Consider the following 51,314-nt stretch of genomic DNA (forward strand, 5'->3'; position numbering starts at 1 on the left):
AGATCAAGTCGATCAATGCCTCACGCGCAGCACGCGGGAACGGCTTGGTCATCAACACTCCTTCAGGAAGCGTTGCTTAGACCATATGAATCCGCGTCGCGCTGAGGGTGAGATCTCGTGCGGAGTAACCCGCGCCGGGGAGCCTCAGGCGCGGGCGAGGAACGCCAGCAGGTCCTGCCGCGTGACCACGCCGACGGGCTTGCCGTCCTCGTGGACCAGCAGCGCGTCGGCGGACTCCAGGAGGCGGACGGCGCTGGTCGCCTCCTCCGCGGCACCGATGGTGGGCAGCGGGGCGGACATGTGGTCCTCGACCTGGTCGGTCAGCGAGGCGTGGCCGGCGAACAGCGCGTCGAGCAGGGCCCGCTCGGAGACCGACCCCGCGACCTCGGCGGCCACGATCGGAGGCTCCGCGCGCACCACGGGCATCTGCGAGACGCCGTACTCCTGCAGGATCGCCACGGCCTCGGCGATCGTCTCGCCGGGGTGGGTGTGCACGAGGTCGGGCAGCCGGCCGGACTTGCCGCGCAGCACCTCGCCGACGGTGGTCTCGGTGGTCGTGCCGGTCGGGAAGCCGTACTGCGCCAGCCAGTCGTCGTTGAAGATCTTCGTGAGGTAGCCGCGTCCGGAGTCGGGCAGCAGCACCACGATCACCGCGTCGGTGCGCCCCTCGGCCGCCAGCTCGTGCGCCAGCTGCTTCGCGGCGTACGCCGCCATGCCGGCCGATCCGCCGACCAGCAGCGCCTCCTCGCGCGCCAGGCGGCGGGTGAAGGAGAACGCGTCGGCGTCGGAGACCTCGATGACCCGGTCGGCGACGCCGCGGTCGTAGGTGTCGGGCCAGAAGTCCTCGCCGACGCCCTCGACGAGGTAGGGCCGACCGGTCCCGCCGGAGTAGACCGAGCCGGCGGGGGCGGCGCCGACCACCTGGATGTCCGGGTTCTGCTCCTTGAGGTAGCGGCCGACGCCGGAGATCGTGCCGCCGGTGCCCATGCCGGTGACGAAGTGCGTGATGCGCCCCTCGGTCTGCTCCCAGATCTCCGGGCCGGTGGTCTCGTAGTGCGAGCGCGGGTTGTTCGGGTTGGAGTACTGGTCGGGCTTCCAGGCGCCGGGCTGGGAGGCCAGCCGGTCCGAGACGTTGTAGTAGGAGTCCGGGTGCTCGGGCGCGACGGCGGTCGGGCACACCACGACCTCGGCGCCGTAGGCGCGCAGCACGTTGCGCTTGTCCTCGCTGACCTTGTCGGGGCACACGAAGACGCACTTGTAGCCCTTGGCCTGCGCCACCATCGCCAGGCCGACACCGGTGTTGCCGGAGGTGGGCTCGACGATGATGCCGCCGGGCTGCAGCTCGCCGGAGGCCTCGGCGGCCTCGATCATCCGGGTGGCGATGCGGTCCTTCACCGAGCCGCCGGGGTTGAGGTACTCCACCTTCGCGAGCACCATCGGCCCCTCCTCGCCCTGCCCCAGCGGGGCGTCGAGCGTGCGGCTGAGCCGCAGCAGCGGGGTGTGGCCGATCAGGTCCAGGAGCGAGTCGACGTACTGCACGCGCCCAACCTATGCCCACATGCTGGACAGGGCGAAAGGGCGGGCGGAGCGCGCCGGCGACGTGACGACCCGCACCCCGGGGCAGCGGTCCCGACGGGTGGTCCGCCGGGGGTGGACGCGGTCCCTAGAGTGGGGCCCGTGGGTAAGGCAGCAGCAGCACGCAAGCTCGCCTCGGCGGCGGCGTACGGCGGAGGCGGGCTCTCCGTGCTCGGCGCCGGTCTCTACGGCGTGCTGACGGCCGAGGCCAAGCTGGCCCGCAAGACCATCGGCCCGATGATCGAGCACCCGCCGCCGGACTCCACCGGCTGGTACGGACGCGGCCGTCCCGCCCCTGCGGTGCGCATCGCGCTGCTCGGCGACTCCTCCGCGGCCGGGTACGGCGTGGAGCGGGTCGAGCAGACCCCCGGAGCGGTCTTGGCCAGCGGCGTGGCCGAGCACGCCGACCGTCGGGTCTACCTGCGCGACTTCGCCGTGGTCGGCGCCCGCTCCTCCGACCTCGAGGACCAGATCACCCGGGCCCTGCCGATGCACCCCGACGTGGCGGTGATCCTCATCGGCGCCAACGACGTCACGCACGTGATGCCGCCGTCGACCTCGGTGCGTCACCTCGCCGAGGGTGTGCGCCGGCTCAAGGAGGCGGGCGTCGCGGTCGTGGTCGGCACCTGTCCCGACCTCGGCACCATCAAGCCGATCGCCCCTCCGCTCAAGCAGGTCGCCCGCGCGTGGTCGCGCCGGCTCGCGGCCGCCCAGACCATCGCGGTCATCGAGGAGGGCGGCCGGACCGTCTCGCTCGGCTCGATCCTCGGGCCGGAGTTCGCGGCCGCGCCGGCGCTGCTGTTCGGGCCCGACCAGTTCCACCCCTCCGCCGAGGGCTACCGCTCGCTCGCGGGCGTGATGGTCCCCTCGGTCCTGGCCGCCGTCGGCGTCATCGAGCCGGACGAGAAGTCGCTGGAGTCCCTGCGCGGCGAGGGTGTCCTGCCCATCTCCGACGCCGCGATCCGCGCCGTCCAGGTGCCCGGCACCGAGCTGGACGGTACCGAGGTCGGCGGCTCCCGCCGCGGCGTGCGGGGGCTGTGGGTCGAGCTGCGGCACCGCCGCCGTCGCCCCGACTCCGCCGAGGAGACCCCGGACGAGAGCGACGAGCAGGCCACCGACGACGTGGAGAGCGCCGAGGCGTCCGAGGAGCCGGCCGAACCGCTCGACGACTGAGCCGCCTCCGGGGATGCGGTCGATGGGCACCAGCTGGCAGTCGTGCCCCTGAGCGGGCGCTATGGCGCCCGCTCAGGGGCACGACTCGCGATCCAGCGCGCACGAAGGCCCCCGGCTGACGCCGGGGGCCTTCGTGGTGGATCAGGGGCGGAGGCTGCTGGACAGCTCACCGGGTCTCGACACGCGGGTCGCGACTCGCTCGACCACCATCATCGAGTCCGCTGACGCGTCCTCGATCAGTCCTGGCTGAAGTAGGCCAGGATGCGCAGCAGGTTGGTGTAGATCCAGACCAGCGAGACGGTCATCGCGAACGCCGCGGTCCACGACTCGCGCTCGGGGGCGCCGTAGCGGATGCCCTGCTCGACGAAGTCGAAGTCCATGATCAGCATGAACACACCGAGCACCAGGCCGGCCACCGCGGTGATCATGCCGAGGCCGGAGACGCCGAACAGGCCGATCTGGGCGCCGAACAGGCCCAGGACGAGCTCCATCAGCGACAGGCCGATCATGCCGAACACCGCGGCGATGACGAACCGGCGGAACTTGTCGCCGACCTGGATGTTGAGCACCTTGTAGGCGGCCAGGGTGCCGGCGAAGGCGGCGAAGGTGCCGATGACGGCGCCCTGCACGACGCCGGGGTAGGCGACGTTGAAGATCATGGAGATCGCGCCGAGGGCCACGCCCTCGAGGGCGGCGAAGGCCAGCACGAGGGCCGGGCTGACGACCTTCTTGAACGCGTTGACCATCGACAGCACGAAGGCGCCGAGGGCGCCGAAGGTCGCGACCGCGCCGACGGTGCCGATGGCCGACTCGGCGGAGGTCTCGTTGATCTCCGGGAGCAGCGACCAGGTCGCGAAGGCGGTCACGATGACGACGCCCAGCGTGATCGCGGTCTTCTGGACCACCGAGTCGATGGTCATGGGGGCGCTGGGCGCCTGCGGGGCGGGCGCATAGACCGTGCCCTGGGGGTCACCGGGGGTCCCGACGCCCCACTGCGAGGGGTCAGAACCGTAGCCGGAGTTGCCGTAGGACTGGTTGCCGTGGGCGTTGCTTCCGCTGAACGCCTCGGACCGGCGGAACACCGGGTTGTTGCTCTGCATGGTTGGTCTCTCCTTGGAGGCCGACAGGGGCCGCCGGTGTGGCGGCCTACAGGGGATGTACCCACCTTAGGGGGTCTCGACTCGTACAACGCTCCAGCGTCCCCGGACGTTCCCGCCCCGGGCTCCCCCGTGCGAGAGCGCCGAACCGGCTCGACCTTCCGAACGACGTGCACGGACGGTCGAGCCGGTTCGGCCGGATCCGTGGGTGCCCCCGGCGGGATTCGAACCCGCAACACAGCGCTTTTAAGGCGCCTTCCTCTGCCGGTTGGGACACGGGGGCCCGTTCCTGGTTGGACGGACGTCCGTCCGAGCGAAGGCTATGCGCTGGTGGACGGACGTCCGTCCACCAGGACCCACCGGTGGGGTGGACGGACGTCCGTCCACCCCACAGAGCCTCTACAGGTAGGTCTGGCGCGCGTAGATCGCGTGCGCCCCGGCGACCCGGTCGACGAAGAGCAGACCCTGGCAGTGGTCGATCTCGTGCTGGAGGCAGCGGGCCTCGAAGGCGTTGGCCGACAGCTCGACCTCCTCCCCCGAGCCGGGCAGCTGACCGCGCACGACCAACCGGGAGGCGCGCTTCACGTCGCCGGTGAGGTCGGGGACGCTCATGCAGCCCTCGCGGGCCTTCTCGTTGCGGCTGGAGGAGACGACCTCGGCGTTGCACAGCACGAAGGTGCCGTGGTGGTCGCGGGTCTTGGGGTGCTCGGAGACGTCGACGCAGAACATCTGGGCCCCGACGCCCACCTGGGGCGCCGCGAGGCCCACGCAGCCGGGGCTGACCCGCATCGTGGCGACCAGGTCGGCGGCGAGCTGCACCGACTCCGCCGACGTCGGGTCGACGGCCTCACCCACGGTCGACAGGACCGTCGCGGGGGCGCGCACGACGTCGAGGACCCGGCCCTCGACGCCGAGGTCGGCCTCGGACCAGGCGAGGACCTGTGCGTTGAGGCCCTCGGGAGCGGGCTGGTTCACAGCTCGTCGGCCTCCGCGGGCCGCAGGGTCGCGCCGACCCCGAGCTCGGCCGCCGCCTCCCGGATCGCCGCGGTGACGGCGTCGACGTCGGCCCCGGCGGGCAGGTCGATCTCGGCGACGACGAGGTAGAGATCACCGGCCAGCCGGGTGGTGAGGTCGGTGATGTTGCCCCCGGCGTCGGCCACCCGGCCGACCACCGAGGAGACGATGCCGGGGCGGTCGCCGCCGTGCACGGTCAGCACCCAGGACGAGCCGCGGGCCGATGCACCGGACTCCTGGGGCACCTCCCGGACGGTCACCGTGAGCGTCCCGTCGTCGGTCAGCGGCGCCAGCGCGGACTCGATCTCCGCGGCAGGGGTGTCGCCGGCGCAGAGCAGCATCATCGCGAAGTGCCCGCGCAGCAGCGTCATGGTGGAGTCCTCGAGGTTGAGCCCGAGGCCGGCCAGCCGACCGGTGGTCTCGGCGATGATGCCGGGCCGGTCGTGGCCGAGGACGGTGACGGCGTGGAGGGTGCTCACGCGGGCATTGTCGCAAGGGTCGCCGCGCGGCCGAGCACCTCGTCCAGCATCGGCGCCGTGAGCCGCCCCGTCGCGGTGTTGTGCTGGCTGGGGTGGTAGCAGCCGAGCAGTGTCCGCTCGCCCAACGTGACCTCGGCGCCGTGGCCGAAGCGCGGTCGGGGACGCGGGATCTCGACCCCGCCGCGCGCGAGCATCCCGAGCGCCGCCGCCCAGCCGAACGCCCCCAGGGTCACCACCACCTCGACGTACGGCGCGACCAGCGCCCACTCCCGGTCCAGCCAGGTCGCGCACCGGTCCCGCTCGTCGGGGGTCGGCTTGTTCTGCGGCGGGGCGCAGCGCACCGCCGCGGCCAGCCGCAGGCCGTGCAGTCGCTGCCCGTCCCCCGCGCGGGTGCTGGTCGGGAGGGCGGCCAGCCCCACCCGGTGCAGCGAGGCGAACAACCAGTCGCCGGAGGGGTCACCGGTGAAGATGCGGCCGGTGCGGTTGGCACCGTGGGCTGCCGGCGCCAGCCCGACCACGAGGATCCGCGGCTGCGGCTCGCCCCAGCCGGGGATCGGGCGGCCCCAGTACTCCTCGTCGCGGAAGGCGGCCCGCTTCTCGCGGGCCACCTGCTCGCGCCAGGCGACCAGCCGCGGGCAGGCCCGGCAGTCGACGATCTCCTCGTCGAGAACCGCCAGGGCCTGGACCGTCGAACCGGATGCGCTCAGGGCGTCGCCTGCTGGGTGAAGCCGCCCACCCCCTGGGCGGCGTCCTGGACCTTCTCCTTCGCGGTGGCCACCGCGGCCTCGGTCTGCGCCCGGGCCTGCTCGGCCGCCTTGTCCGTGGCCGACTGGACCCGCGGGTCCCGGGCGACGCGCTGGGCCCCGGCCTTGATCTGCTCGTAGCGCTCGCGACCGGCGCGAGCGCCCAGGACGTAGCCCACACCGAGACCGGTGATCAGGGACAGCTTGCTCATCGTGCTCCTCCTCGTGGGTTCGGAGCCCCTACCCTTCCCCGGGGTCGCTCGGCACAGTCCACCCCATGTGGTGAGCCGCGAGGGCCCGACCTCAGCCCTCCCGCAGCGACCAGGCGATCCCGTCGAGGATGTCCGCCTCGCTCACGACCAGCTCGGAGACCCGCGAGCGCGCCAGCACCCGGGAGAGCACGAGCGCGCCGGCGGCGATCACGTCGGCCCGGCCGGGGTGCAGCCACGCCATCTCGGCCCGCTCGGCGGCGGTCGAGCCGACCAGCCGGTCGCTGACCGTGCCCGCGACACCGACCAGCGTCACGGCTGCACCCGGGTCGACCGGGCACGCGTCGAGGGCCGACTCGACGTCGGCCACGCAGGCGGCGACCTCGTCGGCCGAGGGCGGGTCGGACCGCAGGTGCCGCTCGGTCATCCGGACCGAGCCGATGTCCATGGAGTGCGCGACGTCGGGGGTCGCCCCGGACCCGAGCACCAGCTCGGTGGAGCCACCGCCGATGTCGAGCACCACCACCGGGCCGGCCAGCCCGGGCAGCCCCCGGGTCGCGCCGGCCCAGGCGAGCGCGGCCTCCTCGTCGCCGCTGACCACCTCGGGGGCGACCCCGAGCCGGGCCCGGACCCCGGCGGCGAACTCCTCGGCGTTCGCCGCGTCGCGGGTCGCCGAGGTCGCGCAGAAGCGGATCCGGTCGACCCCGTGGCGCGCGACGAGGGCGGCGTACTCCTCGACCGCGGCGAAGGTGCGCTCCAGCGCCTCCTCGGCCAGCCGGCCGGTCCGGTCGACGTCCTGGCCGAGCCGCACGATGCGCATCTCGCGCTCGAGGTCGGCACCGTCCTCGTCGAGGACGAGCAGCTTGATGGTGTTGGTGCCGCAGTCGATCGCCGCTACACGCACGGGCTGTCCACGCACGGGCCGGATCTCCACCACTCGCCGAGCTCGTCGAGCACCTCGTCACCGAGCGGGTTGACGCCGCGGCCCATCGCCAGCGACTGGCCGGCCAGGACGTGCAGGCACTTCACGCGGTCGGGCATGCCGCCCGCGGAGATGCCCTCGATCTCGGGGACGTCGAGGCCGTGCTCGGCCGCGATCTCCGCGCGGGCCGCGAGGTACCGCTCGTGGGCGGCGGCGTAGGCGGCGGCGAGCTCGGGGTCCTCGGCCAACCGCTCCTGCATCCGCTTCATGACCCCCGACCCCTCGAGCGTGCCGATCCGCGAGGCGGCGCGCGGGCAGGTGAGGTAGTAGGTCGTGGGGAACGGCGTGCCGTTGGGCAGCCGCGGCTGGGTGGCCACCACGTCGGGGTTGCCGCAGGGGCAGCGGTGCCCGACGCCGTGGACGCCCCGGGACTCCCGGCCCAGCTGCGCCTCGACGGCGGCGGCATCGGCCGGGGTGAAGGGCTCGGTCATTCAGGTGCTCCGTCGGTGCCGGGGTCGATCTCGGTCAGGGGCGGGGTGCCGTCGTCGGCGGGCGGACGCCCGGCCAGCACGACCGACGCCCAGGCGTCCTCCCAGAAGGCCGGCTCCTCCTGGTCGCCCACCTCGTCGGGGTCGGCGAGCTCGGAGCCGGCCTCCAGCGGCTCGCCGTCCTCGTCGAGCACGACGTAGGAGGTCTCGCCCGGCATGACGTAGCCGAGCTCGCGCGCCTCCTGCTGCACGTACGCAGGGTCCTGCCAGCGCCGCATCTCCCGCTCGAGGTCGGCGATCGCGCTCTCGCGCTGCTCGATCTCGGCCCGCAGGGCATCGAGCTCGCTGCGCTGCTGGAGGTAGGCCCGCGCCGAGGAGGCGTAGGAGACCAGCAGCACCGCGAGGACCGCCACCAGGATCGTGGCGCGGCTGGTCAGCCGGGGGCGACGCCGCGGGGTCGGCGCGCTGGCCACGGGACGCGCGGGGCGCCCCGGGGCCGGGCGCGAAGGACGGCCCGGGCCGGTGCGGCCCCGCGGCCCCGAGGCGCGCGAGGACGATCGGTTCGAGGCCATGCTCCTAGCGTGACTCAGGAGGTGTAGCGCGGGAACGCCGACACACCGGCGTACCGCGCCGCATCGCCGAGCTCGTCCTCGATGCGCAGCAGCTGGTTGTACTTCGCGACGCGCTCGGAACGGGCCGGGGCACCGGTCTTGATCTGGCCGCAGTTGGTGGCGACGGCCAGGTCGGCGATGGTGGTGTCCTCGGTCTCGCCGGAGCGGTGGCTCATCATGCAGCGGTAGCCGTTGCGGTGCGCGAGGTCGACGGAGTCGAGCGTCTCGGTGAGCGAGCCGATCTGGTTGACCTTCACCAGCAGGGCGTTGGCCTGGCCGCCGGTGATGCCGCGCTGCAGGCGCTCGACGTTGGTGACGAACAGGTCGTCGCCCACCAGCTGGGTGCGCGAGCCGAGCTGCTCGGTGATGGTGCGCCAGCCGTCCCAGTCGTCCTCGTCGAGCGGGTCCTCGATCGAGACGATCGGGTAGGCGTCCACGAGGCCGGCGTAGTAGGCGGTCATCTCCGCGGCGGTCTTCTGCTGGCCCTCGAAGGTGTAGGAGCCATCGGTGCAGAACTCGGTGGCCGCGACGTCGAGCGCGAGCACGACGTCCTTGCCCAGCTCGTAGCCGGCCTTGTCGATCGCCTCCGCGATCAGGTCGAGCGCGGCGCGGTTGGACTCCAGGTCGGGGGCGAAACCGCCCTCGTCACCGACACCGGTGGCCAGGCCGCGGGACTTCAGCACCGACTTCAGCGCGTGGTAGACCTCCGCACCCGAGCGCAGCGCCTCGCGGAAGGAAGGCGCACCGATCGGGGCGATCATGAACTCCTGGATGTCGACGTTGGTGTCCGCGTGCGCACCGCCGTTGAGGATGTTCATCATCGGCACCGGCAGCACGTGGGCGTTGGGGCCGCCGACGTAGCGGTAGAGCGGCAGGCCGGCGGAGTCCGCGGCCGCGCGGGCCACGGCCAGCGAGACGCCGAGGATGGCGTTGGCGCCGATCTCGGCCTTGTTGGGGGTGCCGTCGGCGTCGAGCATCGCCTGGTCGACCAGGCGCTGGTCGTCGGCGTCGAGGCCCTCCACGGCCGGGCCGAGCCTCTGGATCACCGCGTCGACGGCCTTGCCGACGCCCTTGCCGACGTAGCGGTCGCCGCCGTCACGCAGCTCCACGGCCTCGAAGGCGCCGGTCGAGGCGCCCGAGGGCACCGCGGCCCGGGCGAAGGTGCCGTCGTCGAGGACGACCTCGACCTCGACGGTGGGGTTGCCGCGGGAGTCGAGGATCTCGCGGGCGCCGACTGCTTCGATGGATGCCACGGTGCTTCTCCTGGGATGTCCGGGTGGGATGCCGGTCGTGATGGCCGGTGGGGGCGGGCGCGTACGTCGGCCCGACGACGGTCCACGAGCCTATTGCCTCCGCCGCCGGCGTGCCGACCCACCCGTCGGTTCGTCCGCCCGTCACCTGACCGGCCACCCACCCGGTCACCCACCCGTCTGTTCACCGGCTGCTCCCCGGACCGACACGACCCCGTCGCCACGCGTGGGTTGGGTTCCGGGGGCGGTGCAGCCCCTCGGCCCCTCGGAGCCGGCTGGGACCGGCCCGCCTCCCCCACCCACCACGAAAGGCAGCGGCATGTCCTTGCAGCACACCACCGGGGTCCCTCGCGGACCGCGGCTCCGAGGCGGGCTCGCGCTCACCGCGGTCGGCGCCCTGGCCCTCTCCGGCCTGGCGCTGGGCACGGTGACCAGCACCGCCCAGACCAGCGGCCAGACCAGCAGCAGGACCGGCACCCTCGCGGAGCCCGCGGACACCGCGGTCGAGCGGTTCGGCCGGCTGGCGACGTACCCGGTCCACCTCAACGTCCCCGAGGGCGTGGACCCCCTCGACGAGACCGTTGCGGAGATCTCCGCAGTCAGCGAGGACGGCGAGACGGTGGTCTACACCGACGCCGCGGGCAAGCGGATCGGCTTCCTCGACATCAGCGACCCCTCCGCCCCCGAGGGCCTGGGCACGCTGGACCTCAGCGAGCTCGGTGACGCCGAGGACGAGCCGACCTCGGTCGCCGTCGTCGGCGACCACGTGCTCGTGGTCGTCAACACCTCCCCGAGCTACACCGAGCCCTCGGGCCGCGTCGACGTCGTCGACCTCGGGACCCGCGAGCTCGTCGCCTCCCACGACCTCGGCGGCCAGCCGGACTCGATCGCGGTGAGCCCCTCGGGCGAGTACGCCGCGATCGCGATGGAGAACGAGCGCGACGAGGACGCCCTGCCCGATGGTGCCGGCGACCACGCGGACGAGGGCGACCTGCCGCAGGCCCCCGCCGGCTTCGTGCAGGTGCTCGAGCTCGACGGCGCCCCCGCCACCTGGACCCCTGACCCGCTGCTGCTGCCGGTCGAGGACCTGGCGGGCATGGACACCCCCGAGGACCCCGAGCCGGAGTACGTCGACATCAACGCCGACGACGAGCTCGTTGTGAGCCTGCAGGAGAACAACGGCCTGGTCGTCGTCGACCTGCCCACCCGCGAGATCACCAGCGCCTTCAGCGCCGGCAACGTCGTGCTCGAGGGCGTGGACACCACCGACGACGGCGTCTTCAACGCCACCGACACCATCGACGTCCCGCGCGAGCCCGACGCCGTGCACTGGGTCGGCGACGGTCTGGTCGCCACCGCCAACGAGGGCGACTGGAAGGGCGGCAGCCGCGGCTGGACGGTCTTCGAGGCCGCGACCGGCGAGGTCGTCTGGGACGCCGGCACCTCCGTCGAGGACCTGGTGCTCTCCGTCGGCAGCTTCAACGACGGCCGCGCCGACAACAAGGGCGCCGAGCCCGAGGGCCTGACCTACGCCGCGTACGACGGCGTCCCCTACGCCTTCGTCGGATCCGAGCGCAGCAACCTGGTCGCGGTCTACGACATGACCGACCCGACCGAGCCCGCGCTCACCCAGGTGCTGCCCACCACCAACGGCCCCGAGGGGCTGCTGCCCATCCCCTCGCGCGACCTGCTGGTCGTCTCCAGCGAGGTCGACGAGTCCGACGTGGGCGTGCGTGCCAGCGTCGCGCTCTTCGAGCTCGGCACCGACGGGGTCGTCTGGCCCGACATCGTCTCGGTCCCCGCACCCGGCGAGGACCGGCCGATCGGCTGGGGCGCGCTCGGCGCGTTGTCCGGTGACCAGCACGACCCGAAGGGCCTGTGGAGCGCCAGCGACTCGGCGTACTCCCCCGCCCGGATCTACCACCTCGACGTCTCCGCGGTCCCGGCCGTGCTGGACGACGTCATCGAGGTGACCGACGGCGGCGAGCCCGTCGACCTCGACATCGAGGGCATCGCCGAGCGCACGCAGGGCGGATTCTGGCTGGCCTCCGAGGGCGCGACCGGCCCGGAGAACGCGCTGGTCCGCACCGACGCCGACGGTGTCGTCGTCGAGACCGTCACCCTGCCCCCCGAGGTCGCCGCCGGCCTCGGCAAGTGGGGCCTCGAGGGGGTGGCCGTGCGCGGCTCCGGCGCCTCGGAGACGGTGTACGTCGCCCTGCAGCGCCCGCTGACCGGCGAGGACAGCGCCCGGATCGGTCGCTACGACGTGGCCGCTGCCGCGTGGACCTGGTTCGCCTACCCGATGGAGACCACCAGCACCGAGGGCGACTGGATCGGCCTGTCGGAGATCACCGTCATCGACCAGGACACCGTGGCCGTCATCGAGCGCGACAAGCTGATGGGCCCGGCCGCCGCGGTGAAGCGGATCTACACCGTCGACCTGCCCGCCGGCAGCACCGACGAGGTCACCCCGGTGACCAAGACGCTCGCCGTCGACCTGCTCCCGGCGATGACCGGGCGCAACGGCTGGACCCAGGAGAAGCTCGAGGGCCTCGCGGTCGCCACCAGGGGGAGCGTGTACACCGTCACCGACAACGACGGGGTCGACGACGCCTCCGGCGAGACCCAGCTCTTCGACCTCGGGCGGCTCTCCTCGGTGTTCGCCGAGGACGTCGCCACGAGCACGAAGCTCAAGGTCGAGGGCAGGAGCCGACGGGCGGGTCAGGCGTTCCGCGTGGTCGTCGTCGTGAAGCCCGCGCCGCAGGGCGGTCGGGTGGTCGTCGAGGTGGACGGTCAGAAGGTGGACGGTCAGAAGGTCGCCTCGACGCGCGTGGACGGCCGCACCACGCCGCTGCGGGTGCGCATCAAGGGCACCGGCAGGCACACCCTGGCCGCGACCTACACCGGCAACGGCCTCGCGGCCGGGTCGACCTCGAAGACCGTGACGGTCAAGGTCAAGAAGGCGAAGGACCAGAAGAAGAGGTGAGCCGGCGGCGGACGGCGTCGCGGAGCTCCTGCTCCGGGTCGACGCCGTCCGCCCTCGCCTCCACCACGAGCGCCAGCAGGCGCTCGCCCAACGCGTCGGCGTCCGGCTCGACGTGCACCGGCCGGCCGGCTCGCGCCAGCCGGTCGACCAGCTTGTCGGCGTACAACAGGGCGGGCAGCGTCGAAGGGATTCCGTCGGCGGGATCGGTCCGCTCGGACTTCTCCCGGGCCTTGATCGCCTCCCACGCCTCGTTGACCGCGGCCGCGTCCCGGGGCTCCTCGTCGGCCACCCCGGTCGCGGCGCCGGCCTCGGCACCGGTCTCGGCCCCGAACACGTGCGGGTTGCGGCGCACCATCTTCTCGGTGATGCCCCGGGCGACGTCGTCGATGTCGAAGGCGTCGCGCTCGGCGGCGACGGCGGCGTGGAAGTAGACCTGCAGCAGCAGGTCGCCGAGCTCCTCGCGCAGGTGGTTGGGTTCCGGCTCGGGGTCGCCCGACTCGACCGCCTCGACGGTCTCGTAGGCCTCCTCGAGGAGGTAGCGCAGCAACGAGCGGTGCGTCTGCTCGCGCTTCCACGGGCACTCGGCCCGCAGCCGCGCCATCACCCCGCGCAGCTCCAGGAGCGGCTCCTGCGCGGTCACGGGCTCAGCCCTGGTTGGGGTTGCCCGGGTTCTCGAGCGGGATCGGCATGGTTGGCTCGGGCTCGGTCTCGACGACCTCGGGGGCGCAGCCCTGGCTGCTGGGCAGGTCGGCCACCAACGCGGTGATCTCGGCCTGGGCCCCGACGTCGCCCTGCTGCGCGCGGGCGCGCAGCTCGTCGACCTCGGCGCGCAGCGAGGAGGCCTCGGAGACGGCCACCGAGAGGTCGGAGGTGGTGGAGACCGACGCCGAGGTCGCGAAGTCGACCTGGTCGAAGCGCGGGTTCACGTCGAGGTCGTGCTCGGCCTGCCACTGCTCCAGGTAGGCCTGGTACGCCGGCCCCGGCTGCACCAGCTCCTCCTCGCTCAGCGTGGGGTCGACGATCTCGGAGACGACCGAGGTCAGGAAGCTGCTGGCGGCGAAGACCGTGACGGCGTCGTTCTGCTCGTCGCCGGGCAGCCCGAAGCTGATGCGCGCCTGCTTCTCGGCCTCGCGGCGCAGCTCGTCGACGGGCAGGCCGTTCTCGGCGCCGATCGCCTCGGCGACCTCGGTGACGACCAGCTGCTGCACGACGATGCCGCGCAGCTCGGCGCCGGTGAAGCCGCCGGCCAGGAGCTCCTGCGAGCCCTGGAGCACCTCGCAGGTGGCCTCGGTCGCGTCGTCGACGTCGGAGAGCGAGATCTCCTCCCCCTCGACCACCGCGGCCGTGCCGGGACGCACCTCGGCGTCGGCGATCCCGCACCCGCTCAGGGCGCCGGTGGCGAGCACCGCGACCGTGGCGAGACCGAGGAGAGGACGGGAGAGACGCACGGGGACTCCTAGCGGGGCGTGTGTGACCTGCATCGCCCATTGAACCAGCCGCTTCCCCGACCTCTCGCACCGCCCGCCGAACCGGCGCAACCTTCCGGAAGGACGCGCCGGCTCGGCGCGAAGGACCGTCAGGAGGCGGCGGGCGGGTCGATCACCTGGTCGATGACGCCCTTGGCCCACTCCAGCAGCGCGATGCCGTCCAGCGGCTTGCCGCCGATCACGGCCGTCTGCGGACGCGGGACCAGGATGGTGTCGGTCTGCGGCTTGACCAGCGACTTGGGGTACATCCGCTGCAGGCGCACGACCCGGGAGTCGGGCAGCGAGACCGGCGCGAAGCGGACGTTCTTGCCCGCGATCGTGACCTCGCCGATGCCGGCGGCCCGCGCCCGCGCTCGGAACCGCGCCACGAGCAGCAGCGACACCACGACGATCGGCAGGTCGCCGTACCGGTCCTTCAGCTCCTCCTCGATGGCGTCGACGTCCTCGTCGGAGCGCACCTCGGCCAGCCGCTTGTAGATCTCCAGGCGCAGCCGCTCGGAGCCGATGTAGTCGTGCGGCAGGTGCGCGTCGACCGGCAGCTCGATGCGGACCTCGGAGAGCTCCTCGGCACCGTCGCCCTTGAATTCCGCGACCGCCTCGCCGACCAGGCGGACGTAGAGGTCGAAGCCGACGTCGGCGATGTGCCCGGACTGCTCCCCGCCCAGCAGGTTGCCGGCACCGCGGATCTCGAGGTCCTTCATCGCGATCGCCATGCCGCCGCCGAGGTCGGAGTGCTGGGCCAGGGTGGCGAGCCGCTCGTGGGCGGTCTCGGTGAGGGGCTTCTCGCCCGGGTAGAGGAAGTAGGCGTACGCGCGCTCGCGCGAGCGCCCCACACGACCTCGCAGCTGGTGCAGCTGGGAGAGGCCGAGGGTGTCGGCGCGCTCGATGATCATCGTGTTGGCGTTGGACACGTCGAGACCGGACTCCACCAGCGTCGTGCACACGAGCACGTCGAAGCGCTTCTCCCAGAAGTCGACCATGACCTGCTCGAGCTGCTTCTCGTTCATCTGCCCGTGCGCGGTGGCGACCCGGGCCTCGGGCACCAGCTCGCGGATGCGTGCGGCCGCCTTCTCGATCGACTGCACCCGGTTGTGGATGTAGAAGACCTGGCCCTCGCGCAGCAGCTCGCGGCGTACGGCGGCGACGACCTGTCGGTCCTCGTAGGCGCCGACGTAGGTGAGCACCGGGTGCCGCTCCTCGGGCGGCGTGGTGATCGTCGACATCTCCCGGATGCCGGTGATCGCCATCTCCAGGGTGCGCGGGATCGGCGTGGCCGACATCGACAGCACGTCGACGGCGGTGCGCATCCGCTTGAGCTGCTCCTTGTGCTCGACGCCGAAGCGCTGCTCCTCGTCGACGATGATCAGCCCGAGGTCCTTGAAGCGGATGTCGGGGTTGAGCAGCCGGTGGGTGCCGACGACGATGTCGACGCTGCCCTCGGCCATGCCCCGCATGACCTCGGCCGCCTCCTTGTCGGTCTGGAAGCGGCTGAGCCCCTTGAGCACCACGGGGAAGCCGGTCATCCGCTCGGCGAAGGTCGAGAGGTGCTGGGTGACCAGCAGCGTCGTCGGCACCAGCACCGCGACCTGCTTGCCGTCCTGGACGGCCTTGAACGCCGCCCGCACCGCGATCTCGGTCTTGCCGTAGCCGACGTCGCCGCAGACCAGGCGGTCCATCGGGACCACCTGGCGCATGTCGGACTTCACCTCGTCGACCGTGGAGAGCTGGTCGGGCGTCTCCTGGAACGGGAAGGCGTCCTCCAGCTCGCGCTGCCACGGGGTGTCGGGCCCGAAGGCGTGGCCCTTGGTGGCCTGACGGGCCGCGTAGAGCTTGATCAGCTCCGCCGCGATCTCGCGCACCGCCTTGCGGGCGCGGCTCTTGCGCTTGGCCCAGTCGCCGCCGCCGAGCCGGTCCAGGCTCGGCTGCTCGCCGCCGACGTAGCGGGTGACCTGGTCCAGCGCGTCGGCCGGCACGTAGAGGCGGTCCGGCGGGGCGCCGCGCTTGGACGCGCCGTACTCCAGGACGAGGTACTCCCGGGTGGCGCCACCGACGACCCGCTGCTTCATCTCGATGAATCGCCCCACGCCGTGCTGCTCGTGGACGACGTAGTCGCCGGGCTTGAGCTCCAGCGGGTCGATCTGGCGCTTGCGGCGGGCCGGCATCTTGCGCATGTCGCGCGTGGAGGACTTCTGGCCGCTGATGTCCTCACCGGTCAGCAGCACCAACTTGTTGGTCTCGTCGACGAAGCCCTGGGTCAGCGCACCGCAGGTGACGGTGACGACGCCGACCTGCCACAGGCCCTCCCCGCCGTCCGGCTCGACGAGCCGGGCGGGGACCTCGGCCTCCGACAACGCCTCGACCATCCGCTGTGCCGGGCCGTGTCCGGGGTGGACGACCACCACGCGGTAGCCGTCGGAGCGCCACGAGTCGAGGTCCTTCATCGCCCGCGCGACGTCGCCGCGGTAGGCGTCGACCGGCCCCGCGGCCAGCGCGCGCGTCGCGACGGCGCCCACGGTGACGTCCACGTCGACGTGGACGACCTGGCCGGTCTCGTCGCGCACGACCTGCTCGCTGTCACCAGCGGCGCCGGGGTCGAGCCCGAACGGGCTGACGGTCCACCACGGCCGACCCTTGTCGAGGCTGTGCTCGCGCACGTCCGCGAGGGTCCGGTACGACGCCGCGCCGAGGTCGATGGGGGCGGACCCGCCGCTCGCGGCAGCCGCCCAGGAGGCACCGAGGAACTCCTCGCTGGTGGCCACCAGGTCGTGCGCCCTCGCGCGCACCCGCTCGGGATCGAGCACGAGCACGTGGGTGTCGGCCGGCATCAGGTCGACGAGCAGCTCCATCTCGTCGACGAGGACCGGGGCGAGGGACTCCATGCCCTCGACCGCGATGCCCTGGCTGATCTTGTCGGTCAGCTCCAGCAGCTGGGGATGGCTGGCCCCGAGCTCGGCGGCACGGCGGCGTACGTCCTCGGTGAGGAGCAGCTCGCGGCACGGCGGGGCCCACAGGCGCTCGACCGGCTCGAGGGTGCGCTGGTCGGCGACCGAGAAGGCGCGGATCTCCTCCACGTCGTCGCCCCACAGCTCCACGCGCAGCGGGTGCTCCTCGGTGGGCGGGAAGACGTCGACGATGCCGCCGCGCACGGCGAACTCACCGCGCTTCTCGACCAGGTCGACGCGGGTGTAGGCGGCGTCGGAGAGGCGACGCGTGAGGTCGTCGAGCGGCGCGGTGTCGCCGGCGCTCAGCTCGACCGGCTCCAGGTCGCCCAGGCCCTTGACCTGCGGCTGGAGCACGGAGCGGACCGGCGCGACGACGACGTCGATCGGACCGTTGACGCTCCCGCTGGTCGAGCTCGTCGAGACCCCCGGGTGCAGCAGCCGCCGCAGCACCGCGAGCCGGCGACCGACGGTGTCGCTGCGGGGGCTGAGCCGCTCGTGGGGCAGCGTCTCCCAGCTGGGGTAGTAGGCCACCCGGTCGGGGTCCATCAGGTCGCCGAGGTGGGCGACGAGGTCCTCGGCTTCGCGGGCCGTGGCGGTCACCGCGAGCACCGTGCGCCCGGCGCGCACCAGGCCGGCGGTGACGAAGGGCCGCAGCGCCTCGGGGCCGGTGAGGTCCAGGGCTCGCACCCGGCCCTCCCGGGCGTCCTCGAGGGCGGCGGCGAGGGTCGGGTCGTCGAGGACGGGGCCCAGCAGGTCGGTGGGCGGATCGGCGGGGTGGTGGCTGGTCATCTCACTCCTGGGGCACAGCACGAGAGCCCCCTGTCGTGGGACGACGGGGGGTGCGGGCCCGATCCTACGGTCGGTCCCCGAATGCGGCCTCACGCAGGCGGGCGAGGGCGGGGTCGGACTCGGCCGAGGCCCGGCCGTCGGCCACGATCGCGTCGAGCCGGTCGCGGCGGGCCCGCAGGTGGTCGACGTACGCCTCCCACTCCCGCACGTGGGTGCGGTGCACGGCACGCACCTGCACGTCCTCGCAGACCGCCAGTGCGGCGTCGATGGGAGGGCGGGCCCGCCACGGCGGCGAGGACCAGCGCCCGGCGGCCCACCTCCAGACCGTGCGTCAGCCCAGGCCGCGGAAGGACAGCGCGTGCCAGCGCGGCCCGACCGGCGTGATCTCGACGCGCCGCGGGTCGAACGCGGCACCGGGGTCGGCACCGTCGACGTCGCGCACGATGCGGATCTCCAGCCGCGACTCCGAGAGCCCCTCGGCGAGGTCCTCGCCCCACTCCACGACGGTGACCGCGTCCTCCAGGGAGGTGTCGAGGTCGAGGTCGTCGAGCTCCTCCAGGCCGTCCAGGCGGTAGGCGTCGACGTGGACGAGCTCGGGCCCGCCCACCCGCGAGGGGTGCACGCGCGCGATCACGAACGTCGGCGAGGTGACGTGGCCGCGGACGCCGAGACCAGCGCCGAGGCCCTGGGTGAAGGTCGTCTTGCCGGCGCCGAGGTCGCCGGTCAGCACGATCAGGTCGCCCTTGGTGAGCTGGCCGGCCAGGGAGCGGCCGATCCCGCGCATCGCGTCGGCGGTCGGCGCCTGGAAGACCGCGGTGCGCAGCGGCCGGCGCATCTCCACCAGCGGGGAGTCGCGCAGGATCTCGCGGAAGCCCTGGCGGTCCCAGAAGCGGATCGTCTTGGGCAGCTCCTCGCGGGCCACCACGGTGAGGTCGTCGGTGCCGGTGCCGGACTCGAGCACCGCGTCGACGGCCGCGTCGATGAGCGCGCCGGCGATCCCGTGGCCCTGGTGGCCCGGGACCACCCCGAAGCGGCGCAGGTAGGTGGTGGAGCCGATGGGGTCGAGGATCAGCGTCCCCACCGGCTCACCGTCCAGCTCGGCGAGCAGCCCCCCGCCGGCCGCGAGCTTCTCGGCGATGGTCTCCTCGGTCTCCAGCAGCGCGTCCGGCTTGGGGTCCATGGCCGGCCGGGCACCGAACGCGGCCTGCACTACGTGCAGCACGTCGGCGGCGGCCTCCGGCCCCACGCGGCGTACGGCGACCTTCGACTCGGGTCGGGTGTCGGTCACCGGCGTCCCACCCGCTCGGTCGACGCGGCCAGCAGCTGGTCGAGCGCGGCGTTGACTTGCTCGTGCCGCTCCATGATCACCATGTGGCCGGCTCCCTCGGCCTCCACGAGCACGGAGCCCTCGATGCGGCTGTGCAGCTTGCGGCTGTGCCCGATCGACGTCAGCCGGTCGGCCGTGCCGCACACGATCGTGGTGGGCACCCGACCCAGCGCCTCGACGGCGTGGAACTTGTCGAGGCCGTGCAGGCTGGGGAAGAACTCTGCCAGCACCTCGAACGGTGTGCGGCTGAGCATCGAGTCGACGAACCGGACGTAGGAGGCGGGCACCTCGTCCCCGAAGGCGAAGACGTCGGTGAACACCTCGGCGACCGTCGCGCCGAGCCGGCGCAGGACGTCGACCCCGCGGTGCCCACGACGCATCCCGCGGATCGCGCGGGCGGTGAGGTCGCCGCCGAGCTTGGCCGGGCCGATCGGCAGCAGCATGCGCCCGATGTCGAGGCCGCCGGCGGTGGTCGAGAGCAGCCCGACGCCGACGATCCGGTCGCCGAAGAGCTCCGGCCGCTGCTCGGCCAGCGCGACGATGCTCATCCCGCCCATCGAGTGCCCGACGACCACGACGGGGGTGTCGGGGGCGAGCTCCTCGATGACCTGCTCGAGGTCGAGGCCGAGCTGGTCGATGGTGGCGTGGTGGTGGTCGGAGCGGCCGGAGCGGCCGTGGGAGCGCTGGTCGTAGAAGACCGTGCGGACCAGGCCGCGGTAGCCGGCGCGCTGGAAGTGCCAGCAGTCCAGGGTGAGGGCGTAGCCGTGCACGAAGACGACGGTCACCGCGGTCTCGGCATCGGGGTCCGAGGGCTCGTCGACCTCGCAGTGCAGGGGCACCCCGTCGGGGGTGACGACCATGTGCGGCGCCGAGCGCAGCGAGCCCAACGGGGTGGCGTCTCCGGCACCGCGGCGGGCGGCGATGCCGCGGCGACGGCGCGCGACCTCGACGCCGGCCCCGATCGCGAGCGCACCCGCGGCGGCACCGGCCCAGCGCCACACCGTGCTCCTGGTCCTGCTCACTGGTCCTCCTGGCCCACCCATCGGCGGCCGAAGCGCCCACCGATGCGGGTCACGATCTCGTAGCTGATGGTCCCGCAGGCCTCGGCCCACTCCTGGGCGGTCGGGTGCGGGGCGGCACCGAAGAGTACGACCTGGTCACCGACCGCGCCCTGACCGTCCGGCAGCTCGACGACGACCTGGTCCATGCAGACCCGGCCGCGCAGCGGGCAGTGCTTGCCCCCGACGTCGAGCACCGCCCGGTTGCCCGCGTGCCGCGGGACCCCGTCGCCGTAGCCCACGGGCACCAGCCCCAGCGTGGTCGGCCGGTCGGCGACCCAGGTGTGGCCGTAGGACACGCCCGCCCCCGTCGGCACCTGCTTGACCAGCGCCAGCGCGGCGCGGGCGGTCATCGCCGGCCGCAGCCCGAGGTCGGGGGTGTGGCCCGGCGCCGGGTCCAGGCCGTACGCCGCCAGCCCGACCCGCACGAGGTCGAACCGGCTCGCGGGGCTCAGGATCGCCGCCGCGGAGTTGGCCAGGTGGCGCACCTCGGGCTCCAGCCCGTGCTCGCCCGCGACGGCCAGTGCGTCCTCGAAGGCCTGCAGCTGGGCGGCGTTGGCCGGGTGGTCGGGCTCGTCGCTGCACGCGAAGTGCGACCAGACGCCGGTCACCCGCCAGGTGCCGGCCCGCTCCCCCGCGCGGGCCCGCTCGACCAACCCCGCCCAGTCCTCGGGCGGGCAGCCGTTCCGAGACAGGCCGGTGTCGATCTTGAGCTGGAGCCGCGCGGGCGTGCCTGAGCGTCGTACGGCCTCGGCGACGGCGTCGAGGTGCTCGATGCTGTGGGCGGTGACGTCGATGCCGGCCGCGACCGCGTCGGTCAGACGCTCCTCGCCCGGGACGAAGAGCCAGGTCAGGATGCGGCCGGTGTCACCGGCCTCGCGCAGCGCCAGCGCCTCCTCGAGCGCGGCGGCGCCGAGCCACTGCGCGCCCGCCGCACGGGCGGCCCGCGCGACCGGCAGCATCCCGTGGCCGTAGGCGTCGGCCTTCACCACCACCATGAGCGGGGTGCCGGTGTGGGCGGCGAGGGCGCGCACGTTGGCGCGGACCGCCGCCAGGTCGACGACGATCTCCGCGCGCACCACCGGGTCCGAGGACATCGCGCCCATCTTCCCATCCCACCCCGGTGGGCGAGGCCGCCGGTGGTCGAGGCGCCCTCCGGTGGTCGAGCGAGCTGCGGAGCGCTAGCGACGAGCGTGGCGGCGGCACCGTGCAGCCAGGACCCGACGCTCGCGGCGTCCCAGGGGTCGAGCCCGGTGGCCAGCACCGCCCCCATCACCCCGCCGAGCACGTCACCGGCGCCGGCGGTGCCGAGCCAGGGGGTGCCGGTGGTGGTGACCCGGGTCCGGCCATCGGGGCGGGTGACCAGCGTGTGCCGGCCCTTCAGCGCGACCACGCACCCGAACCTCTCCGCCGCCACCTGGGCGTGGTGCAGCTGCCGTGCCTCGACCTCGCTGCGCTCCACGCCGAGCAGAGCGGCGAGCTCGCCCGCGTGCGGGGTGAGCACGAGGTCGTCGCGGGTCTCACCGTCGAGCACGGCCTCCAGGTGCTTCAGCGCGTCGGCATCGACCACGGTCGGGACGCCGTCGGCCAGCGCGGCCGCCAGCTCGTCCCCCGCAGCGTCGCCACCGCCGGAGCCGACCACCCAGGCCTGCACCCGCCCGGCGCCGACGACCTCGGGGTGCTGCTCGCGCACGCGGTCGGCCACGGCCGAGTCGCCGACGTAGCGCACCATCCCCGCCAGGCCGCAGGAGGCACCGGCGACGGAGAGCAGCCCGGCGCCCGGGTACGTCGCGCTGCCGGCCCGGACCCCGACGACCCCACGGGTGTACTTGTGGTCGTCCGGCCCGGGCACCTGCAGCAGCCGCGCGACGTCGGCCGGCTGCAGGCTCTCGACGGGCGCGTCAGGGAGACCCTCGGCGCCGTCGAGCCCGATGTCGACCAGCTGCACCGCGCCGCACGCCTGGGCGGCGGGGTCCACCAGGTGGCAGGGCTTGTGGGTGCCGAAGGTGACGGTCAGGTCGGCCCGAACGTGCGGCTCCGGGGTCTCACCGGAGTCCACGTCCACGCCGCTGGGCGTGTCCACCGCGACGACCGGCACGCCCTCGAGCAGGGCCAGCGAACTGCTGGCCGCGTCCTTCAGCCCGGGTCGACCGCCGATGCCCACGACCCCGTCGACCACCACGTCCGGCCGCTCGCGCAGTCGCCGGGGCTCGCCGATCCGGCCACCGGCCGCCCGCCGCCGTTGTCCCCCGAGCCCACCAGCAACACCACCCGGCGGCCGTACGTGGACCCCAGCCAGTCCGCGACCGCCCCGGCCAGCCCGTGGGCCGCCCGCTGCATCAGCGTCCCCTCGGGGAGCCGCGCCATCAGCTCGGCCTCCGCCGCCCGCACCTGCTCGACCGTGTGCGCCCGCCTCATGCGTCGACCCTAGATGGGTCGTGCCCCTGAGCGGGCGCCCTGGCGCCCGCTCAGGGGCACGACTCGGTCCTGTGGAGAGCGGTCAGCATGCCCAGCCGTTTGCAGGCAGGGTCCAGGCATGCGCACTCCCGACGAACCGTGGCGGACGCTCGCGGCCGCACAGCACGGCATGCTGTGCCGTCGCCAGCTCGCCGAGCTCGGCGTGGGCCGGAACCGCGTGCGCAACCAGATCGAGGCCGGTCGATGGGTAGCCGCCTCCCCCATGGTCGTGTCGACCACCACCGGCCCGCTCTCCCGCGACCAGCTCCGCTGGCTGGGCGTTCTCCACGCGGGGCCGCGTGCGTTGCTCGGCGATCTCTCGGCTGCCGAGGTCCACGGGCTCGAGCGCTGGCACCGCGACGAGATCACGGTGCTGGTGCCCCAGGACGTGGAGCTGGAAGGCGAGATCGAGGGCATCGACTTCAAGCGGACCCGGCGACCACTCCCGCTGATGACGTCACGCCTCTCCCTGCCGACCATGAAGCTGGAGCCCGCGATCCTGCACTTCGCCGCCTACCAGCACTCACCACGCACCGCCCAGGGTGTCGTCAGCGCGGCGGTCCAGCAGCGCTTGACCTCGGCTGCTGCGCTGCGCGAGTGGGTCCGTCTGATGCGGCCGCTCCGGTGGGCGCAGATGTTCCGCGACTGCCTCGACGAGATCGAGGGCGGGGCCACGTCGATGGCCGAGCTCGACATCCGGCGCCTGTGCAAGCGGCACCGGCTCGCGCGCCCTGCTCGGCAGGTGCGACGACGCGGCGCGGACGGGCGCACGAGATACACCGACTGCGAGTGGACCACGGCGAGCGGCCACGTCGTCGTCCTGGAGATCGACGGGGGCTTCCACATGGAGGTGGAGCACTGGGAGGAGGACATGGCTCGGGAGCGGAGCCTGGCCGGCCAGGACCGCATCCACCTGCGCTGCACCTCCCGGGAGCTGCGCGACGAGCCAGACCGGGTCGCCGCGGACCTGATCCGGCTGGGGGTGCCCCGGGCTGGGGTCGTGCCCCTCAGCGGGCGCGCACCTCGAAGCGCGGGCGCCCGGTGGACTCCGAGACGATCTCGGCGTCGTGCCACGACATCCCCACCGGGGCGCCGAGGGCCTTGGCGAGCGCCTCCTTGGCGGCGAAGCGGGCGGCCAGCGACGCCAGCGGGCGCGTCGCCTCGTCGGGGGTGAACAGCCGCTCGCGCAGCCCGGGTGTGCGCTCCAGGGAGACCCCGAAGCGCTCGATGTCGCAGACGTCGATGCCGACGCCGATCACGGCCATGCCGTCCCCGCCGGCCCGCTACTCGACGGTGACGGACTTCGCGAGGTTCCGCGGCTGGTCGACGTCGTGACCCATGGCGGTGGCCAGCTCGCAGGCGAACAGCTGGAGGGGTACGACGGCGAGCAGGGGCTGCAGCAGCACCGGGACCTTCGGCAGCTCGATCACGGTGTCCGCGACCGAGGCGACCGAGCGGTCCCCCTCCTCCGCGAGGCAGATCGTCCGGGCCCCGCGGGCGCGGACCTCCTGGATGGCCGAGAGCATCTTCCCGTGCAGCTGGTCGCGGCCCTTGGGCGGCACGACGCACAGCACCGGCAGCCCCTGGTCGATCAGCGCGATCGGGCCGTGCTTGAGCTCGCCACCGGCGAAGCCCTCGGCGTGGATGTAGGCCAGCTCTTTGAGCTTCAGCGCCCCCTCGAGGGCGATCGGGTAGCCGGCGTGGCGGCCCAGGAACAGCACCGTGCGCTCACCGACGTGGCCGCGCGCGAGCTCGTAGACCTCCTCGGCGCGACCCAGCACGGTCTCCATGTGACCGGGGATCGCCTCCAGCTGGTGCACCACGTCGGCGATCTCGTCACCGAAGCGGGTGCCCTTGACCTGCGCGAGGTAGAGCGCGAGCAGGTAGCAGGCCACCAGCTGCGTCACGAACCCCTTGGTGGAGGCCACGCCGATCTCGGGGCCGGCGTGGGTGTAGATCACCGCGTCGGACTCGCGCGGGATGGTCGAGCCGTTGGTGTTGCAGATCGCCAGCACCTTGCTGCGCTGCAGCCGCGCGTGCCGGATCGCCTGCAGGGTGTCGGCGGTCTCCCCGGACTGGCTGATCGCGACGACCAGCGTGGAGTAGTCGAGGATCGGGTCGCGATAGCGGAACTCCGAGGACAGCTCGACCTCGACCGGGATGCGGCACCAGTGCTCGATGGCGTACTTGGCGACCATGCCGGCGTAGAACGAGGTGCCGGCCGCGATGATGATGATCTTGTCGATGTCGCGCAGCTCCTGGTCCGAGAGCCGCATCTCGTCCAGCTGCAGCTCACCGGTGCGCGTGCGACGCCCCAGCAGCGAGTCGGCCACCGCGTGCGGCTGCTCGAAGATCTCCTTGCGCATGAACCAGTCGTGGCCGTCCTTCTCGGCCGCCGACAGGTCCCAGTCCACGTGGTAGGCCTTCGCCTCCACCTCGCCACCCTCGAAGTCGGTCACCGACACCCCGTCACGGGTGATCGTGACGACCTGGTCCTGGCCCAGCTCCAGCGCCTCGCGGGTGTGCTCGATGAACGCCGCCACGTCGGAGCCGAGGAAGTTCTCCCCCTCGCCCACGCCGACCACCAGCGGGGAGTTGCGGCGTGCGGCCACGACCCGGTCGGGGTCCTCGGCGTCGACGGCGACCAGCGTGAACGCGCCCTCGAGCATCTGACAGACCCGCTGCATCGCGGTCGTGAGGTCCTCCCCCGAGGCGACCTGCAGCTCCAGCAGGTGCGCGGCGACCTCGGTGTCGGTCTCGGAGACCAGCTGGTGGTCGTCGTCCTCGAGCCGGGCCCGGAGGTCGTCGAAGTTCTCGATGATGCCGTTGTGGACCACCGCCACGCGGCGCTCGTGGCCCAGGTGCGGGTGGGCGTTGCGGTCGTTGGGGGCGCCGTGGGTCGCCCAGCGGGTGTGCCCGATGCCGATCGTGGTGCCCGGCAGCGGCTCCTCGGAGATCTCCTTCTCCAGGTTCGCCAGCTTGCCCGCGCGCTTGCGCCACTCGATGCGCCCCGCGTCGACGAGGGCGATTCCGGCGGAGTCGTAGCCGCGGTACTCCAGCCGCCGCAGCCCCTCCACCACGACGTCCTGCGCGGACCGATGCCCGACATACCCGACGATCCCGCACATGGCCCGGGAGTCTACGCAACCTGTGGGTCGGTCCCCGCACTCCCGGCGCGCCCTGCCAGACTGACCGCCATGTCCTCCCCCGGCCGGGGCCCCCAGCAGGGTCACGACGACAGCGGGCGGGAGCCGTCACCCTTCATCGAGCTCGACCGTGCGGCCTGGGCCGCGCTGGCCGCCGAGACCGAGAGCCCGCTCACGGCCGAGGAGGTACGCCGGCTCCGCGGGCTCGGCGACTCCCTCGACATCGAGGAGGTCCGCGAGGTCTACCTCCCCCTGTCCCGCCTGCTCTCGATGTACGTCGGCTCCGCGGGCCGGCTGCACCGCAAGCAGGAGGAGTTCCTGCAGCGACCGGTGCCGCCGCGCACACCGTTCGTGATCGGCCTGGCCGGCTCGGTGGCGGTCGGCAAGTCCACGACCGCGCGCGTGCTCCAGCAGATGCTGGCCCACTGGCCCGAGCACCCCAACGTCGCGCTGGTGACCACCGACGGGTTCCTCTACCCCAACGCCGAGCTCGAGCGCCGGGGCATCCTGCAGCGCAAGGGCTTCCCGGAGTCCTACGACCGCCGCGCGCTGCTGCGGTTCGTCGTGGACATCAAGTCCGGCAAGGACGAGATCGAGGCGCCGACGTACTCCCACCTCGTCTACGACGTCGTCCCCGACGAGAAGATCGTCATCAACCGCCCCGACGTCGTGATCATCGAGGGCCTCAACGTGCTCCAGCCCGCGCGGGTGCGCGAGGACGGCCGCACCGGCCTGGCGGTCAGCGACTTCTTCGACTTCTCCGTCTACGTCGACGCCGGCACCTCCCACATCCGCCAGTGGTACGTCGAGCGGTTCATGCGGCTGCGGGAGACGGCGTTCCGCGACCCGGGGTCCTACTTCGGCAAGTACGTCGACCTCGACCACGAGGCCGCGCTCGCCGAGGCGGCCCGCATCTGGGACACCATCAACGGCCCCAACCTCACCGACAACGTGCTCCCGACCCGCTCGCGGGCGACGCTCGTGCTGCGCAAGGACCGCGACCACTCGGTGCGCTACGTCCGGCTCCGCAAGCTCTGAGCCACCCGCAGCACCCGCTCATCTGAACCCCGTCGAGGCCAGGATGAGCTCGGCCCTCGCGTCGTCGATGGCCCCCGCGGCCCCGACGTCGCGCACCAGCACCACCGTGACCCCGCTGCGGGTGAGCAGGCTGGCGTGCCCCCGCGGCGGCTGGCAGGGCGCGTCGAGGCGCCCCTCCACCGCCAGGTCCGTACGACGCCCGACCGGCGCCCCCACGTCCGACCGGGTCGGCGCCGACCCGACCGCGGCCGCGAGCCCCCGCGACCACGCCCGGACCAGCTCATCGTGGTCGCCGCGCACCACGCCCACGAACCCGCGCGACGACCCCGGCACGTCGGGGCACGCCCCGGGAGCCAGCAGCGCCGCCCCCGCCACCGACGCCGCCACCGAGCCATCGACGTCGCGGTAGAGCAGCCGCTCCCCCGGCGGCAGCACCTCAGTCCCGGCCGGCAGCCGCACCAGCAGGCCGTGCCGCTCCAGCACCGGGCCCGCAGCCCCGGGACCGGCGGCCCCCAGCACCACGGCCGTGCACAGCACGAGACCGGCCGTCAGCGAGGCCAGCAGCCACACCGACGACCGCGCCGACCACCGCCACGATCCCGAGAGCACGGCACAGGTCTACGCCAGATCGCCGACAGCCGCGAGCGCCCCTCCACAGGCCCAGCGGAAGGAGGGCCGGAGGAGGGGCGCTACACCACGTCCCGCGCGAAGGTGGTCAGCCGCCCGGCGAACGTGAGGGCGGCGGCGTACCCGAGCAGGACGAGCGCCCCGGCCCACGCCGGCAGCAGGTCGACGTCGCCCATCTGGCTGACCAGGCTGGCCCCGACGACGGCGTCGGCAGCGGCGCCGGGCAGGTAGGCGGAGACGACCGAGAGCCCGTCGACCGCGCCGAGGGCGAGGCGGGCGATCGGCTCGACGAACTGGGTGAAGGCGAGGATCGCGACCACGGCGGCCACCTGGTGCGGCACGACCGCGCCGAAGCCGGTGCCGAGGACGGCCCACAGACCCGTCACGAGCACGCCCAGCAGCAGCGCCCGCACGACCTGCGGGTCGCCGAGGAACGCGCCGTCACCGACCGCCGACAGCACCGGCGCCCCCGCGGCCACCAGCCCGACCACGCCGGCGACGCCGTAGAGCAGGCCGATGCCCGCGGCCAGGACCAGCTTGGCGCCGAGCACGACCCCGCGCCGCGGCTCGGCCAGCAGGGTCTGGGTCAGCGTCTTGTGCCGGACCTCGGTGGTGACCAGCAGCGTGCCGACGACCAGCGGGAAGACGTAGCCGACGGCGTTGAGCACGCCGTAGACCGTCAGCGCCGCGTCGAGCCCGCCCAGCGGTGGCGCCTGCCCCTCGGGTGCAACGGTGAGCGAGAAGGCCATCGCCGCACCGACGAACGCGAGGTAGGCCGCCATGCCCAGGGCCAGCACCCACCACAGCGCCGTGCTGGTCAGCTTGCGCCACTCGGCGGCCAGCGCCGCGGTGAACCTGCTCATGCCGCCGCTCCCGTCAGTCGCAGGAAGACGTCCTCGAGGTCCGCGCCCCGGGTGGCGAGCTGGTGCAGCTCCAGCCCTGCGGCGTACGCCGCCGCGCCGACCTCGGCCGCGGGCACGTCGGGCACCTCGTGCCCGGCACCGGTCGGCGCGCAGGTCCAGCCCCGCTCCGCGCACAGCTCGGCCAACCGCTCCGGCGTCGGCGTCTCGACGTAGGTCCGCGCACCGGCCGTCGCCGCCAGCTCGGACAGCGACGAGGCGTGCACCAGGCTGCCCCGGGCGATGACGACCACGTCGTCGACGGTGTGCTGGACCTCCCCCAGCACGTGCGAGGAGACCAGCACGGTCCGCCCCTGCGCCGCCAGGTGCCGCAGGAACCCGCGCAGCCACACGATGCCCTCCGGGTCCAGGCCGTTGGCCGGCTCGTCGAGCACCAGCGCCGGCGGGTCGGCCAGGAGCGCGGTGGCCAGGCCGAGGTGCTGCCGCATGCCCAGGGAGTAGCCGCCGACCTTGCGGTCCGCGGCGGCGGTCAGCCCCACCTGCTCCAGCACCTCGCGGCAGCGCTCGCGCCCCACCCCCACCTGCGGTGCGTACGCCGCCAGGTGGGCCGCTCCGGTGCGGCCGGGGTGGAACCCGGTCGCCTCGAGCGCGGCGCCGACCAGCGCGCCGGGCACCGGGTGCTCGGCGTAGGCGTGCCCACCGACGAGCGCCCGCCCGTCGCTCGGGCGCACCAGGCCGAGCAGCATCCGCAGCGTGGTGGTCTTGCCCGAGCCGTTGGGACCCAGGAAGCCGGTCACGCGGCCGGGCTCGACCCGGAAGGACAGGTCGTCGACGGCGCGCACCGACCCGAAGGACTTGCCGAGGCCCACGACCTCGAGAGCGGGAGCTTCCACCCACCCGACCCTAGCCGCGCGGGAGCGGCGAGCTCACCCCGAGTCGTTCAGGCCAGGGACAGGCGGGCACGCACGACGTCGGCGAGCCGGTCGGCCACCGCCTGCGCGCGCTCCTGCGTGGGTGCCTCGACCATGACGCGGACCAGCGGCTCGGTGCCGGAGGCCCGCAGCAGCACGCGGCCCTCTCCGCCGAGCTCGGCCTCCTCCGCGGCGACCGCGGCGAGCAGCTCGGCGTCGTCGGTGCGGTCCTTGTCGACACCGGGCACGTTGACCAGCACCTGGGGCAGGCGGCGCACCCGGGAGGCCAGGTCGCGCAGCGAGCGGCCGCTGACCGACATCCACTGCATCACGTGCAGCGCGGTGAGCAGGCCGTCGCCGGTGGTGGCGTGCCGGCTGAGGATGACGTGGCCCGACTGCTCGCCGCCGAGGGAGAAGCCGCCGGCCCTCATCGCCTCGAGGACGTAGCGGTCTCCGACCGCCGTCTGCTCGATCCGCACACCCGCGGCCGTCATCGCCTGGTGCAGCCCGAGGTTGCTCATCACGGTGGCGACCAGGGTGTCCTGGGCCAGGCGGCCCTGCTCGCGCAGTGCGACGGCCAGCAGGCCGAGGATCTGGTCGCCGTCGACGACCTGGCCGGTGTGGTCGACGGCGAGGCAGCGGTCGGCGTCGCCGTCGACGGCGAAGCCGGCGTCGGCCCCGTGCTCGAGCACGGCCTGCCGCAGCGCGGTCAGGTCGGTCGAGCCGCAGCCGGAGTTGATGTTCAGCCCGTCGGGGCGGTCCCCGATCGGGATGACCCGCGCACCCGCGGCGGCCAGCGCCTTCGGGCCGGCCTCGTGCGCGGCACCGTGGGCGCAGTCGAGCACCACGGTGAGGCCGTCGAAGCGCACGTCGAGGGTGTCGACGAGGTGCGCGACGTAGTCGGGGATCGTCGAGGCGTACGGCGTCACGCGCCCCACGCCTGCACCGGTCGGCAGGGTCACCGGGGTGTCCATGGCCGCCTCGATGGCCTGCTCCACCGCGTCGTCGAGCTTGTGCCCCCCGCGGCCGAGCAGCTTGATGCCGTTGTCGGGCATCGGGTTGTGGCTCGCGGAGATCACCACGCCGAGGTCGGCTGCGAGGTGGTCGGTGAGGTAGGCGACGCCCGGGGTAGGCACCACGCGCAACCGCAGCACGTCGACGCCGGCCGAGGCCAGCCCCGCCACGACGGCGTGCTCGAGGAACTGCCCCGAGATGCGCGTGTCGCGGCCCACGACGGCCAGCGGACGCCGGCCGTCGACCTGGCCGACGAGCACGCGCGCGGCAGCCTCACCCAGACGCAGAGCGAGGTCCGCGGTCAGGTCGCCGTTGGCGAGACCGCGGACCCCGTCCGTGCCGAAGAGTCGTCCCATGTCAGATCGACCTTCCTGCGTTGTGTGACGGAGTGCCTGGCAAGGCGGAGGAGGGAAGGCGGCCCGGGTTTGGCCGTCGACTGACGACAACGCCGCCAGGTGCCCGTCACACGGCGCAGGTCAGCGCTTGCTGAACTGAGGTGCCTTACGCGCCTTCTTCAGACCGGCCTTCTTGCGCTCGATCACGCGGGCGTCGCGGGTCAGCAGACCGGCCTTCTTCAGGGCCGGGCGGTTGGCCTCGACGTCGACGGCGTTGAGGCAGCGGGCCACGCCGAGGCGCAGGGCGCCGGCCTGACCGGTGATGCCGCCGCCGTGGATGCGGGCGATGACGTCGAAGCGGCCCTCGAGCTGCAGCTCGGCGAAGGGCTCGTTGACGACCTGCTGGTGCAGCTTGTTCGGGAAGTAGGAGTCCAGGGTGCGACCGTTGACGGTCCACACGCCGGTGCCCGGGACGATCCGGACGCGGGCGACGGCCTCCTTGCGGCGGCCGGTGGCCGCGGCGGGGGCGATGGTGGCCGGGCGGGCCTCGGCGTCGGCCGAGGGCGCGGACTCGGAGCTGTAGGCGATGCCCTGCTCGTCGGTGGTGTAGGTCTCCTCGACCTCGGTGGTCTCGGTGGTGGCGGAGTCAGCCATGGTGGTCCTCAAATCCTCTGCGGTGGCGATTACTGGGAGATCTGGCTGATCTCGAAGGGCGTGGCCTGCTGGGCGGCGTGCGGGTGGCTCGGGCCCGAGTAGACCTTGAGCTTCTTCAGCATCTGGCGACCCAGCTTGTTCTTGGGGAGCATGCCCCAGACAGCCTTCTCGATGGCCTTGCGGGCGTCCTTGTCCAGCAGCTCGCCGTACGGCGTGGAGGACAGACCGCCCGGGTAGCCCGAGTGGCGGTAGGCCATCTTCTTGGTGGCCTTGGAGCCGGAGAGGGCGACCTTCTCGGCGTTCACGATGATCACGAAGTCGCCCATGTCCATGTGAGGAGCGAAGGTCGGCTTGTGCTTGCCCCGCAGGAGGTTGGCGGTGTGGGTCGCGAGGCGACCGAGCACGACGTCGGTCGCGTCGATCACGAGCCACTCGCGCTGGACGTCAGCGGGCTTGGGGCTGTAGGTGCGCACGGCAGTACTACCTGTTCGTTCGTCGGTCCCGACCGGAGGCCCCGGCCGGGGTGGTGCTGCTGCGACCGCTGACGAACACGGCCTGGTTCGCACCGACCCACCCGGCTCCTGGTGAGGAGGTCGGGTGCGGCTCACGTCCAGATCTGCACGCCGGCCCGGAGGGCCAGCACGCGGCAGAGGTCGCGACCGACAAGACTAGGGCCGCCGACGGCGTACGCCAAAACGGTGCGAGGGCCGCTCCGTGGGACACCGGATTCCCGCTCGCGGGGAGAGCGGACTAGAGTCGCAAGGCGTGACCGAATCTCTGACCGTCCGTGACAACCGCACCGGACAGGAGTACGACGTCCCGATCGCCGACGGCGCCATCAAGGCCGCGGACCTCGGGAAGATCAAGACCGGTGACGACGCGCCCGGACTGGCCGTCTACGACCCCGGCTTCGTCAACACCGCCTCCTGCCGCTCCTCCGTGACCTACATCGATGGTGACAAGGGCATCCTGGAGTACCGCGGGTACCCCATCGAGCAGCTCGCCGAGGGCTCGACGTTCCTCGAGGTCGCCTACCTCCTCATCCACGGCTCGCTCCCCTCGAAGGTGGAGTACGAGCAGTGGGTCCATGACATCACCTACCACACGTTCGTCCACGAGAACGTGAAGGGCTTCATGGAGGGCTTCCGCTACGACGCGCACCCGATGGGGATGCTGATGGCGTCGGTGGGGGCCCTCTCGACGTTCTACCCCGAGGCCGGGATGATCCAGGACGCCGACAACCGGCAGATGCAGATCATCCGCATGATCGCGAAGATGCCGACCCTGGGCGCCTGGTCGTTCCGCCACGCGCAGGGCAAGCCGTTCGTCTACCCCGACAACGACCTGTCCTACACCGCCAACTTCCTCTCGATGCTCTTCAAGATGAGCGAGAGCAAGTACGAGGCCGACGAGCGCCTCGTGCGAGCGCTGGACACCCTGTTCATCCTGCACGCCGACCACGAGCAGAACTGCTCGACCAACGCGGTCCGCTCGGTCGGCTCCTCGCAGGTCGACCCCTACTCCGCGGTCGCCGCCGGCATCGGCGCGCTCTACGGCCCGCTGCACGGCGGTGCCAACGAGGCCGTGCTGCGGATGCTGCGCCGCATCGGGTCGAAGGAGAACATCCCCGACTTCATCAAGGGCGTGAAGGACGGCAACGAGCGCCTGATGGGCTTCGGCCACCGGGTCTACAAGAACTACGACCCGCGCGCGAAGATCATCAAGAAGGCCTGCGACGACGTCTTCGAGGTCACCGGGGTCAACCCGCTGCTCGAGATCGCCCTGGAGCTGGAGAAGATCGCGCTCGAGGACGAGTACTTCGTCAAGCGCAAGCTCTACCCCAACGTGGACTTCTACTCCGGCCTGATCTACGAGGCCTTCCAGTTCCCGCCGGAGATGTTCACGGTCCTCTTCGCCATCGGCCGCACCCCCGGCTGGCTGGCGCAGTGGCTGGAGCTGACCCAGGACAAGGAGCAGAGGATCGCCCGTCCCAAGCAGCTCTACATGGGCGACCGCGGTCTCGACTTCACCCCGCGCGAGCAGCGGTGGGCATGAGCCACCCCGCTCCACACGGCACGACCCCGGACGCCGCGTCCGGGGTCGTCCCGTCTCCGGGCCCTGACGAGCCTCGCGTGCGCGGGGTGATCTGGGACCTCGGGAACGTCATCGTCGACTGGGATCCCTTCCACGCCATCGCCGCGGGCGTCGGCGAGGCCGAGGCGCGACGCTTCCTCGACGCCGACGACGTCGACTTCATGGCCTACAACCACGGCCCCGACTCCGGTGACTCCTGGGACGACGCGGAGGCGGCACTGGAGCTGAGCCACCCGCACTGGCTGCCGCACGCGCGCGCCTACCGGCGCCACTTCGAGCACTCACTGCTCGGGCCCGTCCCCGGCACCAGCGAGATCATCCGCGAGCTGCACGCCGCGGGCATCGGGCAGTGGGGCCTGACGAACTTGTCCGACGAGCTCTACCACCCCCACGCCCCGCGGCTGTTCCCCGTGCTGGGCCTGCTCGGCACGGTCGTCGTGTCCGGCACCGAGGGCGTGGCCAAGCCCGAAGCGGCCGCCTACGAGCTGGCCGTGGAGCGGGCCGGCCTGCCGGCGTACGACCTGGTCTTCGTCGACGACCGGGCCTCCAACGTCGAGGCGGCGATCGCCTGCGGCCTGCACGGCCTGGTCTTCACCGGGGCCGACCGGCTGCGCACCGACCTGCGCGCCCTGGGCCTGCCCGTCTGAGCAACGCGTTCGTCACCCGTCACAGGTGGTCCGGGACCACCAGCGCGTCCGGGTCCTGCCGCGGGGGTACGCCGGCGAGGGCCGCCTGCACCAGCGCGACGCGGGCCCGCAGCAGCACGGCCCTGCGCAGCCGCCCACCGCCGTCGGCGGACATCCGCTCGGTGACCGCCGCGGTGACCTGCTCGTCGGTGAACGTGGGGCGGGTGCCGGCGGCCACCTCGACGTCGGGCAGCGCGACGAGGACCGGGAGGACCTGGTCGCCGAGGGAGTCCAGCAGCTGGTAGCGCTGGTAGCGGGTCATCTGCGACCACACGACGTCGACGTCGCGGCGGCGGTTGGCCCGGCGCAACGCGAGGACGGACTTGGCCGCCGCCTCCATGGCCCGGGTCATCTCGTGCTCGGTGAACCGCATGGGCGCCAGGATCGCAGGAGCGGGCAGGGCACGCCAACGTCCCGGCCCGGCCCCGGGAGCGCAGAACGGGCGTGAGCCACGACCGGTGCCTGGTCGCGACCCACGCCCGTGGGCGGGGCGGAGCTCAGCCCTGCAGCTGCACCTTCCCCCGAGCGGTGCGGCCGCGAGTCGGGTCAACCGTCACCTTCGCCACGACGTCCTTGCGGGCCAGCATGCGCTTGCCCTTCTTGGTGAGCTTCACCGTGCCGGGCGTCTGGTGGTCGGGGTCGAGGACCAGGCGGCCCTTGGCCAACATCGTGCCGCCGACCTTGACCACGACCTTGCTCGTCCCCGGGACCGAGGAGAGGACCTGCAGCTCCAGCTTCCCGCCGCTGCGCAGCGCCACCCGCGGCAGCGAGACGTGGGTGCTGCCCGGCGAGACCAGCATCGACGCGGTGCCCTGGTTGTTGCCCGGGTCGGCGTCCTCGGAGGTCGAGGTCACCCGGGCCACGTTGGTCACCAGGAGCGGGGCGTCGGTGCCGATGGACTCCACGGTGGTGCGGTCCTTGAAGCAGACCAGCCACATGGTGACCTGCTGGTCGGTGCTCGAGGTGCTCTCGAACCGGAAGGCCCGGGTCTTCAGGCGCGGGTCGTTGCCGAGCACGTTCACCCCCGGCGGGGCGTTCCAGCCCGACACCATGCCCTTGGCGTCGTCGGGGCAGTGCAGCTGACGCTCGACGTTGGCACCGGCGGGCACGGTCGCCGTGGCCGTCTCGATCGTGTACTGCAGGTCGTGGGTGTGCCCCTGCGTCGCCGAGGTGGTCAGGTGCAGGCACCGGACCCTCACGGTCGCCGTGGTGGGGTCGTCCACGAGGAAGGTGAACTCCCACGTCCGGCCGCCGAGGGGCTCGGAGCCCACCAGCCACGCCTCGCCGCCGCTGAGCGCGTAGGTGGGGGCGATCGGGAAGGTGCCCTCGGTGGCGCAGGTGACGGTCATCGAGGTGGTGCCCGCGGGCAGCGCCTGGGTGTCGGTCACCAGGTCGGGGTCGGCGATCAGGTCGTGGGTGTGGCTGTTGCCCGTGCCCGCCTGGCTGTCGGCGACACCGGTCTCGGCCGGCAGGCAGGCGACGAACGCCTTTGCCTGGGCGCGGCCGGTCGCGTCGTTGCGGACGATCGCCTTCCAGGTGCTGATCGTCGGCGAGCCGGCGTAGAGCACGTGCACGTCGGAGGTGTCACCGGTGTCCTGGTCGACGTGGTCGATGCGCACCGACCCGTCGGTCACGATGCCGCCGTCGACGCAGTCCACGGTGACGGTGCGCGTCTGGCCGGGCTCGAGGTCGATCTGCTGCTCGGACTTGTACGGCGTGAGCCAGTGGTGCGACTGCGGGTCCACGGGGCGCCCGGCGCCGGCCGTCGGGTTGACGGTGGCCACGATCTCCAGGGAGACCGACTCGCCCGGCGCCAGGTCGCCCACGGCGCACGTCAGCACGCTGCCGGCGATCGAGCAGCCGGGGCTGCTGCTGACGTAGGTGACGCCCGAGGGCAGGTCGTCGCGGACCACTACGCCGGTGGCCGGAGCCGTGCCCTGGTTGGTGACGGTCAGCGTGTAGGTGACCTGGTCACCGCCCTCGGGAGCGGCGTCGGACACCGCCTTGGCGATCGTCACGTCCGAGCGCTCCGGGGTGCCGCCCGGTCCACCCGGGGTCGTCGTCGCTGTGGGCGAGGGCGAGGAGGTCACCGTCTCGGTGACGGTGGCCGTCGCCGTGGCGGTGGCCGTCGCGGTCTCGGTCGCGGTGGCCGTGGCCGTCTCGGTCACCGTCTCCGTGGCCGTCGCGGTCGCGGTGGCAGTCGCCGTCTCGGTCACCGTCTCCGTGGCCGTCGCGGTGGCCGTGGCCGTCTCGGTCACGGTGACCGTGGCGGTCGGTCCGCCGGTCGGCGTGGCCGACCCGGTCGGGGTCGGCGTCGGCGTACCGGTGCCGCTGCCGCTGGGGACGCAGGTGGTGTTCGGGAAGAGGCGCTGGTGCGTCTCGTAGTTGGAGGTCAGCTTGCGGGCGATGATCTGGCCGATGGTGTGGCCGGCGGACGCGACGTCGACGAAAGCGCGCGGGGCCAGGATGGTGCCGCCCCAGGCCGAGCCGACCTGGACGGTGAAGGTGTCCGAGCCGGTGTAGTTCCAGAGGATGCCCGGCCAGTTCTCCATCGTGGTGTCGCTGACCTGCTGCCAGCTGCCGCCCTGCTTGATCCACATCTGGCCGGTGACGGTCGGCGCGGCCCCGGTCACGTTGACCAGGATCTGCGAGCCGGCGGGGACGTCGTAGCCGATGCCCGCCTGCGAGGCCAGCTGTGCGGCACTGATCGTGAAGACGTTGTAGTCGGTGTTGGTGCCGCTGAGCACCAGCACCTGGTTGCCGCCGGCGGTGCCGACCGAGACCGTGCCGGTCGCACTGCTGGTCGCGAGGTCGTCGGAGAGACCCTCGAGGTAGGCGAAGCTCGCGGCGAAGTCGATCGGGTTGCTGGCGAGGTAGCTGCCGCCGCCGTTGAAGTTCACGCCCGAGGAGGGCACGACGTACGCCGAGCCCTTCTGCAGGTTGAACCACTGACCGTGGCTGCCGGCGATCACCAGGGTCGGCGCGCTGGCGGCGGACGTGAGTCGGGTGCCGACGGTCATGGCGGTCGGCAGGTCCCCGCCGTAGGCGATCGCGCCCTCGGACTCCGAGCCGCGGTGGCCGTCGGTCAGCACGAACTCGGTGAAGCCGGTCGCCGGACCCAGCGGCTGCGTCACCTCCGTGCAGCTCGTGCCGGTCGCCGAGCTGCCCTCGAGCAGCAGGCCGGGCACGAGCACCCCGGTGAAGGCGAGGACGGCGCCGGTGCCGGCGACGGTCAGCGCCCGGCCGGTGCCGGGCCGGTCGGTCCGCTCGGCCAAGTCAGCGGCACGGCTGCCGCGACGGGCGAACGGTCGCCCGGTGGTGACGGCGCGTGCGGACGCGCGCCGAGAAGTGCCCCCCAGCATGTGACCCCCCTGGTCAGTGGATGTGAGGCCACCGTGCCACCGGATCCGGCGATGTTGCCGTGCCGTGGAGGTCCTGTTGAGGAAGGGTGTTTGACGGGGACGAGGACGGGGCCCGGTGGTCTGGACCGGACCCCATCGAGCGGTCGTCGCCCCCTCAGTCCACCTGTCAGTTCACCTGGCGCGACCGGCCGTCCCAGTAGGGCTGGCGCAGGTCCCGCTTGAGGATCTTGCCGGTCGGGTTCCGTGGCAGCAGGTCGAGGACGTCGATGCTGCGGGGGCACTTGTAGTGCGCGAGGTGCTCGCGGCAGAAGGCGATCAGCTCCTCCTCGGTCGCGCTGGCGCCCTCGTGGAAGGAGACGACGGCCTTCACCGACTCGCCCCACCGCTCGTCGGGCACGCCGATGATCGCGACCTCCATGACCGCCGGGTGCTCGGCGAGGACCCGCTCGACCTCGGGGCTGTAGATGTTCTCCCCGCCGCTGATGATCATGTCCTTGAGGCGGTCCTCGACGAAGAGGTACCCCTCGGCGTCGAGCCGACCGAGGTCCCCGGAGCGGAACCAGCCGTCCTCGGTGACGACCTCCGCGGTCGCCTCCGGCTTGTGGAGGTAGCCCTGGAACCGCTGCGGGGTGCGCAACCAGATCTCACCCGGCTCGCCGGTCGCGACGTCCTCGAGCGTGCCGGGGTCGACGATGCGCACCTCGACGCCGGGGATCGCCCGGCCGGCCGAGACCAGCCGCTCGGGGTGCCCGTCGGGGATCGCCGAGCGGTGCTCGTCGGGCATCAGGTGGGTGACGACGCCGGCGACCTCGGTGAGGCCGTAGACCTGGATGAAGTCGGTGCCGGGCCAGGCCTCCATGGCCGCCCGCAGCAGCGGCGGCGGCATCGGCGCCGCGCCGTAGGTGTAGGTCTTCAGCGCCCCGAAGAGCTTCACCGCGTCCGGGCCCGACTGCAGCACCTGCGCCAGGACGGCCGGCACGAGGAAGGTGCGGTTGGCCCCGGCCAGGATCGCGCCGGCCAGCGACGCCCCGTCGGGCTCGCGGGTCATCACGCTCGGGATGCCGTCGTGGAGACCGAACAGGACGTAGGAGGAGCCGCCGACGTGGAAGAGCGGCATCGCCACCATCGACTTGTCGCCGGGGGCGAATCCCCAGCCGTCGTGGGCGTTGAGGGTGTGGGCGACCATGTTGGCGTGGCTGAGCATCACGCCCTTGGGGCGGCCGGTGGTGCCGGAGGAGTACATCACCAGGCAGGTGTCATCGGGTGAGACGTCGTCGGGGCGGGTCATCGGTTCCGCGCCGGCCAGCAGCTGCTCGTAGGCGTCGCCCTCGCCGCCCTCGGGGGTCACCTCGATGACGTGCTCGACGGTGGTGAGCCGGTCGCGGATCGCCTCGATGGTGGGCATCAGCTCGGTGCCGACCAGCAGCACCTTCGCGCCGGCGTCGTTGACCGCGTAGTCGATCTCGTCGACGGCGAGCCGGAAGTTGATGATGGCGTTGGCCGCACCGAGCGACCCCGCGGCCAGGCTGAGCTCCACGCAGGCCGGGTGGTTCTTGTCCAGGAACGAGACCGTGTCGCCCCGCCCGACCCCGAGCCCGTGCAGGGCACCGGCCAAGCGGCGTACGCGGTCGTCGGTCTGGGCGTAGGTCCAGGTGCGGCCGAGGTAGGTGAAGCACTCCGCGTCGGGCGTGGTCGCGGCCCAGTGCGCGAGCCGGTCGTCGACGAAGCGGGGCGCGGGGGCGTCGGAGGTGTCGATGAGGTCGGTGGGTGCGTCCGTCACGGTCATGCCGCGAGTGTGGTCCAGGTCACAGACTGACTCAAGGGCTGCCGATGGTTCTTCCCCACCACCCAGCGCTCTCTAAGCCGCTTCACAGGCTGGCTGCGCACAGTGGGGTCATGACCGAGACGCCCGACCCGCGACCGAGCGGGGCCACCCCCGAGCACCAGCACGAGCCGACCCGAGACCTGGGTCCGATCTGGGAGACCGAGCCGCAGGGGCAGCCGGCGTACGCCGCTCCCCCGCCGCCGCGCCGTCGCCGCGGAGCCGGGCTCGCAGCCGCCGTGCTGGCCACCTCGGTTCTCGCGGGCGGCGCCGCTGGCGTCGGCGGGGCCGTCGCGTGGCAGGAGTGGGGCCCGGAGTCGACGTCGGCGACCACCACGTCGAGCGGCACCGCGAGCGCCTCGCCCGTGCTCGACGCCGCACCGGCCCCCGCCGCGACCGACGGCTCGGTCCAGGCCGCGGCCGAGGCGGTGCTCCCCTCGGTGGTGAAGATCAACGTCTCCGGCAGCGGCGGCAGCGGCTCGGGCTCCGGTGTCGTGCTCACCGAGGACGGTCAGATCCTCACCAACCACCACGTGGTCGAGGTGGCCGAGGAGGGCGGCACGATCACCGTCGACTTCGCCGACGGCAGTCACGCCCGTGCCGAGATCCTCGGTTTGGACCCGCTCACCGACACCGCGCTGATCCAGGCCCAGGACGTCTCCGGCCTGACCCCGGCCAGCATCGGCAGCTCCAGCGCCCTGGCCGTCGGCCAGGACGTCGTGGCCATCGGCAGCCCGTTCGGCCTCGACGCCACGGTCACCAGCGGCATCGTCTCGGCGCTGGACCGTCCCGTCGACGTGGGCACCGACAGCGAGGGCAACGCCACGGTCTACCCCGCCGTCCAGACCGACGCCGCGATCAATCCCGGCAACTCCGGTGGACCGCTCGTCGACCTCGCCGGTCGGGTCGTGGGCATCAACTCCTCGATCCGCACCACCGGATCGAGCAGCCCGTTCGGGCAGACCAGCGAGGGCGGGTCGATCGGCCTGGGCTTCGCGATCCCCATCGACGAGATCATGCCGATCGTGGAGCAGATGGCCGCCGGCGAGGCGCCCACCCACGCCCGGCTCGGCATCTCGGTGAGCGACGTCGGGGTCGACGTCGGCTCGGGCGGCTCGGGGTCGGGACCGGGCTCGTCGTCCACCGAGGGTGCGCTGGTCGTCGACGGCGCCCAGGTGCGCACCGTCGGGGCCGGCTCCACCGCCGGCGAGGCGGGCCTGCAGGAGGGCGACATCATCACCGGCATCGACGACCGCGCGATCACCAGCGCCGACTCGCTGGTCGCGACGATCCGCTCCTACCGCCCCGGCGACGAGGTCACCGTGACCTTCGAGCGCGACGGCGAGGAGCAGACCACCACGCTCGTGCTCGACTCCGACGCCGACCAGTCATGACCTCACTCTGATCCCCGGATCCCCGACCTCCCGGTGGCGTCGCTGCGCCGGGACCCGGTCGGTGGGCGCGGCCCCTCCCTCCGTACCCGCCGATCACCACGACCCCCGTCCCACCGGTCCGTCTCCCGGGTGGGGCGGGGGTCGTGGCGCTGCTGGTGGGGAGGGTGTGGTCGGTGGGGCTGGTGGGGTCGGCCGGCGGGCGGGATACGACGCATCCGATCTCACCCTCAGCGCGCGCGCAGCATTCGTTGTGATGCGGACTATCTCCCCCGCGTGACTCCTGAGCCTCCTGTGACGGATGGGACCACCCCGGGTCAGAGCCGCCTCTGCAGCATCCCGCACCACTCGACCGGCTCGAAGCCCAGCGCCTCGTTGACCGCGACCATGTGGGTGTTGGAGTCGGCGTTCCAGGTGAGCACGTGGTCGACCGGGCCGGCGGGGTCCAGCCGGCCCGTCTCCTGCACCGCGCGCTGGGTCGCGACCTTCAGGGCCAGCCCGAGCCGGTGGCCGCGGTGGTCGCCGTGCACGAGCGTCCCCCACTGGTAGGCCCGCCCCGGCTCGTGGACCGTCGTCACCAGCTCGGTGTAGCCCACGGCGGTGCCGTCCGGCGCGATCGCGACGCAGCGGTACGCCGTCCGCCCCTGCGCCACGAGCAGCCGCTCGTTCTCGCGCACCGCCTCGACGTCCGCGGCCTCGGGCTCGACGTGCAGGTCGCCGGTCGGGGCCTCGCTGGTCAGGCTGGAGGTGAGCACGGCCCAGCTCTCCAGCAGGTCGTCGGGCACGGGCCCGGTCCACGACCGCAGCACGTAGCCCTCGTGCCAGGGAGCGGCCGACGCCGCCAGCTCGTCGAGCCGCTCGGTCGGCACGGGGCAGCGCAGCACCCTCTTCACCTCGACGTTGCCGACCGAGAAGCCGTGCCGCTGCGCGAACTCCACCCCCGCCTGCCCCACGCCGTCGCGCGGCGCCGTCACCGGCCACATCGCCTCCGCCGTCAGCACCGACCGCCCAGCCGCGGTCGCCTCGGCCTCCAGGTGCCGCAGCATCGCCGAGCCGTACCCCCGGCGCCGCCCCTCCGGCGGCACCGCGACGCCCATGTCCGCGGTCGCCAGGTTGTCCAGCTGCGGCAGCATCGTCATCCCCCACACGACCGGCCGGCCCTCGACGGTGCCGACGTACGCCGCGGAGGACACCTGGCGCCTCCCCGAGCGCAGCTCCGCGGTCAGCTCCGGCAGCGTCCAGACCGTCGCCAGATCGCCGTGGTCATGGCGCTCGGAGCGCTCGACCAGGTCGTGCCAGGCGGCGAGCGCCGCATCGTCGTGGACGTCGACGCGGGAGATCCGGACGGCCGGAGAGGGATCGGGGCTCACGGGACCGACATCCTGCCGTGGCGCCGCGACCCGGGCCACCGAGTTACGCGACCTCAGCCCCGCCCCAGCCGCAGCAGGTCGTCCAGGCTCACGCCGCCCCGCTCGGCCTCGAGGTCACCGACCAGCCCGAGGAGCAGCAGCGCCGTCGTCCAGGCGTCGCCGAAGGCGTGGTGCGCCCGCGCCGCCGGCACGTCGAAGCGCCGCGCGGCCCCCGCCAGCGTCACGTCGGCCCGCGGGCGACCGGCCCGCTCGTCGAGACGTCGCAGCAGCGCCAGCGTGTCCAGCACCGCGTCCGGTCGCAGCCCCCAGCCCTTCAGCAGCGCGACCTCCAGGGGCGCGTGGTGCGCCACCAGCACCCGCCCCGCCAGCAGGGCGCCGAGCTCCTCGCGCACCTCCTCCGGCGGCCGTCCGGCGGCCACGACGTCGGGGGTGAGGCCGTGCACCGCCAGCGCCCCGGCCGGCACCGGGTCGACGTGCCTGACCACGGCGTACCCGCACTCGGCGGCCCGCACCCGACCGTCGCCGATGCCCACCCAGCCCACGGACAGCGGCTGCGCGGACCTCGGCTCGGCGCTCGTGGCCTCGAAGTCGAGCACCAGCAGGTCGGCCTCGCGCCAGCCGGTCCCGCGGGCGGCCCCGATCGCCACGTCAGCCCAGCATCCCGACGAGGTACGTCGACGCGACGTGCTCCTGCGCCACCCGGACGGCCTTGAAGTACTCCTTCAGCTCCGCGCGCACCCACGGGTCGAGCGCGACCGGGTCGACGTGGTTGGACAGCGACTCCCCCGCCGCGAACAGCTCGGCGTGCCGCTGCAGCCGGAGCCCCAGGGCCAGGGTGTAGCCCGCCCGCAGCGTCGCCGACAGGTCGCGCGACATCGCGCCGGTCTCGGCCGCCGCCTCCAGCCGCTCGTCGGTGCCGACCTCCGGGCCGCCCCGGGCCACGGCCGTCAGCCGCGCCAGGTCGGCGACGGGCAGCAGCGCGCCCCTCTTCAGGTCCAGCTGCCCGCGGTGCTCGCCCCGGTGCTCGACCGCGAGGCGCCCCAGGAAGCCCAGCGGCGGCCGGTGCGTCGTGGCCACCCGCGCCAGGCGCCCCCGGAACATCGCGTCCCGGACGGTCCTGGCCAGGGTGGGGCCGAGCAGGTCCGCGGCCGTCACCGAGCCCGTCACGACCCGGGCGTCGAAGACGATCGCGCTCTCCAGCAGGTGGTGCTCGCTGGGTTGGCGCACCAGCCCGTCGAGCCGAGCGCGCCAGCCCGCCAGGTCGTGGCGCCACAGCGGCTCGGAGGCCATCACGCCGCCGCGGCAGCGCGGGTAGCCGACCTGCTCCAGGGCGTCGGTGACCCAGGCCGCCACCGCCGCCCAGGCCGTCTCGACCTCGGGACCACCTCCGTCGGGCAGCACGAGCCCGGTGTCCTGGTCGGTCAGCACGGTCTGCTCACGCCGGGCCTGGCTGCCGAAGCACAGCCACGCGAAGTCCCCCTCCGGCCGCCCGAGCTCGGCGAACGCCAGGTCCAGCAGCCGACGCTGCACCCGGTCGGTCACCGTCGCCACGACCCGACCGACCTCCCGCGGCCCGGCTCCGTCGCCCAGCATCCGCGCCACCGAGGCCGGCAGCTCGGTCATCGCGGCCGCCACCTCCGGGACCGTCGCGGACCGGTCGACCGCCGAGCGCACCGCCAGCGGGCTGCGCGCCTCCAGCGTGTGCAGGTCCGTCGACGTCACCATCCCCACGACCCGGCCGCCCTCGACCACCGGCAGGTGGTGCACCCCGGCGGCCAGCATCTCCAGCTGCGCCTCGGCACAGGTCACGTCGGCACCCACCACGAGCGCGGGGTACGACGCCACCTCGGCCACCACGGTGTCGGCCGGTCGTCCCTCTGCGACCAGCCGGGAGCGCAGGTCGCGGTCGGTGAGGACCCCCGGGCCGTCCCGCCCGAGCACCAGCACCGAGGAGACCCGCCGCTCGCGCATCAGCCCCGCGGCCTCGCGACAGGTCACCGACGGCTCGACCATCAGCACAGGGCTGCTCATCACGGCACGGACCGGGGTCGCGTGCAGCCGGGTGCCCGTGCCCTGGACCGGCGGCCGCCACGCCGGGTCGCGCGCCCCAGACCAGGCCAGGGACCGGGCCCTGTCGCCGAGCCACGCCACCAGCGCGCTGGTCACCGGCTCGACCCGGGAGTCGGGCCCGACGGCGGCGTACTCCCCCGCGTCGACGACGTCGGTCACGGCGCCGCCCGCGTCCAAGACCCGCAGCTCGCCGCGCATCACCACCAGCGCGGGACGCACCGGGGGCTCCCCGGTCGCGAGGTAGCCCACCTCGACGTCCCGGGCGACCTCGTGGAGCCGTGCGCGGTCCACCCCGGCGAAGGCGCGGCAGGCCGCGAGCAGGTCCACGAGGTCGGCGAGCACCTCGGGCGGCATCCGGTCACGTCGCGGCACGGCTCCATCCTGCGACGGGCGGACGCTCCCGGCCAGGGGCCGTAGGTCCCGGACGATGGAGCGGGGTCAGCGCACCCGCTGCACCCGTCCCTCGTCCCAGACCGGCCCGTCGGACTCGTAGACCTCGCCGTCGGCGCCGTAGACCAGGAACCGGTCGAAGCCGCGCGCGAACCACCGATCGTGGGTCACCGCGAGCACCGTGCCCTCGAAGGCCGCCAGGCCCTCCTCCAGCGCCTCGGCGGACTGCACGTCGAGGTTGTCGGTGGGCTCGTCGAGCAGCAGCAGCGTCGCGCCGGACAGCTCCAGCAGCAGGATCTGGAAGCGCGCCTGCTGACCACCGGACAGCGACTCGAAGGTCTGCTCCCCCGACGCCGCGAGCTCGTAGCGGTCCAGCACGCGGGCAGCCTGCTCCCGCCCCATGCCTTGGCGCCCGTCCGGGTGCCCGTCGCCGCGGTGCAGGATCTCCAGAAGCGTCCGGCCGATCAGCTCGGGGTGGTCGTGGGTCTGCACGAACCAGCCGGGGCGCACCCGCGCGCCCAGCTTGGCCAGGCCGGTGTGCTCGACGGGCTTGATCGGGTTCTCACCGACCGGTCGGTTGCCGACGTCGGGGTCGCTGCCACCGGCGGCCAGCAGCCGCAGGAAGTGCGACTTGCCCGACCCGTTGGAGCCGAGCACCGCGACGCGCTCGCCGTACCAGACCTCGAGGTCGAAGGGCCGCATCAGCCCGGTGAGCTCGAGCTGCTCGCAGACCACCGCCCGCTTGCCGGTGCGGCCGCCCTTGAGGCGCATCGTCACCTGCTGCTCGCGCGGCTGCGCGGTCGGCGGCCCGGCCTCCTCGAACTTCCGCAGCCGGGTCTGCGCCGCCTTGTACGCCGCAGCCATCCCGTCGTTGAACTCCGCCTTCACCTTCAGCCGCAGCACCAGCGCCTTGAGCTTGGCGTGCTCCTCGTCCCAGCGCCGCCGCAGCTCCTCGAAGCGGGCGAAGCGGTCCTTCCTGGCCTGGTGGTACGACGCGAAGCCACCGGGATGGGTCCACACCGTGTTCCCGGCGAACCCGAGCTCCACGGTCACGACACGGGTCGCGGTGTTGTCGAGCAGCTCGCGGTCGTGACTGATCATCAGCACGGTCTTGTCGCTGGCCCGCAGCCGCTGCTCGAGCCAGATCTTGCCGGGGACGTCGAGGTAGTTGTCGGGCTCGTCGAGCAGCAGCACCTCGTCGGGTCCGCTGAGCAGCGACTCCAGCACCAGCCGCTTCTGCTCGCCGCCGGACAGGGTCGAGAGCGCGCGGTACTTCGCCCGCTCGTAGGGCACCCCCAGCGACGCGCTGGTCACGACGTCCCAGGTGACCTCGAGGTCGTAGCCGCCGGCGTCGGCGTACTCGGCCAGCGCCTCGGCGTACCGCATCTGGGTGGCCTCGTCGTCGCTCTCCATCAGCGCCAGCTCGAGCCGGTCCACCTCGTCGGCGGCGGCGCGCACCCGCGGCGGCGCGACGCTGCGCAGCAGGTCGGCGACGGTCGGGTCCTCGCCGAGCCCGGCCTTCACGTCCTGGCGCATGACGCCGAGACCGCCGCTGCGGGTCACGACGCCCGCGTGCGGCACGAGGTCGCCGGTCACGATGCGCAGCAGGGTGGTCTTGCCGGCACCGTTGGCGCCGACCAGCGCGACCTTGGCGCCCTCGCCGACGCGGAACGACACCTCGTCGAGCAGCACCCTCCCGTCGGGCAGCTCGTACCTCACCCCGGCGACGTCCACGTGTCCCACGTCCGAGGATTCTCCGCGATGACCCCGTCCCGGGTCACCTCGATATCGCCACCCGGGGTGGCGCGGGGCTTGGTGACCTGCGCCATAGTGAGCCCATGCAGCTCGCCCTGTCGCCCGAGGACCAGGCCTTCCGCGAGGAGATGCGGACCTTCTTCACCACCGTGGTGCCGGAGGAGATCCGCACCAAGGTGCTGGAGGGTCGGGAGCTCTCCAAGGAGGAGATCGCCGGGAGCATGAAGCTCCTCGACGACCACGACCTCGCCGTGCCGCACTGGCCCGAGGAGTGGGGCGGACGCGGGTGGAGCGACCTGCAGCGCCACCTCTACCTGGAGGAGATGCAGGCGGCCGGCTGCCCGGTCCCGCTGGCGTTCAACGCCTCCATGATCGGGCCGGTGCTCGCGCAGTTCGCCAGCCAGGAGATGAAGGAGCGCTTCCTCCCGAAGACGAAGAGCTGCGAGATCTGGTGGTCCCAGGGCTTCTCCGAGCCCGACGCCGGCTCCGACCTGGCCAGCCTGCGCACCAGCGCGGTCAAGGACGGCGACGACTGGGTCGTCAACGGCCAGAAGACCTGGACGACGCTGGGCCAGCACGGCGACTGGATCTTCACCCTCGTGCGCACCGACCCCGAGGTGAAGAAGCAGGCCGGCATCTCGATGCTGCTCATCGACATGACGAGCCCCGGCCTCACCGTCCGCCCGATCGAGCTGATCGACGGCGGCCACGAGGTCAACGAGGTGTGGTTCGAGGACGTCCGGGTCCCGGGCGAGAACCTCGTCGGCGAGCCCGGCCAGGGCTGGACGATGGCCAAGTTCCTCCTCGGCAACGAGCGCGTCGGCGTGGCCCCGGTGGGGGCCACCAAGGCCGCCCTGGCCCGCGCCAAGCGCCTCGCGCCGGAGCGCCTCGAGGAACCGCTCGTGGCCGCCCGGGTCGCCGAGCTGGAGAACGAGCTGCTCGCCCTCGAGCTCACCGCCCTGCGCGTGGTCGCCCACTCCGCCGACGGCGAGCCGCACCCGGCCTCGAGCGTGCTCAAGCTCAAGGGCACCGAGCTGCAGCAGGCCGTGACCGAGCTGCTCGTCGACCTCGCTGGTCCGGCCAGCCTGGCCAGCGGCACCGACGAGGGCGCCCTGCCCGACTGGGTGCACCGCACGGTGCCGACCTACCTCAACTACCGCAAGGCCTCGATCTACGGCGGCTCCAACGAGGTGCAGCGCCAGATCATCGCCCGCACGATCCTCGGACTCTGAGAGGCAGACCGGACATGGACTTCACCTACGACGACGAGCAGGACGCCCTGCGCGACGCGGTCCGCGGGCTGCTCGGCAAGGCCTACTCCGACTTCGAGCAGCGACGCCAGACCTGCAAGGCTGACCCCGGCTTCAGCGAGCAGGTCTGGTCGCAGATGGCCGAGATGGGCCTGCTGGGCCTGCCGTTCTCCGAGGAGGACGGCGGGGTCGGTGCCGGTCCGGTCGAGATCGCCATCGTGTGCCAGGAGATCGGCCGCGTCATCGCCCCCGAGCCCTACCTCCACGCGGTGGTCCTCGCCGGCGGCCTGGTCCAGGCCTGCGGCACCCCCGACCAGCGTCAGGACGTGCTCGGCGCGCTCGCCTCGGGCGAGCGGCTGCTCGCCTTCGCCCACGACGAGCCGGGCTCACGCTGGGCGCCCACCGCGAGCGCGGTGACCGCCGCGCAGGACGGCGCTGATCCCGACAGTGGTGGCTGGACCCTCACCGGCACCAAGGAGCCGGTCGTCCAGGGCGCCCGCGCCGACCAGCTCGTGGTCAGCGCCGCGCTGCCCGACGGCGGCACCGGGTTGTTCCTCGTCGACGCCGAGGCCGCCGAGCGCACCGGCTACCCGACGTACGACGGTGGGCGCGCCGCCCAGGTGACCTTCGACGGCACCCCGGCGACCCCGCTCGGCGAGCCGGGCCGCGACCTGGCCGGCAGCATCGCGACGGTGCTGGACATCGCCCGGATCATGGCCGCCAACACCGCGGTCGGTGCCATGGAGACCGCGTTGCGCACGACCTGCGGCTACCTCACCAGCCGCAAGCAGTTCGGCGTCACGCTCAACACCTTCCAGGCGCTGACCTTCCGTGCGGCCGACATGTACGTCTCCCTGGAGCTGGCCACCAGCGTCGTGTCGTGGGCGACCATGGTGCTGCAGACCGGCGACCCCGCCCGGGTCCGCGACGCCGCTGCCCGCGCCGGGCTGCAGGCCAGCCGCGCCGGTCGCCACGTCGGCCAGGAGGCCATCCAGCTGCACGGCGGCATCGGCATGACCGCGGAGTACTCCGTCGGCTCCTACACCGCTGTCCTCACCGCCCTCGACCACCTGCTCGGCGACGGCGACCACCACCTCGCCGACCTCGCCGCGACCGTCGCCGGCCACGGAGCCATCGACCCGCTCGCGGTCGGCTGAGACCGGGCGAGGAGCACCCTGCGATGACCGACCTGCACCCCGAGCTCGACCCCGCCACCGGTGCGCTGCTGCAGTTCCTGGCCGCGGCCGGCACACCCCCGATGTCGCAGCAGACTCCCGAGCAGGCCCGTGCCGGGTTCCGCACGCTCGCCGTGGACCTGCGCGACGACTCGCTGCTGCCCCCGATGGCCGAGGTCACCGACACCGAGGTGCCGGGCGCGGCCGGGCCCCGCCCCGCTCGGGTCTACCGGCCGCACGCCGAGGGCCCGCTGCCGACCGTGCTGTTCCTGCACGGCGGTGGCTTCGTGATCGGCGACCTCGACACCCACGACCTGGCCTGCCGCACCATCGCCGATCACAGTCGCGCGGTGGTGGTCTCCCTCGACTACCGCCTCGCGCCGGAGCACCCGTTCCCGGCGGCGGTCGAGGACACCCTGGTCGCCGCCGACTGGATGGTCGAGCACACCGCCGAGCTCGGCGGCGACCACCGCACCGCCGTGGCCGGCGACTCCGCCGGCGGCAACCTCGCCGCCGTCACCGCCCAGCACCTGCGCGACCAGGGGTACGACCTCACCGCCCAGCTGCTGATCTACCCCGTCACCGAGATGGGTGCCGACACCGCCTCCTTCCGCGACAACGCCGAGGGCTACTTCCTCGACGCCGAGACGATGCTCTGGTTCGGCGCCCAGTACGCCGGTCCCGCCGGCGTGGACCCGAGCGACCCGCGTCTGTCCCCGCGCCTCGGCGACCTGGCCGGGCTCGCTCCCGCGGTGGTGGTCACGGCCCAGTTCGACCCGCTGCGCGACGACGGCGACGGCTACGCGAGAGCCCTCGCGGACGCCGGCGTCCGGGTCGAGCACCGGCGGTTCGCGGGCCTGATCCACGGCTTCGTCGACATGGGGCGCCATTCCCCAGCGGCCGACGCGGCGGTCCTGGAGACCTGCCGGCTCTTCGGGGAGCTCCTCCACCGCTGACCCGCAGGCGGACGGACCAGCCACGCGGGAACGGGCGCCCCGGCCGGGAGTGAGCGGGTGTGAGATAGGCACACCCGGTCCCCGGGCCGTGACCGCACGGGTAAGGCCTCGTTGCGCCTGACGTGACCCTCCGAGCCACGTTGCTGACCTCCGGCCTCGTGGGTGGCCTCGCCTCCGCCGCCCTGGCCGTCCCCCGGCGGTGACCGCCGCCGGGGCCGACGAGCGAGCGGGCCTCGCCCCGCAGCAGACCGTCGGCGGCCTCCCCGAGATCCACCGCCACCTCGGCGAGCCCGGCGAGGTGATCGCCCGCAGCGCCACGATGCGCAGCGCCGACGCGGCCCGCGACGCCCGCGGGTTCGGCACCGGGTGGTCCGACGGGCCGCTGCCGATGCCCGCGTCCTACCCGGTCCAGCCCGAGCTGACGACGTGCCCCGACGAGCCCGACGCACGGCGACTCCTACGAGTACGACCTCTTCCTCCCGGGCCGCGGCGTACGACGTCGAGCTGGTGAGCCCGGCCCCGGCGCAGGTCGCCGCGCTGGACGACCCCGCCACCCGTGGCCTCGACGACCTGGTCGGCCGTGACGCTGCGCCTGTCGTCGGGGCGGGTCGAGGTGCAGGTCCTCTTCCGCGGAGACGACCTGCGCGCGCCGAGCCGCAGCGGCACGAAGCGCGTCACCGTGGGCTGAGTCACGGCGTCGACCGGTCGCGGCTGGTTGGATGGCGGGATGCACGACTGGAACGCGCTGCTCACCGCCGCCACCGGCCGCGTCGCCCGGCTCATCGACGAGGTCGACCTGACCGCGTCGGTGCCCGCGTGCCCGGAGTGGTGCGTCGCCGACCTGGTCGAGCACCTGGGCAGCGTCCACCAGTGGGCGCGTCACGCCGTCCTCGAGGGCACCCCGGAGGGCCGGCCCGAGGACGCGCCGGCGGACCTGAGCGAGCTCGCCGCCTGGTACGCCGGGCACGCCGGTGACCTGGTCGAGACCCTCGCCACCACCGACCCCGCCGCGCCGGCATGGACCTTCGGACGCGGTGTCGGCACCGCGGGCTGGTGGGCCCGACGCCAGACCCACGAGGTGTCGATCCACACCTACGACCTGCTCTCGGCCGCCGGTCGTGAGGAGGAGTGGCAGCCCGACCCCGTGCTCGCCTGGGACGGGGTCCGCGAGGTCCAGGACACCTTCTACCTGCGCCAGGTGAAGATGGCTCGCACCGAGCCGCTGGCCGGCACCCTGGTCCTCGAGGCCACCGACGTCCCCGGCGGAGCCGACCCGGTGCGCATCGGCGACGGCGAGCCCCACGTCCACCTGCGCGGCACCGCCCGCGAGCTCCTGCTGCTCCTGTGGCACCGCGCCACCACCGACGACCCCGCCGCCGCCCCGCCCGAGCGTCTGCGGCGCTTCGTGCACGACTTCAGCGCCTGGCACGCGTCGCACAGCCGCGTCGGCCGCATCGTGCAGTACGAGTTCGACGCGCTGCCCCCGGAGCACCGCTCCGAGGTGGCCGCGCTGCGTCGCGCCATCGAGCGCGTCATGCAGCGCGTGCTCGAGGGCGGCGTCACCCACCCGGCGCTTGAAGGGCCGCAACCCGGCCGGGGTCAGGCCCTGCTGTGTCAGGCGATCCCGTCGGGCGATGTCACGCAGCAGTGCTGATGGGTCGTCAGCGTCCGGGCCGGAACGAGGCGGGCAACAGGCCCGTCACCCGGCGGAACATGGCGGCAAAGGCGCTCTGGCTGTCATAGCCGCACATCCACGCGACCCGCTGCACCGGCAGATCGGCCTCCAGCAGCGGTATGGCCG

General features: G+C 73.2%; 46 protein-coding genes, 1 tRNA gene and 1 pseudogene. 12 read left to right on the forward strand and 36 right to left on the reverse strand.

All coding sequences use genetic code 11. The features are described 5' to 3' along the window. Positions 1 to 144 precede the first annotated feature (144 nt). Complete coding sequence (locus A6R01_RS13840; RefSeq protein WP_292606868.1) at positions 145 to 1,539, reverse strand: cystathionine beta-synthase; 1,395 nt, start codon at positions 1,537 to 1,539, stop codon at positions 145 to 147. Between the two features lie 138 nt (positions 1,540 to 1,677). On the opposite strand from A6R01_RS13840, the gene A6R01_RS13845 reads away from it, so the two are divergent. Further along, the gene (locus A6R01_RS13845) at positions 1,678 to 2,748 is read left to right on the forward strand and encodes an SGNH/GDSL hydrolase family protein (RefSeq protein WP_292606870.1); all 1,071 of its coding nucleotides are present in this window, start codon (positions 1,678 to 1,680) and stop codon (positions 2,746 to 2,748) included. A gap of 236 nt (positions 2,749 to 2,984) precedes the next feature. Here the strand turns inward: A6R01_RS13845 and A6R01_RS13850 are convergent, their stop codons facing one another. The 10 genes from A6R01_RS13850 to eno form a co-directional block, all read right to left on the reverse strand. Continuing rightward, positions 2,985 to 3,848, reverse strand: coding sequence for a Bax inhibitor-1/YccA family protein (locus A6R01_RS13850; RefSeq protein ID WP_292606874.1), 864 nt, complete (start codon positions 3,846 to 3,848; stop codon positions 2,985 to 2,987). 206 nt (positions 3,849 to 4,054) lie between these two features. Beyond that, positions 4,055 to 4,128, reverse strand: a tRNA-Leu gene (locus A6R01_RS13855). Positions 4,129 to 4,244: 116 nt separating this feature from the next. Next, positions 4,245 to 4,820, reverse strand: coding sequence for a peptide deformylase (def, locus tag A6R01_RS13860; RefSeq protein WP_292606876.1), 576 nt, complete (start codon positions 4,818 to 4,820; stop codon positions 4,245 to 4,247). Then, positions 4,817 to 5,338, reverse strand: coding sequence for an ACT domain-containing protein (locus tag A6R01_RS13865; protein WP_292606879.1), 522 nt, complete (start codon positions 5,336 to 5,338; stop codon positions 4,817 to 4,819). The genes def and A6R01_RS13865 overlap by 4 nt, the downstream gene beginning before the upstream one ends. Continuing rightward, positions 5,335 to 5,946: a uracil-DNA glycosylase gene (locus tag A6R01_RS13870; protein ID WP_292606880.1), complete on the reverse strand. Its 612-nt coding sequence runs from the start codon at positions 5,944 to 5,946 to the stop codon at positions 5,335 to 5,337. Before A6R01_RS13870 ends, A6R01_RS13865 begins: the two co-directional genes overlap by 4 nt. Positions 5,947 to 6,041: 95 nt before the next feature. After that, entirely contained in the window at positions 6,042 to 6,293 is a 252-nt protein-coding gene (locus A6R01_RS13875) for a hypothetical protein (protein ID WP_292606885.1), read from the reverse strand. 91 nt (positions 6,294 to 6,384) lie between these two features. After that, positions 6,385 to 7,209, reverse strand: coding sequence for an exopolyphosphatase (locus A6R01_RS13880; protein WP_292606888.1), 825 nt, complete (start codon positions 7,207 to 7,209; stop codon positions 6,385 to 6,387). After that, positions 7,185 to 7,703 carry a DUF501 domain-containing protein gene (locus tag A6R01_RS13885; protein ID WP_292606890.1) on the reverse strand — a complete coding sequence of 173 codons (519 nt, stop codon included), beginning with the start codon at positions 7,701 to 7,703 and terminating at the stop codon, positions 7,185 to 7,187. The genes A6R01_RS13880 and A6R01_RS13885 overlap by 25 nt, the downstream gene beginning before the upstream one ends. After that, a complete protein-coding gene (locus A6R01_RS13890; RefSeq protein ID WP_292606893.1) occupies positions 7,700 to 8,272 on the reverse strand; it encodes a septum formation initiator family protein in 573 nt (190 codons plus the stop codon). Before A6R01_RS13890 ends, A6R01_RS13885 begins: the two co-directional genes overlap by 4 nt. Before the next feature lie 14 nt (positions 8,273 to 8,286). Next, positions 8,287 to 9,564, reverse strand: coding sequence for a phosphopyruvate hydratase (gene eno, locus A6R01_RS13895; protein WP_292606895.1), 1,278 nt, complete (start codon positions 9,562 to 9,564; stop codon positions 8,287 to 8,289). 316 nt (positions 9,565 to 9,880) lie between these two features. Here eno and A6R01_RS13900 point away from each other — a divergent pair, with 316 nt between their 5' ends. After that, the gene (locus tag A6R01_RS13900; RefSeq protein ID WP_292606897.1) at positions 9,881 to 12,547 is read left to right on the forward strand and encodes an esterase-like activity of phytase family protein; all 2,667 of its coding nucleotides are present in this window, start codon (positions 9,881 to 9,883) and stop codon (positions 12,545 to 12,547) included. On the opposite strand, the gene A6R01_RS13905 is transcribed toward A6R01_RS13900, so the two are convergent. The 11 genes and pseudogenes from A6R01_RS13905 to glmS all read right to left on the reverse strand — a co-directional run bounded on the left by A6R01_RS13905 (position 12,516) and on the right by glmS (position 25,735). Beyond that, the gene (locus A6R01_RS13905; protein WP_292606899.1) at positions 12,516 to 13,187 is read right to left on the reverse strand and encodes a MazG family protein; all 672 of its coding nucleotides are present in this window, start codon (positions 13,185 to 13,187) and stop codon (positions 12,516 to 12,518) included. The two genes, A6R01_RS13900 and A6R01_RS13905, sit on opposite strands and share 32 nt — an antisense overlap. Before the next feature lie 4 nt (positions 13,188 to 13,191). Beyond that, positions 13,192 to 13,995, reverse strand: coding sequence for a hypothetical protein (locus tag A6R01_RS13910; RefSeq protein ID WP_292606901.1), 804 nt, complete (start codon positions 13,993 to 13,995; stop codon positions 13,192 to 13,194). A 128-nt stretch (positions 13,996 to 14,123) separates the two neighbouring features. Beyond that, a complete protein-coding gene (gene mfd / locus A6R01_RS13915) occupies positions 14,124 to 17,765 on the reverse strand; it encodes a transcription-repair coupling factor (RefSeq protein ID WP_292606903.1) in 3,642 nt (1,213 codons plus the stop codon). Positions 17,766 to 17,829: 64 nt separating this feature from the next. Then, positions 17,830 to 17,997, reverse strand: a complete 168-nt coding sequence (locus A6R01_RS13920; protein WP_292606906.1) for a hypothetical protein — start codon at positions 17,995 to 17,997, stop codon at positions 17,830 to 17,832. A 99-nt stretch (positions 17,998 to 18,096) separates the two neighbouring features. Continuing rightward, positions 18,097 to 19,053 carry a tRNA (adenosine(37)-N6)-threonylcarbamoyltransferase complex ATPase subunit type 1 TsaE gene (gene tsaE, locus A6R01_RS13925; RefSeq protein ID WP_292606908.1) on the reverse strand — a complete coding sequence of 319 codons (957 nt, stop codon included), beginning with the start codon at positions 19,051 to 19,053 and terminating at the stop codon, positions 18,097 to 18,099. Beyond that, the gene (locus A6R01_RS13930; RefSeq protein ID WP_292606912.1) at positions 19,050 to 20,114 is read right to left on the reverse strand and encodes an alpha/beta hydrolase; all 1,065 of its coding nucleotides are present in this window, start codon (positions 20,112 to 20,114) and stop codon (positions 19,050 to 19,052) included. The genes tsaE and A6R01_RS13930 overlap by 4 nt, the downstream gene beginning before the upstream one ends. Next, on the reverse strand, positions 20,111 to 21,247 hold the full coding sequence (gene alr / locus A6R01_RS13935) for an alanine racemase (protein ID WP_292606914.1): 1,137 nt from the start codon (positions 21,245 to 21,247) through the stop codon (positions 20,111 to 20,113). The genes A6R01_RS13930 and alr overlap by 4 nt, the downstream gene beginning before the upstream one ends. Then, positions 21,136 to 22,332, reverse strand: coding sequence for a bifunctional ADP-dependent NAD(P)H-hydrate dehydratase/NAD(P)H-hydrate epimerase (locus tag A6R01_RS13940; RefSeq protein WP_292606917.1), 1,197 nt, complete (start codon positions 22,330 to 22,332; stop codon positions 21,136 to 21,138). The genes alr and A6R01_RS13940 overlap by 112 nt, the downstream gene beginning before the upstream one ends. Next, entirely contained in the window at positions 22,287 to 22,568 is a 282-nt protein-coding gene (locus A6R01_RS13945; RefSeq protein WP_292606919.1) for a hypothetical protein, read from the reverse strand. The genes A6R01_RS13940 and A6R01_RS13945 overlap by 46 nt, the downstream gene beginning before the upstream one ends. A 1,055-nt stretch (positions 22,569 to 23,623) precedes the next feature. Next, positions 23,624 to 23,872 (reverse strand): annotated as a pseudogene (locus A6R01_RS13950) (holo-ACP synthase); the annotation flags it as partial. Positions 23,873 to 23,890: 18 nt separating this feature from the next. Continuing rightward, positions 23,891 to 25,735 carry a glutamine--fructose-6-phosphate transaminase (isomerizing) gene (gene glmS / locus A6R01_RS13955; RefSeq protein ID WP_292606922.1) on the reverse strand — a complete coding sequence of 615 codons (1,845 nt, stop codon included), beginning with the start codon at positions 25,733 to 25,735 and terminating at the stop codon, positions 23,891 to 23,893. Between the two features lie 69 nt (positions 25,736 to 25,804). Here glmS and coaA point away from each other — a divergent pair, with 69 nt between their 5' ends. After that, on the forward strand, positions 25,805 to 26,791 hold the full coding sequence (gene coaA / locus A6R01_RS13960; protein ID WP_292606924.1) for a type I pantothenate kinase: 987 nt from the start codon (positions 25,805 to 25,807) through the stop codon (positions 26,789 to 26,791). Positions 26,792 to 26,809: 18 nt separating this feature from the next. Here the strand turns inward: coaA and A6R01_RS13965 are convergent, their stop codons facing one another. The 6 genes from A6R01_RS13965 to rplM form a co-directional block, all read right to left on the reverse strand. Beyond that, entirely contained in the window at positions 26,810 to 27,400 is a 591-nt protein-coding gene (locus A6R01_RS13965; protein ID WP_292606927.1) for a hypothetical protein, read from the reverse strand. An 80-nt stretch (positions 27,401 to 27,480) separates the two neighbouring features. Further along, positions 27,481 to 28,281 (reverse strand): ABC transporter permease, encoded by an 801-nt coding sequence (locus A6R01_RS13970; protein WP_292606929.1) that lies wholly within the window; start codon positions 28,279 to 28,281, stop codon positions 27,481 to 27,483. Beyond that, positions 28,278 to 29,171: an ATP-binding cassette domain-containing protein gene (locus A6R01_RS13975; RefSeq protein WP_292606932.1), complete on the reverse strand. Its 894-nt coding sequence runs from the start codon at positions 29,169 to 29,171 to the stop codon at positions 28,278 to 28,280. The genes A6R01_RS13970 and A6R01_RS13975 overlap by 4 nt, the downstream gene beginning before the upstream one ends. Before the next feature lie 47 nt (positions 29,172 to 29,218). Continuing rightward, positions 29,219 to 30,559, reverse strand: a complete 1,341-nt coding sequence (gene glmM / locus A6R01_RS13980) for a phosphoglucosamine mutase (RefSeq protein WP_292606935.1) — start codon at positions 30,557 to 30,559, stop codon at positions 29,219 to 29,221. 120 nt (positions 30,560 to 30,679) lie between these two features. Further along, a complete protein-coding gene (rpsI, locus tag A6R01_RS13985; RefSeq protein ID WP_292606937.1) occupies positions 30,680 to 31,192 on the reverse strand; it encodes a 30S ribosomal protein S9 in 513 nt (170 codons plus the stop codon). A 29-nt stretch (positions 31,193 to 31,221) separates the two neighbouring features. Further along, on the reverse strand, positions 31,222 to 31,665 hold the full coding sequence (rplM, locus tag A6R01_RS13990; RefSeq protein ID WP_292606939.1) for a 50S ribosomal protein L13: 444 nt from the start codon (positions 31,663 to 31,665) through the stop codon (positions 31,222 to 31,224). A gap of 292 nt (positions 31,666 to 31,957) precedes the next feature. On the opposite strand from rplM, the gene A6R01_RS13995 reads away from it, so the two are divergent. Both A6R01_RS13995 and A6R01_RS14000 read left to right on the forward strand, forming a co-directional pair. Continuing rightward, on the forward strand, positions 31,958 to 33,247 hold the full coding sequence (locus A6R01_RS13995) for a citrate synthase (RefSeq protein ID WP_292606940.1): 1,290 nt from the start codon (positions 31,958 to 31,960) through the stop codon (positions 33,245 to 33,247). Between the two features lie 77 nt (positions 33,248 to 33,324). Further along, positions 33,325 to 33,933 (forward strand): HAD family phosphatase, encoded by a 609-nt coding sequence (locus tag A6R01_RS14000; RefSeq protein ID WP_292606943.1) that lies wholly within the window; start codon positions 33,325 to 33,327, stop codon positions 33,931 to 33,933. A 19-nt stretch (positions 33,934 to 33,952) separates the two neighbouring features. Here the strand turns inward: A6R01_RS14000 and A6R01_RS14005 are convergent, their stop codons facing one another. The 3 genes from A6R01_RS14005 to A6R01_RS14015 all read right to left on the reverse strand — a co-directional run bounded on the left by A6R01_RS14005 (position 33,953) and on the right by A6R01_RS14015 (position 39,120). Further along, a complete protein-coding gene (locus tag A6R01_RS14005; protein WP_292606945.1) occupies positions 33,953 to 34,345 on the reverse strand; it encodes a hypothetical protein in 393 nt (130 codons plus the stop codon). 124 nt (positions 34,346 to 34,469) lie between these two features. Then, positions 34,470 to 37,334 carry a choice-of-anchor A family protein gene (locus tag A6R01_RS14010; RefSeq protein WP_292606949.1) on the reverse strand — a complete coding sequence of 955 codons (2,865 nt, stop codon included), beginning with the start codon at positions 37,332 to 37,334 and terminating at the stop codon, positions 34,470 to 34,472. Between the two features lie 166 nt (positions 37,335 to 37,500). Beyond that, positions 37,501 to 39,120: a long-chain-fatty-acid--CoA ligase gene (locus tag A6R01_RS14015; protein WP_292606952.1), complete on the reverse strand. Its 1,620-nt coding sequence runs from the start codon at positions 39,118 to 39,120 to the stop codon at positions 37,501 to 37,503. A gap of 110 nt (positions 39,121 to 39,230) precedes the next feature. On the opposite strand from A6R01_RS14015, the gene A6R01_RS14020 reads away from it, so the two are divergent. Next, positions 39,231 to 40,550: a trypsin-like peptidase domain-containing protein gene (locus A6R01_RS14020; protein WP_292606954.1), complete on the forward strand. Its 1,320-nt coding sequence runs from the start codon at positions 39,231 to 39,233 to the stop codon at positions 40,548 to 40,550. A gap of 314 nt (positions 40,551 to 40,864) precedes the next feature. Here the strand turns inward: A6R01_RS14020 and A6R01_RS14025 are convergent, their stop codons facing one another. From A6R01_RS14025 to A6R01_RS14040, 4 genes are all read right to left on the reverse strand, one after another. After that, positions 40,865 to 41,917, reverse strand: coding sequence for a GNAT family N-acetyltransferase (locus tag A6R01_RS14025; RefSeq protein ID WP_292606957.1), 1,053 nt, complete (start codon positions 41,915 to 41,917; stop codon positions 40,865 to 40,867). A gap of 53 nt (positions 41,918 to 41,970) precedes the next feature. Continuing rightward, positions 41,971 to 42,564 carry a 3'-5' exonuclease gene (locus A6R01_RS14030; RefSeq protein ID WP_292606961.1) on the reverse strand — a complete coding sequence of 198 codons (594 nt, stop codon included), beginning with the start codon at positions 42,562 to 42,564 and terminating at the stop codon, positions 41,971 to 41,973. A 1-nt stretch (position 42,565) separates the two neighbouring features. Next, positions 42,566 to 44,359 carry a DUF294 nucleotidyltransferase-like domain-containing protein gene (locus A6R01_RS14035; RefSeq protein WP_292606964.1) on the reverse strand — a complete coding sequence of 598 codons (1,794 nt, stop codon included), beginning with the start codon at positions 44,357 to 44,359 and terminating at the stop codon, positions 42,566 to 42,568. Positions 44,360 to 44,425: 66 nt separating this feature from the next. Next, on the reverse strand, positions 44,426 to 46,120 hold the full coding sequence (locus A6R01_RS14040) for an ATP-binding cassette domain-containing protein (RefSeq protein ID WP_292606966.1): 1,695 nt from the start codon (positions 46,118 to 46,120) through the stop codon (positions 44,426 to 44,428). 95 nt (positions 46,121 to 46,215) lie between these two features. Here A6R01_RS14040 and A6R01_RS14045 point away from each other — a divergent pair, with 95 nt between their 5' ends. The 6 genes from A6R01_RS14045 to A6R01_RS14070 all read left to right on the forward strand — a co-directional run bounded on the left by A6R01_RS14045 (position 46,216) and on the right by A6R01_RS14070 (position 51,167). Beyond that, positions 46,216 to 47,364: an acyl-CoA dehydrogenase family protein gene (locus A6R01_RS14045; protein WP_292606968.1), complete on the forward strand. Its 1,149-nt coding sequence runs from the start codon at positions 46,216 to 46,218 to the stop codon at positions 47,362 to 47,364. A 14-nt stretch (positions 47,365 to 47,378) separates the two neighbouring features. Further along, positions 47,379 to 48,539 (forward strand): acyl-CoA dehydrogenase family protein, encoded by a 1,161-nt coding sequence (locus A6R01_RS14050; RefSeq protein ID WP_292606970.1) that lies wholly within the window; start codon positions 47,379 to 47,381, stop codon positions 48,537 to 48,539. 23 nt (positions 48,540 to 48,562) lie between these two features. Beyond that, positions 48,563 to 49,513: an alpha/beta hydrolase gene (locus A6R01_RS14055; protein WP_292606972.1), complete on the forward strand. Its 951-nt coding sequence runs from the start codon at positions 48,563 to 48,565 to the stop codon at positions 49,511 to 49,513. Between the two features lie 199 nt (positions 49,514 to 49,712). Beyond that, entirely contained in the window at positions 49,713 to 50,024 is a 312-nt protein-coding gene (locus A6R01_RS14060; protein WP_292606975.1) for a hypothetical protein, read from the forward strand. A 45-nt stretch (positions 50,025 to 50,069) separates the two neighbouring features. After that, positions 50,070 to 50,201, forward strand: coding sequence for a hypothetical protein (locus tag A6R01_RS14065; RefSeq protein WP_292606979.1), 132 nt, complete (start codon positions 50,070 to 50,072; stop codon positions 50,199 to 50,201). Between the two features lie 39 nt (positions 50,202 to 50,240). Further along, complete coding sequence (locus A6R01_RS14070; RefSeq protein ID WP_292606982.1) at positions 50,241 to 51,167, forward strand: maleylpyruvate isomerase family mycothiol-dependent enzyme; 927 nt, start codon at positions 50,241 to 50,243, stop codon at positions 51,165 to 51,167. A gap of 7 nt (positions 51,168 to 51,174) precedes the next feature. On the opposite strand, the gene A6R01_RS18345 is transcribed toward A6R01_RS14070, so the two are convergent. Next, entirely contained in the window at positions 51,175 to 51,309 is a 135-nt protein-coding gene (locus tag A6R01_RS18345; RefSeq protein WP_366925112.1) for a helix-turn-helix domain-containing protein, read from the reverse strand. Positions 51,310 to 51,314 lie beyond the last annotated feature (5 nt).

It is taken from the genome of Nocardioides sp. REDSEA-S30_B4, assembly GCF_001627265.1.
Classification (GTDB): Bacteria; Actinomycetota; Actinomycetes; order Propionibacteriales; family Nocardioidaceae; genus Nocardioides.

Bases quoted from the DNA above. Each gene is read 5' to 3' on its own strand.
- A6R01_RS13850 (WP_292606874.1), bottom strand. From the start codon at position 3,848: ATGCAGAGCAACAACCCGGTGTTCCGCCGGTCCGAGGCGTTCAGCGGA.
- A6R01_RS13875 (WP_292606885.1), bottom strand. From the start codon at position 6,293: ATGAGCAAGCTGTCCCTGATCACCGGTCTCGGTGTGGGCTACGTCCTG.
- A6R01_RS13885 (WP_292606890.1), bottom strand. From the start codon at position 7,703: ATGACCGAGCCCTTCACCCCGGCCGATGCCGCCGCCGTCGAGGCGCAG.
- A6R01_RS13890 (WP_292606893.1), bottom strand. From the start codon at position 8,272: ATGGCCTCGAACCGATCGTCCTCGCGCGCCTCGGGGCCGCGGGGCCGC.
- A6R01_RS13900 (WP_292606897.1), top strand. From the start codon at position 9,881: ATGTCCTTGCAGCACACCACCGGGGTCCCTCGCGGACCGCGGCTCCGA.
- mfd (WP_292606903.1), bottom strand. From the start codon at position 17,765: ATGACCAGCCACCACCCCGCCGATCCGCCCACCGACCTGCTGGGCCCC.
- alr (WP_292606914.1), bottom strand. From the start codon at position 21,247: ATGTCCTCGGACCCGGTGGTGCGCGCGGAGATCGTCGTCGACCTGGCG.
- A6R01_RS13945 (WP_292606919.1), bottom strand. From the start codon at position 22,568: ATGAGGCGGGCGCACACGGTCGAGCAGGTGCGGGCGGCGGAGGCCGAG.
- glmS (WP_292606922.1), bottom strand. From the start codon at position 25,735: ATGTGCGGGATCGTCGGGTATGTCGGGCATCGGTCCGCGCAGGACGTC.
- coaA (WP_292606924.1), top strand. From the start codon at position 25,805: ATGTCCTCCCCCGGCCGGGGCCCCCAGCAGGGTCACGACGACAGCGGG.
- A6R01_RS13970 (WP_292606929.1), bottom strand. From the start codon at position 28,281: ATGAGCAGGTTCACCGCGGCGCTGGCCGCCGAGTGGCGCAAGCTGACC.
- glmM (WP_292606935.1), bottom strand. From the start codon at position 30,559: ATGGGACGACTCTTCGGCACGGACGGGGTCCGCGGTCTCGCCAACGGC.
- rpsI (WP_292606937.1), bottom strand. From the start codon at position 31,192: ATGGCTGACTCCGCCACCACCGAGACCACCGAGGTCGAGGAGACCTAC.
- A6R01_RS14005 (WP_292606945.1), bottom strand. From the start codon at position 34,345: ATGCGGTTCACCGAGCACGAGATGACCCGGGCCATGGAGGCGGCGGCC.
- A6R01_RS14010 (WP_292606949.1), bottom strand. From the start codon at position 37,334: ATGCTGGGGGGCACTTCTCGGCGCGCGTCCGCACGCGCCGTCACCACC.
- A6R01_RS14015 (WP_292606952.1), bottom strand. From the start codon at position 39,120: ATGACCGTGACGGACGCACCCACCGACCTCATCGACACCTCCGACGCC.
- A6R01_RS14020 (WP_292606954.1), top strand. From the start codon at position 39,231: ATGACCGAGACGCCCGACCCGCGACCGAGCGGGGCCACCCCCGAGCAC.
- A6R01_RS14045 (WP_292606968.1), top strand. From the start codon at position 46,216: ATGCAGCTCGCCCTGTCGCCCGAGGACCAGGCCTTCCGCGAGGAGATG.
- A6R01_RS14050 (WP_292606970.1), top strand. From the start codon at position 47,379: ATGGACTTCACCTACGACGACGAGCAGGACGCCCTGCGCGACGCGGTC.
- A6R01_RS14055 (WP_292606972.1), top strand. From the start codon at position 48,563: ATGACCGACCTGCACCCCGAGCTCGACCCCGCCACCGGTGCGCTGCTG.
- A6R01_RS14070 (WP_292606982.1), top strand. From the start codon at position 50,241: ATGCACGACTGGAACGCGCTGCTCACCGCCGCCACCGGCCGCGTCGCC.